The 55,925-nt window shown below is 33.6% G+C and carries 56 protein-coding genes and 5 tRNA genes; 21 read left to right on the top strand and 40 right to left on the bottom strand.

Features of this window, described 5'->3' with window-relative positions; translation table 11 throughout:
* From UIB65_RS03265 to UIB65_RS03225, 9 genes are all read right to left on the bottom strand, one after another.
* The coding region (locus UIB65_RS03265) for a DNA-directed RNA polymerase subunit A' (RefSeq protein WP_330039692.1) at positions 1 to 2,862 on the bottom strand (2,862 nt) is incomplete at its 3' end.
* A gap of 25 nt (positions 2,863 to 2,887) precedes the next feature.
* Positions 2,888 to 4,693: a DNA-directed RNA polymerase subunit B gene (gene rpoB, locus UIB65_RS03260; RefSeq protein ID WP_330039691.1), complete on the bottom strand. Its 1,806-nt coding sequence runs from the start codon at positions 4,691 to 4,693 to the stop codon at positions 2,888 to 2,890.
* Between the two features lie 19 nt (positions 4,694 to 4,712).
* Positions 4,713 to 6,257, bottom strand: coding sequence for a DNA-directed RNA polymerase subunit B'' (locus UIB65_RS03255; protein WP_330039690.1), 1,545 nt, complete (start codon positions 6,255 to 6,257; stop codon positions 4,713 to 4,715).
* A gap of 245 nt (positions 6,258 to 6,502) precedes the next feature.
* Entirely contained in the window at positions 6,503 to 6,736 is a 234-nt protein-coding gene (locus tag UIB65_RS03250; RefSeq protein WP_295113957.1) for a DNA-directed RNA polymerase subunit H, read from the bottom strand.
* Positions 6,737 to 6,780: 44 nt separating this feature from the next.
* Positions 6,781 to 6,854, bottom strand: a tRNA-Lys gene (locus UIB65_RS03245).
* 30 nt (positions 6,855 to 6,884) lie between these two features.
* Positions 6,885 to 6,956: transfer RNA gene (locus UIB65_RS03240), tRNA-Asp, on the bottom strand.
* Between the two features lie 134 nt (positions 6,957 to 7,090).
* Positions 7,091 to 7,164, bottom strand: a tRNA-Tyr gene (locus tag UIB65_RS03235).
* Positions 7,165 to 7,169: 5 nt separating this feature from the next.
* A tRNA-Pro gene (locus UIB65_RS03230) sits at positions 7,170 to 7,244 on the bottom strand.
* 115 nt (positions 7,245 to 7,359) lie between these two features.
* Positions 7,360 to 7,433, bottom strand: a tRNA-Thr gene (locus UIB65_RS03225).
* A 116-nt stretch (positions 7,434 to 7,549) separates the two neighbouring features.
* Here UIB65_RS03225 and thiM point away from each other — a divergent pair.
* The gene (gene thiM, locus UIB65_RS03220) at positions 7,550 to 8,416 is read left to right on the top strand and encodes a hydroxyethylthiazole kinase (RefSeq protein ID WP_330039689.1); all 867 of its coding nucleotides are present in this window, start codon (positions 7,550 to 7,552) and stop codon (positions 8,414 to 8,416) included.
* Positions 8,413 to 9,042, top strand: coding sequence for a thiamine phosphate synthase (gene thiE / locus UIB65_RS03215; RefSeq protein ID WP_330039688.1), 630 nt, complete (start codon positions 8,413 to 8,415; stop codon positions 9,040 to 9,042). Before thiM ends, thiE begins: the two co-directional genes overlap by 4 nt.
* A 112-nt stretch (positions 9,043 to 9,154) precedes the next feature.
* On the opposite strand, the gene UIB65_RS03210 is transcribed toward thiE, so the two are convergent.
* The 4 genes from UIB65_RS03210 to UIB65_RS03195 are packed head-to-tail and all read right to left on the bottom strand — an operon-like array spanning position 9,155 to position 12,866.
* Positions 9,155 to 10,369: a phosphoglycerate kinase gene (locus UIB65_RS03210; protein ID WP_330039687.1), complete on the bottom strand. Its 1,215-nt coding sequence runs from the start codon at positions 10,367 to 10,369 to the stop codon at positions 9,155 to 9,157.
* 32 nt (positions 10,370 to 10,401) lie between these two features.
* The gene (tpiA, locus tag UIB65_RS03205) at positions 10,402 to 11,070 is read right to left on the bottom strand and encodes a triose-phosphate isomerase (protein WP_330039686.1); all 669 of its coding nucleotides are present in this window, start codon (positions 11,068 to 11,070) and stop codon (positions 10,402 to 10,404) included.
* A 46-nt stretch (positions 11,071 to 11,116) separates the two neighbouring features.
* Positions 11,117 to 11,995: a site-specific DNA-methyltransferase gene (locus tag UIB65_RS03200; protein WP_330039685.1), complete on the bottom strand. Its 879-nt coding sequence runs from the start codon at positions 11,993 to 11,995 to the stop codon at positions 11,117 to 11,119.
* A 1-nt stretch (position 11,996) separates the two neighbouring features.
* Positions 11,997 to 12,866 carry a hypothetical protein gene (locus UIB65_RS03195; protein WP_330039684.1) on the bottom strand — a complete coding sequence of 290 codons (870 nt, stop codon included), beginning with the start codon at positions 12,864 to 12,866 and terminating at the stop codon, positions 11,997 to 11,999.
* Positions 12,867 to 12,997: 131 nt separating this feature from the next.
* Here UIB65_RS03195 and twy1 point away from each other — a divergent pair, with 131 nt between their 5' ends.
* Complete coding sequence (gene twy1 / locus UIB65_RS03190) at positions 12,998 to 13,915, top strand: 4-demethylwyosine synthase TYW1 (protein ID WP_330039683.1); 918 nt, start codon at positions 12,998 to 13,000, stop codon at positions 13,913 to 13,915.
* Positions 13,916 to 14,124: 209 nt separating this feature from the next.
* Here twy1 and sucC read toward each other — a convergent pair whose 3' ends face one another.
* From sucC to UIB65_RS03165, 5 genes are read right to left on the bottom strand one after another with little or no spacing between them, the layout of a single operon-like run.
* On the bottom strand, positions 14,125 to 15,243 hold the full coding sequence (gene sucC, locus UIB65_RS03185; protein ID WP_330039682.1) for an ADP-forming succinate--CoA ligase subunit beta: 1,119 nt from the start codon (positions 15,241 to 15,243) through the stop codon (positions 14,125 to 14,127).
* Positions 15,244 to 15,255: 12 nt separating this feature from the next.
* Entirely contained in the window at positions 15,256 to 15,801 is a 546-nt protein-coding gene (locus UIB65_RS03180) for a 2-oxoacid:ferredoxin oxidoreductase subunit gamma (RefSeq protein ID WP_330039681.1), read from the bottom strand.
* Positions 15,802 to 15,809: 8 nt separating this feature from the next.
* Complete coding sequence (locus tag UIB65_RS03175; RefSeq protein ID WP_330039680.1) at positions 15,810 to 16,673, bottom strand: 2-oxoacid:ferredoxin oxidoreductase subunit beta; 864 nt, start codon at positions 16,671 to 16,673, stop codon at positions 15,810 to 15,812.
* Positions 16,674 to 17,795, bottom strand: coding sequence for a 2-oxoacid:acceptor oxidoreductase subunit alpha (locus UIB65_RS03170; protein WP_330039679.1), 1,122 nt, complete (start codon positions 17,793 to 17,795; stop codon positions 16,674 to 16,676). It lies immediately after the preceding gene.
* Positions 17,796 to 17,803: 8 nt separating this feature from the next.
* Positions 17,804 to 18,070 carry a ferredoxin family protein gene (locus UIB65_RS03165; RefSeq protein ID WP_330039678.1) on the bottom strand — a complete coding sequence of 89 codons (267 nt, stop codon included), beginning with the start codon at positions 18,068 to 18,070 and terminating at the stop codon, positions 17,804 to 17,806.
* A 322-nt stretch (positions 18,071 to 18,392) separates the two neighbouring features.
* Between UIB65_RS03165 and UIB65_RS03160 the strand changes: the two genes are divergently transcribed.
* A complete protein-coding gene (locus UIB65_RS03160; protein WP_330039694.1) occupies positions 18,393 to 18,911 on the top strand; it encodes a fumarate hydratase C-terminal domain-containing protein in 519 nt (172 codons plus the stop codon).
* Here the strand turns inward: UIB65_RS03160 and UIB65_RS03155 are convergent.
* Both UIB65_RS03155 and UIB65_RS03150 read right to left on the bottom strand, forming a co-directional pair.
* Positions 18,908 to 19,483 (bottom strand): sugar O-acetyltransferase, encoded by a 576-nt coding sequence (locus UIB65_RS03155; protein ID WP_330039677.1) that lies wholly within the window; start codon positions 19,481 to 19,483, stop codon positions 18,908 to 18,910. The genes UIB65_RS03160 and UIB65_RS03155 overlap by 4 nt on opposite strands.
* A 94-nt stretch (positions 19,484 to 19,577) precedes the next feature.
* A complete protein-coding gene (locus UIB65_RS03150) occupies positions 19,578 to 20,312 on the bottom strand; it encodes a peptidylprolyl isomerase (RefSeq protein WP_330039676.1) in 735 nt (244 codons plus the stop codon).
* 207 nt (positions 20,313 to 20,519) lie between these two features.
* On the opposite strand from UIB65_RS03150, the gene UIB65_RS03145 reads away from it, so the two are divergent.
* Entirely contained in the window at positions 20,520 to 21,614 is a 1,095-nt protein-coding gene (locus UIB65_RS03145; protein ID WP_330039675.1) for a DUF763 domain-containing protein, read from the top strand.
* On the opposite strand, the gene UIB65_RS03140 is transcribed toward UIB65_RS03145, so the two are convergent.
* The 4 genes from UIB65_RS03140 to UIB65_RS03125 all read right to left on the bottom strand — a co-directional run bounded on the left by UIB65_RS03140 (position 21,611) and on the right by UIB65_RS03125 (position 26,273).
* On the bottom strand, positions 21,611 to 22,150 hold the full coding sequence (locus UIB65_RS03140) for a tRNA (cytidine(56)-2'-O)-methyltransferase (protein ID WP_330039674.1): 540 nt from the start codon (positions 22,148 to 22,150) through the stop codon (positions 21,611 to 21,613). The genes UIB65_RS03145 and UIB65_RS03140 overlap by 4 nt on opposite strands.
* A gap of 256 nt (positions 22,151 to 22,406) precedes the next feature.
* Positions 22,407 to 23,189 (bottom strand): adenosylcobinamide-GDP ribazoletransferase, encoded by a 783-nt coding sequence (gene cobS, locus UIB65_RS03135; protein ID WP_330039673.1) that lies wholly within the window; start codon positions 23,187 to 23,189, stop codon positions 22,407 to 22,409.
* Positions 23,190 to 23,387: 198 nt separating this feature from the next.
* On the bottom strand, positions 23,388 to 24,923 hold the full coding sequence (locus tag UIB65_RS03130; RefSeq protein ID WP_330039672.1) for an IS1182 family transposase: 1,536 nt from the start codon (positions 24,921 to 24,923) through the stop codon (positions 23,388 to 23,390).
* A gap of 282 nt (positions 24,924 to 25,205) precedes the next feature.
* On the bottom strand, positions 25,206 to 26,273 hold the full coding sequence (locus UIB65_RS03125; protein ID WP_330039671.1) for a phosphatidylglycerophosphatase: 1,068 nt from the start codon (positions 26,271 to 26,273) through the stop codon (positions 25,206 to 25,208).
* A gap of 82 nt (positions 26,274 to 26,355) precedes the next feature.
* Between UIB65_RS03125 and larC the strand changes: the two genes are divergently transcribed.
* Together larC and queC are read left to right on the top strand one after the other, a co-directional pair.
* Positions 26,356 to 27,525, top strand: a complete 1,170-nt coding sequence (larC, locus tag UIB65_RS03120; protein ID WP_330039670.1) for a nickel pincer cofactor biosynthesis protein LarC — start codon at positions 26,356 to 26,358, stop codon at positions 27,523 to 27,525.
* Positions 27,522 to 28,199, top strand: a complete 678-nt coding sequence (gene queC, locus UIB65_RS03115; protein ID WP_330039669.1) for a 7-cyano-7-deazaguanine synthase QueC — start codon at positions 27,522 to 27,524, stop codon at positions 28,197 to 28,199. Before larC ends, queC begins: the two co-directional genes overlap by 4 nt.
* On the opposite strand, the gene UIB65_RS03110 is transcribed toward queC, so the two are convergent.
* From UIB65_RS03110 to UIB65_RS03100, 3 genes are all read right to left on the bottom strand, one after another.
* Complete coding sequence (locus tag UIB65_RS03110; RefSeq protein ID WP_330039668.1) at positions 28,200 to 28,811, bottom strand: vWA domain-containing protein; 612 nt, start codon at positions 28,809 to 28,811, stop codon at positions 28,200 to 28,202. It abuts the gene before it with no gap.
* 144 nt (positions 28,812 to 28,955) lie between these two features.
* Positions 28,956 to 29,204 carry a transcriptional regulator gene (locus tag UIB65_RS03105; protein ID WP_330039667.1) on the bottom strand — a complete coding sequence of 83 codons (249 nt, stop codon included), beginning with the start codon at positions 29,202 to 29,204 and terminating at the stop codon, positions 28,956 to 28,958.
* Positions 29,205 to 29,213: 9 nt separating this feature from the next.
* Positions 29,214 to 30,230: a M48 family metallopeptidase gene (locus UIB65_RS03100; RefSeq protein WP_330039666.1), complete on the bottom strand. Its 1,017-nt coding sequence runs from the start codon at positions 30,228 to 30,230 to the stop codon at positions 29,214 to 29,216.
* A gap of 81 nt (positions 30,231 to 30,311) precedes the next feature.
* Between UIB65_RS03100 and UIB65_RS03095 the strand changes: the two genes are divergently transcribed.
* Together UIB65_RS03095 and UIB65_RS03090 are read left to right on the top strand one after the other, a co-directional pair.
* Positions 30,312 to 30,911, top strand: coding sequence for a hypothetical protein (locus UIB65_RS03095; RefSeq protein WP_330039665.1), 600 nt, complete (start codon positions 30,312 to 30,314; stop codon positions 30,909 to 30,911).
* Positions 30,912 to 31,043: 132 nt separating this feature from the next.
* Positions 31,044 to 31,763: a DUF4012 domain-containing protein gene (locus UIB65_RS03090; protein WP_330039664.1), complete on the top strand. Its 720-nt coding sequence runs from the start codon at positions 31,044 to 31,046 to the stop codon at positions 31,761 to 31,763.
* A 283-nt stretch (positions 31,764 to 32,046) separates the two neighbouring features.
* Here UIB65_RS03090 and UIB65_RS03085 read toward each other — a convergent pair whose 3' ends face one another.
* The 5 genes from UIB65_RS03085 to UIB65_RS03065 all read right to left on the bottom strand — a co-directional run bounded on the left by UIB65_RS03085 (position 32,047) and on the right by UIB65_RS03065 (position 38,003).
* Positions 32,047 to 33,132, bottom strand: coding sequence for a radical SAM protein (locus UIB65_RS03085; RefSeq protein ID WP_330039663.1), 1,086 nt, complete (start codon positions 33,130 to 33,132; stop codon positions 32,047 to 32,049).
* Positions 33,133 to 33,759, bottom strand: coding sequence for a TetR/AcrR family transcriptional regulator (locus UIB65_RS03080; RefSeq protein ID WP_330039662.1), 627 nt, complete (start codon positions 33,757 to 33,759; stop codon positions 33,133 to 33,135).
* A 136-nt stretch (positions 33,760 to 33,895) separates the two neighbouring features.
* The gene (locus tag UIB65_RS03075; RefSeq protein WP_330039661.1) at positions 33,896 to 34,909 is read right to left on the bottom strand and encodes a tRNA-dihydrouridine synthase; all 1,014 of its coding nucleotides are present in this window, start codon (positions 34,907 to 34,909) and stop codon (positions 33,896 to 33,898) included.
* A 111-nt stretch (positions 34,910 to 35,020) separates the two neighbouring features.
* A complete protein-coding gene (gene oadA / locus UIB65_RS03070; RefSeq protein WP_330039660.1) occupies positions 35,021 to 36,733 on the bottom strand; it encodes a sodium-extruding oxaloacetate decarboxylase subunit alpha in 1,713 nt (570 codons plus the stop codon).
* Between the two features lie 175 nt (positions 36,734 to 36,908).
* Entirely contained in the window at positions 36,909 to 38,003 is a 1,095-nt protein-coding gene (locus tag UIB65_RS03065) for an inositol-3-phosphate synthase (RefSeq protein ID WP_330039659.1), read from the bottom strand.
* A gap of 140 nt (positions 38,004 to 38,143) precedes the next feature.
* On the opposite strand from UIB65_RS03065, the gene UIB65_RS03060 reads away from it, so the two are divergent.
* From UIB65_RS03060 to UIB65_RS03045, 4 genes are all read left to right on the top strand, one after another.
* Positions 38,144 to 38,986, top strand: a complete 843-nt coding sequence (locus UIB65_RS03060) for a UbiA family prenyltransferase (protein WP_330039658.1) — start codon at positions 38,144 to 38,146, stop codon at positions 38,984 to 38,986.
* Between the two features lie 10 nt (positions 38,987 to 38,996).
* The gene (locus UIB65_RS03055) at positions 38,997 to 40,703 is read left to right on the top strand and encodes a glycosyltransferase family 39 protein (protein WP_330039657.1); all 1,707 of its coding nucleotides are present in this window, start codon (positions 38,997 to 38,999) and stop codon (positions 40,701 to 40,703) included.
* A 137-nt stretch (positions 40,704 to 40,840) separates the two neighbouring features.
* Complete coding sequence (locus UIB65_RS03050; RefSeq protein ID WP_330039656.1) at positions 40,841 to 42,382, top strand: NERD domain-containing protein; 1,542 nt, start codon at positions 40,841 to 40,843, stop codon at positions 42,380 to 42,382.
* Between the two features lie 122 nt (positions 42,383 to 42,504).
* Positions 42,505 to 42,684, top strand: coding sequence for a 4Fe-4S binding protein (locus UIB65_RS03045; RefSeq protein WP_330039655.1), 180 nt, complete (start codon positions 42,505 to 42,507; stop codon positions 42,682 to 42,684).
* A 53-nt stretch (positions 42,685 to 42,737) separates the two neighbouring features.
* Here UIB65_RS03045 and UIB65_RS03040 read toward each other — a convergent pair whose 3' ends face one another.
* Together UIB65_RS03040 and UIB65_RS03035 are read right to left on the bottom strand one after the other, a co-directional pair.
* Complete coding sequence (locus UIB65_RS03040; RefSeq protein WP_330039654.1) at positions 42,738 to 43,793, bottom strand: N-acetylneuraminate synthase family protein; 1,056 nt, start codon at positions 43,791 to 43,793, stop codon at positions 42,738 to 42,740.
* 7 nt (positions 43,794 to 43,800) lie between these two features.
* Positions 43,801 to 45,462 (bottom strand): UDP-2,4-diacetamido-2,4,6-trideoxy-beta-L-altropyranose hydrolase, encoded by a 1,662-nt coding sequence (locus UIB65_RS03035; RefSeq protein WP_330039653.1) that lies wholly within the window; start codon positions 45,460 to 45,462, stop codon positions 43,801 to 43,803.
* Between the two features lie 90 nt (positions 45,463 to 45,552).
* Between UIB65_RS03035 and hypD the strand changes: the two genes are divergently transcribed.
* The 3 genes from hypD to UIB65_RS03020 are packed head-to-tail and all read left to right on the top strand — an operon-like array spanning position 45,553 to position 48,624.
* On the top strand, positions 45,553 to 46,599 hold the full coding sequence (hypD, locus tag UIB65_RS03030) for a hydrogenase formation protein HypD (RefSeq protein WP_330039693.1): 1,047 nt from the start codon (positions 45,553 to 45,555) through the stop codon (positions 46,597 to 46,599).
* A gap of 1 nt (position 46,600) precedes the next feature.
* Entirely contained in the window at positions 46,601 to 47,305 is a 705-nt protein-coding gene (locus UIB65_RS03025; RefSeq protein ID WP_330039652.1) for a phosphoglycolate phosphatase, read from the top strand.
* Positions 47,306 to 47,313: 8 nt separating this feature from the next.
* A complete protein-coding gene (locus UIB65_RS03020; protein ID WP_330039651.1) occupies positions 47,314 to 48,624 on the top strand; it encodes a TldD/PmbA family protein in 1,311 nt (436 codons plus the stop codon).
* 17 nt (positions 48,625 to 48,641) lie between these two features.
* Here the strand turns inward: UIB65_RS03020 and UIB65_RS03015 are convergent, their stop codons facing one another.
* From UIB65_RS03015 to glp, 3 genes are read right to left on the bottom strand one after another with little or no spacing between them, the layout of a single operon-like run.
* Positions 48,642 to 48,890 (bottom strand): hypothetical protein, encoded by a 249-nt coding sequence (locus tag UIB65_RS03015; RefSeq protein ID WP_330039650.1) that lies wholly within the window; start codon positions 48,888 to 48,890, stop codon positions 48,642 to 48,644.
* A gap of 8 nt (positions 48,891 to 48,898) precedes the next feature.
* Entirely contained in the window at positions 48,899 to 49,360 is a 462-nt protein-coding gene (locus UIB65_RS03010; RefSeq protein WP_296803800.1) for a GyrI-like domain-containing protein, read from the bottom strand.
* 25 nt (positions 49,361 to 49,385) lie between these two features.
* Complete coding sequence (gene glp, locus UIB65_RS03005; protein ID WP_330039649.1) at positions 49,386 to 50,609, bottom strand: gephyrin-like molybdotransferase Glp; 1,224 nt, start codon at positions 50,607 to 50,609, stop codon at positions 49,386 to 49,388.
* 110 nt (positions 50,610 to 50,719) lie between these two features.
* Here glp and eif1A point away from each other — a divergent pair, with 110 nt between their 5' ends.
* From eif1A to UIB65_RS02990, 3 genes are all read left to right on the top strand, one after another.
* Positions 50,720 to 51,025, top strand: coding sequence for a translation initiation factor eIF-1A (gene eif1A, locus UIB65_RS03000; RefSeq protein WP_292827992.1), 306 nt, complete (start codon positions 50,720 to 50,722; stop codon positions 51,023 to 51,025).
* Between the two features lie 26 nt (positions 51,026 to 51,051).
* Positions 51,052 to 51,825, top strand: a complete 774-nt coding sequence (locus tag UIB65_RS02995) for a serine protein kinase RIO (protein ID WP_330039648.1) — start codon at positions 51,052 to 51,054, stop codon at positions 51,823 to 51,825.
* A 124-nt stretch (positions 51,826 to 51,949) separates the two neighbouring features.
* Positions 51,950 to 52,096 carry a hypothetical protein gene (locus UIB65_RS02990; protein ID WP_273476491.1) on the top strand — a complete coding sequence of 49 codons (147 nt, stop codon included), beginning with the start codon at positions 51,950 to 51,952 and terminating at the stop codon, positions 52,094 to 52,096.
* Positions 52,097 to 52,119: 23 nt separating this feature from the next.
* Here the strand turns inward: UIB65_RS02990 and UIB65_RS02985 are convergent, their stop codons facing one another.
* From UIB65_RS02985 to UIB65_RS02975, 3 genes are read right to left on the bottom strand one after another with little or no spacing between them, the layout of a single operon-like run.
* Positions 52,120 to 52,698 carry an N-acetyltransferase gene (locus UIB65_RS02985; protein ID WP_330039647.1) on the bottom strand — a complete coding sequence of 193 codons (579 nt, stop codon included), beginning with the start codon at positions 52,696 to 52,698 and terminating at the stop codon, positions 52,120 to 52,122.
* Between the two features lie 60 nt (positions 52,699 to 52,758).
* Positions 52,759 to 53,034 carry a hypothetical protein gene (locus tag UIB65_RS02980; RefSeq protein WP_330039646.1) on the bottom strand — a complete coding sequence of 92 codons (276 nt, stop codon included), beginning with the start codon at positions 53,032 to 53,034 and terminating at the stop codon, positions 52,759 to 52,761.
* Positions 53,035 to 53,064: 30 nt separating this feature from the next.
* Entirely contained in the window at positions 53,065 to 53,466 is a 402-nt protein-coding gene (locus UIB65_RS02975) for a hypothetical protein (protein ID WP_330039645.1), read from the bottom strand.
* Between the two features lie 504 nt (positions 53,467 to 53,970).
* Between UIB65_RS02975 and UIB65_RS02970 the strand changes: the two genes are divergently transcribed.
* Both UIB65_RS02970 and UIB65_RS02965 read left to right on the top strand, forming a co-directional pair.
* Positions 53,971 to 55,122 (top strand): KamA family radical SAM protein, encoded by a 1,152-nt coding sequence (locus tag UIB65_RS02970; RefSeq protein ID WP_330039644.1) that lies wholly within the window; start codon positions 53,971 to 53,973, stop codon positions 55,120 to 55,122.
* A gap of 167 nt (positions 55,123 to 55,289) precedes the next feature.
* Complete coding sequence (locus tag UIB65_RS02965; protein WP_330039643.1) at positions 55,290 to 55,907, top strand: KH domain-containing protein; 618 nt, start codon at positions 55,290 to 55,292, stop codon at positions 55,905 to 55,907.
* The last annotated feature ends 18 nt before the right edge of the window (positions 55,908 to 55,925 follow it).

Below are 55,925 nucleotides of genomic sequence, written 5' to 3'. Positions count from 1 at the left end.
GTTCAAGTATCCCCTTACGATACGTCCACCCCTAACCGCTTGTTGTCCTACACAAGCAGTAATCTGAGTAAGGTTCAACATGGATGCCCAAGCTCCAGTACGTGCCATTACTACAGAGTGGTTTTCAACAGCCATTACATGTTCATAAGGGTCATCGTCAGATTGTTTACCCATGGTAAGGTAGTTTTCTGCAATTTGACCGGACATGTCCCTAGCTTCCCCGAGAACTTGCATGATTTTCATCTCTAAAGTCTCTTCCAGACTTCTACCAGGTAAAGCTTGGAGATATCCTTCTTCATAAGATTCTACAAGTTTATCTACTTCAGCCATCTTATTGTCCAAGTGCTCATTAATACGGTCTTGAGCTTCGGAAGGAATTTCCTCATCATTCAATGAGGTGGTAATTCCGGTTTTCATGATTCCACAGATAGCAAGGTCAGTGGATCTGTCTAAGAACTCCTTAGCTCTTCCAGGACCATATTCCTTAACAATTTTGTCCAAGATTTTACCTGAAAATGAACCGTAAGCGGATTCATCGATTACACCTTGCACAAGAATACCGTTTTTGATTACAACGCTTGCATCGGTTTCAGGGTATACTACAGGACATTTGGAAATCTCAGCACTGTAAGATAAGTTTAAGTCATTTGGTAATAATAATGAGAATAACTCTTTACCAGTCCATTTATCTCCTTTATCCTTGAAAATAAATGATTCTTCACTGTAATCCGGATCATATTTTAAAATCCATTGGCCGGATTTGAATTCAGGTATTTTCAAGTGAGATTTACGGATAATTTGTAAAGCTTCTTCTTCAGTGAATTCGACACCATCTCTGGTTAAAAGGTAAGCTCCGGAAATGTGGTCGTGAATTGCACCAATAATAGGTCCTCCGAACCTTGGAGATAAAATGTGTTCCTGTACACGCATTAATGATTTTGCTTCCGCACGGGATTCGTCAGTCTGGAATACGTGCATGTTCATTTCGTCTCCGTCAAAGTCAGCATTGTATGGAGGACATACGCATAAGTTTAATCTGAAAGTTTTGTATGGAAGCACTCTCACTTCGTGTGCCATCATACTCATTCTGTGTAAAGAAGGTTGACGGTTGAATAAAACCATGTCCCCATCTTTAAGATGTCTTTCAATAATGAAACCAGGTTCCAGCTGTTCTAAAATTAACTCTTTGGTTTCTTCAGAACGCACTCTGATTTTTCTTCCATCCTTTCTGATTACATAATTTGCACCAGGGTGAACTTCAGGACCATTCATGATGTATCTTTTCATTTCATCCATGTTCCATTCGTTTACATATACAGGCACAGTTACTTCTTTTGCAATCATTTCAGGAACACCGACCTCGTTGATACTGATGTTAGGGTCAGGTGAAATTACGGTACGTGCAGAGAAGTTTACACGTTTACCTGAAAGGTTGGATCTGAAACGTCCTTCTTTTCCTTTTAACCTTTGGGTCAAGGTTTTAAGAGGTCTTCCGGACCTGTGTCTTGCAGGTGGAACACCACTAGCTTCATTATCAAAGTAAGTAGTAACGTGATATTGTAATAATTCCCATAAGTCCTCAACAATCAATTGTGGAGCACCAGCTTCCATATTTTCTAATAATCTTTGATTGATACGTAAGATATCTACAAGCTTGTGAGTCAAGTCATCTTCAGACCTTTCACCAGTATCCAATGTAATTGATGGCCTTACAGTTACAGGAGGAACAGGCAATACTGTTAATACTAACCATTCAGGTCTTGCAACTTCAGGATTTACACCTAAAACAAAGGAATCTTCGTCAGTGATGTTTTCAAGTCTTTCACGCACTTCGGATGCTGTTAACTTGTAGTCTCCCTGACGGATGGTAACAGGTTTGTCCAAAACAATTGGTTCCTGGATTAACTCTTGTAAGTATTGTTTAACAAAATCTGCAGTTTTTCTTTTAACTTCTCTGAATACTTTTCCATCGAATTTTTCTTCAGATTCAGCAATGGCATCAGCTTTTTCCTCTTCTAACTCAGCAATTGCATCTGCATCAACTTCATCGGCTTCTTCGAGCTTTTGAATCTTGTTATCGATTTTGTTAATTTTTTTCTCGAGTTCCTCTTCAATTTCGGTTACGACTTTTTCACGTATTTGGCTCAATTCATCAGCATTTTTAGCTTCAATCAAATCGTAGCTTGCTTCAATGTCTGCTAATGATTGATTTTTCTTACAGTGAGGACAGAGATTTTTAGGGTCTATGTATTTGAATTGAGGTTTTTCCTCGGTTTCATCTCTTTCCATGTATGCTTCAGCATAAAGCTGGTCCAAGATATTCAACAATATGTCTTCCCTATCAGCATCATCGTAATTGTCTTCCCCTTCAGGATAGACCTCTTTCATGATTTTTTCGACAATGTCATTCTGTTTAGCTTCAGGCAATTCGACTTTTTTGGTATCGTTTTGTAATTTTTTCAAAATGTCTGAAATGCTTTCTCTGTTTTCCAATGCTTCAGTTATTTTTTTAGTGTATTCCTCTAATTCACTAGGAGATAAGAGAACACGACCGCAACTGTTACAGGTTGAACGTAAAATCTTATGAATTACATCACCAAAACCAATGTGAATAACAGGTCTTGCAAGTTCGATACTTCCGAAGTGTCCTTGACAGTCTCCACCTCTGAAACCGCAAGTTCTACAAACTAAACTTGGATCGATAACACCTAAACGAGGATCCATCAAACCTTTTTCAATAGGGAAACCATCATCCTCATAGGTATCCGGAGTTTCAACAGTAACAACAGACATTTCACGAATGTCATCAGGAGACATTAGCCCAAAATTTATTTGTTCAATTTTTTTAATATAACCGTTCATGTGTTGGCTCCTTATATCAATTTAATTATGCTTTGTCTCCTAAAACTAATTTAGGGAAAATACATAAACTCTTAAGTTCATCTAATAATAATTTAAATGCATATGAAATTTCAACAGGGTATGTTTCCACATCTCCACATATTGGACAGTATTTCTTATTTTTATTTTTATCGAATACTGCAAGCATACCACAGTTTTCACAGACAATAGCTTCATACTTGTCTGATTCATCTAAAAGTCTTTCTTTTAAGGTTAACGCTGCACCATGTGCAATAAGACAATCCCTTTCCATTTCTCCAAATCTTAAACCACCTTCACGTGCTCTACCTTCAGTAGGTTGACGTGTAAGCACTTGTACTGGACCTCTGGAACGAGCATAAACTTTATCAGTAGTCATGTGGTGTAATTTTTGGTAATATGCAACACCAACGAAAATTTCTGCATCCAATCTTTCACCGGTTACACCGCTGTATAATGATTCACATCCTGCAGATTCAAATCCGTTATTGAGGAGTTGCTGTTTGATTTCATCTTCAAGGGCTTGGTTGAATGGAGTTGCGTCAACTCTTTCACCTTCAAGACATCCTGCTTTACCAGCAACCATCTCAAGCACCTGTCCAATGGACATCCTGGACGGAATCGCGTGAGGGTTAACTATCAAATCAGGAACTACACCAAATTCAGTGAATGGAATGTCTTCAGGGGACAAGATTAAACCGACAACCCCTTTCTGACCGTGCCTTGATGCGAATTTATCACCAAATTCAGGTTGTCTTGTATCCCTTACTCTAATTTTTGCTAATCTTGAACCTTCAACAGTTTCTGATAAAAGAACTGCATCAACAATACCTTTTTCACCATGTCTTACAGTTACGGAAGTTTCTCTTCTTCTATCAGCAACATTACCGAAGTCTTCTTCCAAAAATCTTGGTGGTGAAGTTTTACCTATCAATACATCACCGGATTTCACAACGGATTCCGGATTAACTACACCGTCATTGTCCAGGTTTCTGTAAGCTTCTTCAGACCTGTATCCTTTGATGTTTTTATCAGGTACTTCAAATTTGTCTACCTGTCCACCAGCATATCTTTTTTCTGAAGTATCATAAGCCCTGAAGAAAGAAGATCTAGCTAAACCTCTTTCAAGAGCTCCTTTGTTAATAACCATTGCGTCTTCCATGTTATATCCTTCATAGGACATTAAAGCCACAACAAAGTTTTGACCGGATGGTCTTAAGTCATAATTAGTTGAATCAATAATACGTGTTTTTACAATAGGAGTTTGAGGATGATGTAACAAGTGAGCTCTGGTGTCAGTACGTAATGCATAGTTAGATACATACAAACCTAAAGCCTGTTTTGTCATTCCCGCTTCCATTGTATTCCTTGGAGAGGAGTTATGATCAGAGAATGGAATAATTCCAGCACAGATACCAAGCATTGTAGCGGGGTCGATTTCCAAGTGAGTGTGCTCTTCGCTTAAATCTGCTAAAGACATTGCAATGTATGAATTTTCTTCTTCTTCAGCATCCAAGTATTCAATAAGACCATTGTCTATTAAATCATCCCATTTTAATTTTCCGTTAGCAACTTTATTTAAATGATCTTCTTTTAAAAGAGGAACACCATCTTTAACAATGATTAATGGTCTTCTTGCTCTACCAGGATCATTAAATATATAAATTTCATTATTATCTTCATAATAGGTAATATTCATCTCATGAGAGATTTCGCCGTTTCTTCTTTTTTCTCTCATTTCTTGAGTAAACTCAACCGGATTTTCACAAGCACCGAGAAGTTCACCATTTATGTAAATTTTACACTTTTGCAAAAAATTCCCTCCTAATAGCTTAATCAATCAATACATCCATACTTTCAATAACATCTATAATTTCTTGTTCATCAGAACCTTCAGAAATATTACACATTAAAGCTAAATTCTTTACCAAACCACAGTTAGGTCCCTCAGGAGTTTCGTTTGGACATATTTTACCAAATTGAGTTGGATGTAAATCTCTTGCTTCAAAGTGAGGTTGACTTCTGGTCAATGGAGATACAACACGTCTCAAGTGAGAAAGTGTACCCATATAACTAGTTCTGTCTAATAACTGACTAACACCAGCTCTTCCACCTACCCAATTACCGGTAGCGATAGCGTGTTTAATATTTTCAGTTAAAACATCACTACGAACAGCTTGCTTAATTGAAAGTTCTTTACCACGAGAAAGGCTTCTTTCAAGTTGATAACTCATATCTCTGGTTAAGTTAGTGAAAGCGACTCTGAATAAATCTTCCATTAAATCTCCAGATACTCTGAGTCTTTTATTAGTATAGTGGTCCTTATCGTGAGGTTCTCTTTTTTCTTCAATAACTTCAAGTAACATTTCAGTCATTTCAGCTAAATAAATAGCTTTATCATAACATCTTTCCTGTTCAGTACCCATATGAGGTAATAAATAACGATTGATTACGTCGGTAGCACGTTTTGTACGGTAATCGGTTGGCATGTTTTTAGCTACTCTGTTACCTATGTATTTAATAGCAGCATCCTGCATATATGCCCTTCTTTCTTCAAGAGTCATGCCATCCATTTCATTTTGATCCAATTTTAAGGATTCAAGTGAAACTTGGATATCGTCCGCAATCATCATTTGGAAGTTATTGTCATCAGAGATTGCTGTAATGATTTCTTCATCTGTAGCTAATCCAAGAGCTCTTAACAAGATAACTAATGGAATTTCACCAGGAAGATATGGGAAAGAAATTCTTAAAAATACTCCATTTTTACGTGGTTTTTTGTATTCTAAAGTAATTCTAGCTCTGAAACCACTTTTAATTGAAGTTACAACTGCTTTTGCATGTCTATCTTCAACTTCATCCAAACGTTCAAGGATGATTTTGTTTGGAGCAATTTCTTCCATTGTAACAACAGCCCTTTCTGAACCATTTACAATAAAGTAACCTCCTAAGTCTTGAGGATCCTCATGCTTTTTAATTAATTCTTCAGCAGTAAGACCATTTAGGTGGCAAATATCTGATTTAAGCATTACTGGCAATTCACCAATGTATACTTCTTCCAAAGGATTATCTTCTCCTTTTTCATTTAATGCCATTTCAAGGTACATATCTGCAGAATAATTTAAATTTCTAAGTCTTGCTTCAGTAGGATCAATAATACTGCTTGATCCATCTGCTTCTTTATTAGATGGTTTTTCAATACGTACTTTACCAGTTTTTAAAGTGTATTTTCCATCATCTAATGTAATAGGTTCAGTAATATCAATGATATTTTGAATCCTATTATTTACAAAATCATTATATGATTTGATATGGTGATCTACCAAATCATATTTATCGAAAAATGCATCAACTAATTTCCAATTATTCTCTGTCATGGACTTCCTCCAGCATTTACGTAAACGCAATAAAAATAATAAACTAAATAAAAGTAAATAACAAGATTAGGTAAAAACCTAACAACTAATTCATTTAATCATTATTCTTAATTTACTCATAACTATCTCCTATAAGATAATTCCTCTCAAACTAAGTTAAATTTATTATAATGAATTTCTAAAAAAACAAAAAAACACAGAAATTGTACTATATTAAATTTCACTACTCTAAAATTATATTAAAATTAATCTTCTACTATCCTATAAGTAACAAACACACCAGCAGTTTGACTTTCACGAGTAATTCTTAAAATATCTCCTGGTTTCGCTTCAATAGCTTTTACAACAGGATCTTCAGATCTAATTTTAGGAAGATTTTTAAAATCATACTCAACATCACTAAATTCATCAGCAATTTCTTCTTCAGTCATGATTTCATGTGTTGGTACAAGCATATGGTCTTGAATATCAATTTTCAAATTATTTTCCTCCAGATAGAAAAGTTAAAATATAAAATTAGAAACAGGCCTGACGGGAATTGAACCCGCGGCCGCTTGGTTAAAAGCCAAGCGCTCTGCCAGACTGAGCTACAGGCCTATATAAATATTCACCATCCAGTATTCGAAGCGCCCTGGCCGGGATTTGAACCCGAGTCGCGGGCTCGACAGGCCCACATGATAGCCCCTACACCACCAGGGCATAGAAATACTTAAACAGTGCTGTGTAATAATACACTATCAATTACTATATATTACATCATATATAAATGTTTCGGAAAAACCATCATATTTCCTAAAAAACAACATATGACAATAAATAAATAATTATTGAAATCCCGCCTGCCGGACTTGAACCAGCAACATTTGGATCTACAGTCCAACGCTCTGCCAAATTGAGCTAAGGCGGGAAAAATGGGTCCGCCCGGATTTGAACCGGAGTCTCAGGCTCCCAAAGCCCAAAGGATCGACCAAGCTACCCTACGGACCCACACATAAAACTGTATGAGATAGCATACTAATAATAATCTATGAGTTCTACTATATAAAGGTTACTATATTTCCCAATATATGATAAAAAAATCAAAATGAAACATAAATTATAAAGCCCCGGACGGGAATTGAACCCGCGACCACGAGATTACAAGTCTCGCGCTCTACCAGACTGAGCCACCGAGGCTTACATCCATATTATAGAACAATGTAATTTATGTTAAAAGTAGTTTAAATACTTTACTATGAAAGTCATGATATTGTGAAAATTTATAAATAATATATAATTTATAATTAATAATCATGACAAATAGTAAAAAAGACTTACTTAATAAAATTGATAAAAATTTAACCCAAATCAAAGAAAAAAACCCATTAACTCACTGCATAACCAATTCTGTAACCATAAACGATTGTGCAAATGCAGTTCTTGCAATTGGAGGATCCCCATTTATGGCAGAAGATGCAGAAGAACTTGCAGAAGTCGTTACAATAGCTGACGTATTGGTTATAAACATTGGTAAATTAAGCAAAGAGCAAATTAACTCAATGCATGTAAGTGCAAAAGTGGCAAATGAAACAAAAACACCAATTGTTCTTGACCCCGTTGGAGTCGGCGTAACCCAATTGAGAAATAAAACCACATTGGATTTAATCAACGATTATGACATTGCAGCAATACGCGGAAACATAAGTGAAATCAAGTCAATAGCCAAGCTAGTTGGAGTAATTGATGAAAACAATACTGCCAAAGGTGTTGACGTAAACATCGATGACATAATTACTGAAGAAAACTTGTCTGCAAACGGTGAAATCATAAAAGAACTTGCAAATAAGTTAAGCACAACAATTCTGGCAAGTGGACCAATCGACATATTGAGTGACGGAACAACCACCATAGCAATTGACAATGGAGATGACATGATGCCATTGATTACAGGTAGCGGTTGCATGTTATCCTCAATTGTTGGAACATGTATCGGGGGATCAGCACCTCTTGAAGGGACACTGATTGCAATTTTGGCTATGAATCTTGCAGGTGAAAAAGCAAGAGTTAAAGTAGAAGAAAAAGATGAAGGAACCGGTTCATTCAGAACCTATTTAATAGATTACCTTTACAAAACTAATGCGGAAAGCTTAGTTAATGAATCAAATATTGAGATATTATGAATAATATAGACTTATCCCTATATCTTGTCACAGACAACAGTGATGATGTAGAAAAATTCCTGAATACAATCGAAGAAGGCATTAAAGGCGGAGTCAGTGTAGTTCAAATAAGAGAAAAAACAGCTGAAACACTGGACTTTTATAATTTAGCATTGAAAGTTAAAGAGATTACAGCAAAATATGATGTGCCTTTAATTATCAATGACAGAGTTGATGTAGCGCTCGCAATTGATGCTGATGGAGTCCATGTCGGACAATCAGACATGCCATGCGACGTTACAAGAAAACTTATCGGAAACGATAAGATATTGGGAGTTTCAGCGGCAACCATTGAAGAGGCGAAAAAAGCCGAAAAAGATGGTGCGGACTATATCGGAACAGGAGCAGTTTTTCCAACTGCAACAAAAGACGATGCCCCATCAATAACAAAACAGGATTTGAAAGATGTTGTTGAATCCATAAATATTCCTGTAGTGGCAATTGGAGGAATAACATTGGAAAATGCTCATGAATTAGCAGACACAGGAATAGCAGGATTATCTGTCGTAAGTGCAATAATGAGTTCTGAAAATCCTAAAAAATCATCTAAAGACTTGCTAAAGATTTATAATAACCAATTCATTTAAAGAGTATAGATGCATCTGCATTCTATATTCCATAAAATGAAAAAAATATGAAATGGAATTATGGCTAAAAAGAGAGAATCTTAAAAAAAAAAGATATGAAAAAATAATTAAATTATTTTTTACAGTTTTTGAGAGCTTCGACAGCCGCCAACTTTTTACCGGCAAGCATGCTGATACAAGCTCCTCCACCACTACTCAAGTGACTCATATGATTTTCAAGACCAAGACCCGCAGTAGCAGCTGCAATATGGCCACCACCAATTAATGAGAAACCATTTGAACTTGCCATTGCATTGATTAAATCTTCTGTTCCCATTGCAAAGTTAGGGTCTTCAAACACACCTGCAGGACCATTTGCAAAAATGTATTTAGCATCCCTAATCTCTTTTGCATAATAGGCGATTGTCTTAACACCTATATCAAAAATAGCTTTATTAGGAATTTCTTCAAAATCGATGTCAACACGGTTTCCATCAATTTCGCATGCAACATCAATTGGATATTTTACCTTGTCGCCGAATCTGTCAATCAACTCTTCAGCTTTTTCAACCATGTCCCTATATCCTCTGCTTGCGATGAAATCCTTGTTAACCTGACCGATATCAACACCTGCAGCCCACAGGACAATGTTTCCAACAATACCTGTAGTTAAAATGGAATCTGCAGTGCCATTACTCAATACATTTTCCATAACGTCAATTGAATCTTCAGGTTTCATTCCACCTAGCAGAAATACGCAAGGATGCTCCACATTGTCAAGCGCATCCTGAATCACGGTCAATTCCTTTTCCATCACACGACCTGCTGCGGAAGGAGTGTTGACAGTGAAACCGACTAATGATGCCTGAGACCGGTGAGCCGCTGCAAAAGCATCATTGACAAAATAATCAATTAATGGAGATAAATGCCTTACAAGTAAAGTTTTTGACTGTTCTTCAGGAGATCGTGAAAGAGACTCTTCTGAAAAGAAACGTGCATTTTCAAGCAATAAAATTTCATGAGGTCTTAGAGCTTTAATAGCTTCTTTTGCAGCACTGGCAAATAATGAATCAACATATTTAACTCTTAAGTTTAAAATATCTGATAATGCTTCAGCATGCTGGGACAAAGTTGTGAAATCCTTTTTACCAGGACGGCTTTGATGTGCAAGAAGAACAACTTTAGCTCCTTTGTTAGATAATTCCTTGACAGTTTGTGCATGTAATTTTAATCTAGTATCATCCAATATGATTCCAGAACTTGGGTCAACTGGAGAGTTAATATCAATCCTAACCAACACTGTTTTATTTTCAACATCAAAATTATCAATTGTATTAAATTCCGCCATTTATCTCACTCGACAATATTTATTAAGAATTATTATAATTTACTTACCAAATCCAGCAAAGCATCTTTAGGACTTTCAGCCTTAACAATTCCGGATGCAAGCAATACACCATCAGCACCTAAATCCATTGCAGCTTTCATATCATCACCAGTGGTAATTCCTGCACCGCATAAAACTTTAATATTCTTATTAATAGCTTTAACTTCTTTTACGGTATCCTCAACAACTTCAGGTTGAGCTTGAGAAACAGGAATGCCTGTACCTATTAATTCCGGAGGTTCAACAGCCACAGCATCAGGTGCAAGTGTAGCTACTGCTTTTGAAGTTTCAATATTATTGGTACAAACACAAGATTCGATTTCATTAGCCTTACAAAGTTTTACAACTTCATCAATATCAGCCAATTTCATCCTTTTTTCAGAATGGTTTATTAAAGATCCACTAACTCCAGAATCAATTAAGGTATTGATTAAATTGGATCCGGTATGACCTCCAGGAGATATCGGGTCGATATGTTGTGCAAAAATAGGAAGAGAAGTTTCTTCACTAATCCTATAAATATCAGCCGCTTGTGGAGCTGCAACCATAGTAATTCCAGATTCGTTTGCAGCACTTTCCAAGTCATGTGCAAGTTCTAATGCATTTATACCACTTGATTCCAAATAAGTTTTATAATTTAATATTACAATTGGTGTGTCCATAATAATCCCACAATAACTCTTTACTAATTATATTTGAAAAACATTATTAAATAAATTTTTGATTAGAAATTCTCTTTTCGGCCAAATCAACATATTCCTTTTTAATATCATAAGCAACATATTTACGATTATTTTGAATTGCAGCAATGCATGTTGTGCCACTGCCACAAAATGGGTCCAAAACCACATCTTCTTCATAACTATAAAGGTTAATGAGCCTATGAGGCAATTCAATTGGAAATGGTGCAGGATGACCTATTTTTTTAGCATTGACCGCTGGAAATGTCCAAATACTTTTTGTCCAGTTGATAAAATCATCCCTTTCAATAGTATCCCGTTTAGTTTGATTTTTATTTTTGGAATAGGAACCCTTGGAAAAAATTAAAATGTATTCATGATAGTCTCTAAGTACAGGATTTGAAGCAGACATCCAGCTTCCCCATGCACATGATCCTCCACCACTAGCGGATTTGTCCCAAATAATCTCTCCACGCATCAAAAATCCCAAATCCAACATTATTTCAATCACCATAGCATGTAGAGGAATGTATGGTTTTCTTCCAATATTGGCAATATTAATGCATGCTCTGCCGCCGGTGACCAGTTTTTTATAAGTTTGACCGAATACGGAAGTCAAAAGTTCCAGATACTCATCCAGACTCAAGTCCTCATCATAATCCTTGCCCACATTATATGGAGGAGACGTAATCATCAGATGAACACTGTCGTCTGGAATTTCATCCATATTTTCACTGGATTTGCAGTACACCCTATTTAAATTCTTGGAATCAATAGGATTTTCCCTATATTCAATGTTTTTGGGAATTTCAAAATCCTTAAATAATTTTGAGCTATAAAACTTTTTTGAACTATGAGATTCCCTTACAACAGACCCGAAAGATGCAGTTTGTGTTTTTCTAACCAATTTAAGACCTCTTCAACAGATTTAAAAATTCCAATCCTTTTTCTTCATAATCATTTTTCATATTCGCAATTTCAATATATCTTCCCAAGTCCTCCAGATTTTCCATCCCCGAAAAAAAGTTTAAATCCTGATTAAATAATTGATTTAAGTTGCTTTTTAGCTCATCACTATCATTAAACCTTACAAAACCACCTTTTGAAGTGGTTTTACGAGTATTTCCATGATTTAATGGGAATGGATTTAAAGACCAGAATCCCTGAATGATGCCTGCACTTTTCAAATGGTCTGCCTTTTTGCAAAAACCATTGGACAGCGGTGCATTTCCAACAACAATAAGAGGAATTTTAGAAGATTTCAGATTTGAAACTCGAATATCAATACATTTGCCTATGGCTTTGAGAATGGAATCCGAACGGGTGAAACTCGGTTTTCCCTGATGGGTTCTGAAATCCCCAATTTCAAAAACGTTATGAGTTTCCCTATCGTATTGCCAATTCCAAACAATAGACATCTTTACCTCAAATATTACTTTTACCTCACTTGCCTTTAAAACTTTTTTATCCGCAGTTGCAATCACAATGTCAGCAGGAGAACTTGAAGTAATGCCCAGAGACGGAATTCTTGCCTGATTGACTACAAACAATTTTTCATCATCAATTACTGAATTGAACAATTTCTTAACCCATCTTTCAGTGAACTTTCCAATCAATGAATTCCGGGATTGCAATGTTGACTTTAAACCCCTGTAACACTTTGGCCAATAAGCCAAAAAGTTGCCATCCTCATCACGATAGAACAATTGACCCGGCGAAGAGGTCTTAAGGGAATTGATAAAAAATAATTTTTCCTGTGTTTTATTCCATAATCTCATGATACACCATATTATAATTAAACATATAAATATTTTAAATATTTAAAATTACAATATTGTTCATAATTAGTAAAATTTATCTTGATTTGAAAAATGTATATACTAGCAAAACTAAACATTAATTTGATTTTATGTCATTCAATAAAAGCCAAATAGAAAAACTAGAAAAAAGTGGATATAGATTCGTCGGACAACACGGGCATGCTGCAGTCAAGACCTGCCATTGGACACGCCAAAGCATAAGTGACAAAGGAGTTTGCTATAAAGAAAAATTCTACGGCATCAAATCCCACAGATGCTTGCAGATGTCTCCATCAGTCCCAAATTGCCAACAGGAATGTGAATTCTGTTGGAGGGATTTGACATATACCCAAACCAATTGGGAAGACGAAGAATACGATGACCCAAAAACAATAGTTGACGAAGCTATTAAAGCACAAAACAATTTATTATGCGGATTTTATGGAAATGACAAAGCCAATAAGAAAAAATTGGAAGAAATGAAAAAGCCAAATAATGCAGCCATTTCACTTGCCGGAGAACCTACACTCTACCCAAAAATTGATGAATTGATTGGAGAGTTCAATCGCCGTGACTTTACAACATTTGTAGTTAGCAACGGCCAGTGCGTAGACAGATTAAGAAATCTGGAAAACGATCCATATCAACTATACCTTTCCTTAGATGCACCTGATGAGAAAACATTTAATGACATATGCAGACCAAGAATAAATAATGCTTGGAGCAATTTAAATGAATCACTTGAGACATTGTCAAGTTTTAACTCACGCACATGTATAAGAAATACCTGCGTTAAGGGAAGAAATATGGAAAAACCGGAAGAATATGCCAAACTGATTCAAAAAGCAGACCCTGATTTTGTAGAAGTAAAAGCATATATGTATGTAGGATCATCCAGAGACAGATTAACACTAGACAATATGCCAACATTCGACGAGGTTACAGATTTCGCAACAAAAATAGGAAATGAATGCGGTAGAGAAATAGTAAACGAATCTGAAGTTAGTCGAGTCGTATTGCTCAAATAATTATTTCGTTAAATTTTAAAAATAAGATAAATCTTTAAAAATCGCATTGAATGTATTGCTCCACCTATAGAATAGGTTTAGTTACCATTATAGAAAAAACCATAATGGCAACCTTGATTTTTTACATGCAAAACAACTTTTAAATGCAATAATCTATTTTCCTGTTTCAAATGGGAATTATAGATTTGATGATTTGAAAGTGAAGATAATTATTTACCTTCAGCCTTTAATTCCTTGCAAAGTTCAACAGCTTTGAGAGCAGCCTTTTCCATTGAAACTTCATATGAAATGCCTGCTTCCTCTAAAAGTCTTTGACCTTCTTCTTCATTAGTTCCAGTCAACCTGATTACAATGTGGACATCTCTTTCTATATTATCCAATGCCTTAATAACACCGCGAGCGACATCATCAGCTTTAGTGATTCCACCTAAAACATTTAGGAAAACCACTTTGACCGGTTCATAATTCAATACGATATTTAAAGCCTGATTAATAATTTGTTCTGAAGCTCCACCACCAATATCTAAAAATGTAGCCGGTTCTCCACCGTTAAGCTTAATCATATCCATAGCAGTTAATGTTAAACCTGCACCATTACCGATAACAGCAATGTCTCCATCCAATTGTACAAAATCAACGGCTTTTTTCTTGTAATGCATTCTTTCAACTAAATCCTGGTGTCTGTATAATGAATCATTTTCAACAACCAATTTAGCATCAGCAGCAATTAATCCGTCAGGTGTTGAAATCAATGGGTTAATTTCAGCAGTGTCTGCATCATATTTTTCAAATACCTTGTATAATTTCCAAATCATGTCTCCCATTGGAGAGATTAATTCTGAAGGAACATCCATTTTACGAGCGATTTCACGTGCTTCATATGGTAAAAATTCAATCAAAGGATTTGGATAGTATTTAATGATTTTTTCAGGGTTTGTTTTTGCTAAATTTTCAATTTCAACCCCACCTTCTTTACTTGCTAAAATAACTGGTCTTCTTGCACCCCTATCAATGGATACTGTTACGAAAAATTCATTGGTAATTTCAGCTTTTTCTTCGATTAAAAGATGTTTTACTTTTTCACCTTTTATTTCCATTCCTAAAATTTCATCAGCAACTTTAAAAGCTTCACCAGGGTTTTTTGCAAATTTAACACCACCTGCTTTACCTCTACCTCCTGTTAAAACTTGTGCCTTTACAACAACAGGAACTCCCATTTCTGAGGAAATTGTCATAGCCTCTTCAGGAGAATATGCCACATGTCCTTCTAAAATTGGAATTCCTTCAAGATTAAAAACTTGTTTTGCTACATTTTCAAAAAATCTCATATTAACACCTATTTATAATAAATTATAACCCGCTTCAAACGCACTGATATTTTTCTCTTCAGTTCCTTTAGGAACACTAGCTTCAATAGCTTTAATTGCAGCTTCTTTAGAGATAACTTCCGTAATTTTTGCAATTGCTCCAACCATTACGATATTAGCTACAATTTTAAGACCTATTTCATCAGTAGCTGTTTTAGTTGCAGGAGCTTCATAAACTTTAATATTATGCTCTTCAACAAAATCTTTAACATCTTCAACATCAGTTGTTCCAGGATCGACAATTAAAGTTCCTTCATCTTTTAAATCCACAATATATTTCAATAAAGCCTCATTGGACATGGCTACCAAAATATCCGGACTTTGAACTTTAGGATAATCAACTTTATCGTCACTAATAACAACTTCACATTTGGAAGCTCCACCACGAGCTTCAGGACCATATGATTGAGTTTGAACAGCTTCCTTATCATCAAAAAGGCTTGCGGATTTGCCTAAAATAATACCTGCAAGAATAATTCCTTGACCTCCAAATCCACAGATTCTAATTTCAGTTCTCATTTTATCACCTACAAGTCCCCATCATATGCGGAATTGATTAAGGTTTGTTTACCATATTTTTCCACACTGATTTTGTCAATGTTTTGTGTGAATTCGTCCCTTTGAGTATTTGCAAATTCACCCACAACAATTTTTCCTTCCAATTCTTTTGGTCTCATCCTATCGGCTGCAGATTTGAATACAGTATTTGCTTTCATAACTGCCGCCATTGCAGTAGGAGTTTTTAACTTATTTTTACGACCAAAGTAAGTAGGACATTGAGTTGCAACTTCAATAAATGAAAAACCAGGATTTTCTAATCCTTCCTTAATAGCAAGCACCAAATTTTCCATTTGAACTGCAGTCCATCTAGCGGAATAAGTTGCGCCTGCAGCTGCAACAAGTTCAGCCAACTTGAATGGAGCATCATGATTACCATATGGTGCAGTGGTTCCGAAACTGCCTTTAGGAGATGTAGGGCTGATTTGACCACCAGTCATACCATAAATATTATTGTTAATGCAGATTACGGTCAGATTAATATTTCTTCTAGCCGCATGAATCAAATGATTACCACCAATTGATGCTGCATCACCATCACCTGTGAATACAACAACATCCAAGTTTTTATTAGCAGTTTTTAAACCAGTTGCGAAACTTAATGCTCTTCCGTGAGTAGTGTGAAGAGAATCGCATTTTAAATATCCTGGAATTCTTGAAGAACAACCGATTCCGGAAACCATTGCAATATTTTCAAAGTCCATTTCTGTCTTTTCCATAGCTGCCAAAAATGCATTGATAATGGCCCCGTTTCCACATCCAGGACAGAAAATATGAGGCAATCTGTCTTCTCTTAAATAAGGGAGAAATCTATTTTGTTTATGTTCTGACATTTAATTTCCTCCTATTCTATTAATTTGGTCTAAGATTTCATCAGGAGTTGGTAATAATCCTCCAATTACACCCATTAAATGAACATTTGAATTTCTTTTACAAACCCGGTCAACTTCATAATACATTTGACCTAAATTCATTTCAACAACAAGCACATCCTTTGCATTTGCTGTTAATTTAGATACCTGTTCATCAGGGAATGGCCATGGAGTATCGATTTTAATATAACCCACTTTTTTATCGGACCTGTTTACCGCTTCAACAACAGATCTTACAGGAGCACCATAAGAAACAATGACAATGTCTGCATCTTCACAGTTTTCAGACTGTACAGAGCAAATATCATCTTTATTATTCAAAACTTTATCACAGATTCTCTGAATAAGTTTGTCATGAGTTTCAGGATTGTTTGTATCTGGATATCCTCTTTCATCATGAGTAAGGCCTGTTACATGAATATTGAATCCATCACCAAATGCTGGCATTGGAGTGGTTCCATTTTCAATATTTTCAAATGGCAAATAATCATCTGTCTTTTCAGGTCTTTTTCTTGGAACAACTTCAATATTGTCCTCAACGACTATTTTTTCTCTCATGTGACCAATGACCTCATCAGCCATGACAAACACTGGAACTCTGTATTTTTCAGCTAAGTTAAACGCCTTGATTGTGAAATCAAAAAATTCCTGTACACTTGATGGAGACAAAGCAATCGGTTCGTAATCTCCATGAGAACCCCATCTAGCTTGCATCATATCCCCCTGTGCAGCCATAGTTGGCTGAGCTGTTGAAGGAGATCCTCTTTGAACATCCACAATAACAATTGGAGTTTCACTCATAAATGCATAACCAATATTTTCTTGCATTAATGAAATACCTGGACCGGAAGTTGCAGTCATTGATTTAGTTCCACCCCAAGAACCGCCAATAATAGCTCCAGCAGATGCAATTTCATCTTCCATCTGAACAAAAGAACCTCCAACCTTTGGAAGTTCACGAGCTAAAGTTTCAGCAACTTCTGTTGAAGGAGTGATAGGATAACCAGCGAAAAATCTACAACCTGCTGCAATTGCTCCTTTAGCGCATGCTTCATTTCCTTGAATAAAAAATTCTTCAGCCATCATAACACCTACTTTTTCCCCTTTGTGAAATTAGGATTGAAGTTAACATCACTGTCATCTTTCATCCACCAATTTTCTGGCAAATCCACGGTAATAGCTTGGTCAGGACATGCAATTTCACAAGTGCCACATTTGGTACATCTGTCTTCAAATTTAACAAAAGGTAATTGGACTCCTTTTTTATTAATATCTGGAGAAATTGCATATACATTCTTATAACACATGAATAAGCAAAGATGACATCCTTTACACAAATTTTCATCAATAATAATCAATTTATAATCTCCTAATATATTTATCAAAATAAATATAGATGTTATATAATTATGTTAATAAACATTTAAATATCTTATGAAAATGACAAGATACTGACAAAATTTATAAAAAAGTAAATGAAAAATAAATTAACGAAACATCTTATTTTACAATATTAATCTTAAATTTTAGCCAAAAAATCATAATTTTTGTTAATAAACCCGATGACACTATTATTGCACAGCAACAATAGGAATTTTGAATAAAACCCAAAAAAAGTAAAAAATCAATTTGTTATAAACTAATTAATTGTATGCACCATCAAATGAATTAATTAACTATATTAAAAATCAAAACAAAAATACTCCCATGAAACATTTGACAACACCAATCACCAATGAAGATTTGAATAATCTGAATGTAGGAGACAAAATCACCATTTCCGGGACACTTTATACCGGAAGAGATGCAGCGCTTCCCCAATTAGTCAGATTAATAGAAAAAAATGAAGTCCCCTTTGATACAAAAGGGATGGTCATCATGCACACTGCATTTAGTGACGCTGGAATTGCACCTACAACAAGCAATAAGGAAGAAATCGAATCGACAATTCCGTATTTAAGTGAAAATGGTGTTAAAATACACATTGGAAAAGGCATGTTAAGTGATGAAACTGCCGAATCCCTAAATAAAAACAATTCAATATTTGTCATAACCCCACCAGTGGCGGCATTGCTTACAAATAAGGTATTGGAAAAAAAGTGTGTCTTATTTGAAAATGAAGGAATGGAAGCCATGTTTGAGCTTAAGGTAGAAAACATTCCTGGAATTGTTGCAATCCATAAAGGAAAAAGGATTTAATCCATCCTAATATCCCTCATATATTTTGCCGGAACACCAGCAACAACGGTATTTTCAGCCACATTCTTAGTGACAACAGCTCCTGCTGCAATGATTGCACCGTCTCCAATTGTAACACCGGCAAGAACTGTAGCATTGGAACCTATCCAAACATCATTTCCAATTTTTATGGGAGAAGGTTTTAAATTGCCCCTTTTTGAAGGATTTTCATCATGGTTTAATGTAGCCAAAACAACATTGTGGCCAATCAGCACATTATCTCCAATATAGATTCCGCCCTGATCTTGGAATTTGCAACCTGCATTGATAAATACATTTTTTCCAAGATGGATGTTCTTTCCAAAGTCTGTGAAAAACGGCGGGAAAACTCTGAAATCATCGCTGACTTCACTGCCGATTAATTGTGAAAATAGTTCCCTGATTTCTTCAAATTCATGATAATTATAATTAAGTTCGCAAGTAATCTTCTGCGCTTCTCTGGAATAGTAATTACATGCATCAGCCGCTTCTTCATCCATTACTAACGTTTTACCTTCATTGAAAATTTCCAAAAGTTCATTGAGTTGTAACATGAATATGGATTTGTCAAAAATAATATTTAAAAATGAGTATAAAAAAATAAGTAAAAAAAAAGGAGTTATTTGAAAAATAACTCATAAAATGAATCTATTCTTCGTCTTCTTCGTCGTCAGATTCTTCTCTTTTCTCGAATTCATCTACGAAATTAACTTTGGTAATTTCATCGATGTTATCCCAGATGTCTTTAGCTATTCTGAATCTTGCAAAGGTAATGTCCATGTAAGATTGTTGGTCGAATTTGGACATTTCATCTAATTTGATGTTTGCAACGCCATCTTCAATGTTGATTTCAGTTTTGTCAATATCTACATTAGGGTTGGAGTAGTGTAACTCAATCATACTTTTGATTTTTTCTTCTTCATCTTCAATGATTTCAGTTACTTCAACATCATAAATTAAATCTTTTCCAGCTAATTCATGGTTGAAATCAACTTTTACTCTTCCACCATTTACAGTTAATATTTTACCTGTTGCACCTTCAGATTGGATTTTCATACCAGGCATTGGGTTCATGCCTTGTTTTCTGAATTCTTTCATAGGAACCAATTGAATCATTTTAGGGTCTCTTGGTCCGAATGCATTATCAGATTCAACTTCAATGTGTTTGGTTTCTCCTTCATTTAAACCAATAATAGCTTCTTCAATAGCAGGTAATAAGTGGTTTCCTCCGACAACAATTGGGATTGGTTTGTAGGTTTTGTTTTCTTCAAAAATTCCTGCTTCTTGTGCTATTTCCTCATAAGTAGTATCAAATACATCATCAGTTTCTTTAATTTTACCAGTGAAATTTACTTTAACAAAATCTCCGTTATCTATAGCCATAAAAATTACGCTCCTTAATAATTTTGATTAAAATAATTTGTTAATAAATATAACATTTTATACTTTTAGTAACCATCATTTATTAAAGTTTTGTTTATGCAACAAAAATTTGCCAAATAGAGAAAAATTAGAAAAAATACAAAATAGAATACTTTTCAAATGCTCTTTCTAAAAAACTAATATTAAATAAAAATAAAATTATAATTCATGCAAAGAAGAGGCGCAGTTAATTTACCATTACACGGAGGACATCCACCAGCATGGCTATTTTCCAGAATGGTTAATTTATCAGGAGCTCTTGCATCTGTAATAATTGAGGAATACAGTTTAAATGAATTCCTAAATAGAATTTCAAATCCTTACTGGTTCCAGGCATTTTCATGTGTTTTAGGATTTGATTGGCATTCATCCGGAACAACAACTACAACCTTAGGAGCGCTGAAGGCATCACTGACTCCGGAAGAGCACGGAATTTATTTGACTGGCGGAAAAGGTGGAAAATCAAGAAAAACACCCCGAGGAATAGAACATGCAGGAGAAATATTTAACCTGAAAACCAAAACCACTGAAAAGTTAATCGAGACAAGCAAATTATCTGCCAAAATTGATAATTCATGTATCCAAGACGGATACACATTATATCAGCATAACTTCTTTGTTACCGAAAAAGGAGATTGGGCAGTAGTCCAACAAGGATTAAATACAGAAACAAAATATGCTCGTAGATACCATTGGCTAGGAGAAGAAGTTGATAAACTATTAAATGATCCTCATAGTGGAATTTCCTGCGATAAAAAAACTCCAAATACCTTAAACATGTCTTCAAAAGATAGTGAAGAAGCACAGAAGATAAGTGTCGATTTAATTAATGACAACCCAAATCATTTGAGGCAATACTTCAAAAGAAAAGACAACCAAATGCTTTTAGAAGACTTTACAATGCCCGAACACCACCCTGTTTTAGACATGGACATTTCAGATAAAGAATTTGAAGTTTTGACAAAAGCTTATGAAATTCAGCCGGAAAATTATGAGGAACTAATTCTTCTTCAAGGGATAGGACCCAAAAAAATAAGAGCCTTGGCATTAATATCAGATTTGGTTTACGGTGAGCCTGCCAGCTGGAAAGATCCAGTGAAATACAGCTTCACACATGGAGGAAAAGACGGTTTTCCATATCCCGTAGACAGAGAAGTCTATGACAACTCTATTCAAACAATCAGAGATGCAATTGACCAAGCACGCATAAAAAAAGATGATAAATTAAAAGCCATTAAAAGACTGGATGACTTTATCTCCTAACGGTTCTCGTTGTGAATATTAACATTTTTTCCATGTGCAGTCGGAATGACTTCAAGCACAGGATTTTCAAATTCCAGTTCAAATTCCTTACCGTCCATCAGCAAATGCTGGAATACAGCAAGTGAAGAAACTTCAGAGTGAGGCTGAGTTGTGACAGACACATTCCAATCAGCAGCCTTGTACACTTTTCCAGGAACTTTTGCTCCCCCAACAACAATCAAAATATCGGATCCATCTTCTCTGACTTCAGGAGCAATTTCATGAGCCTGAGAACCATACATTGTTAAATGAACAACCTTTCCACCATCAGCTTTCCATTTATTGATGACACCCATTGCACTGTCAGTATATTCTATCTCAAAGTTTCCGCCAAATCTAGAAGAAGTGTCTCTTACATTTTCCATAAGATTATTGTCTCTTTCTCCTGCAAGATAGATTTTGCTGGCTCCGAATGCACGGGCAGTTAAGCATACATGAGTAGTAATCCGAGTGTCTCTTTTCAACCTATGGTCCAATCTTAAAACATTAACATTCATATTATCACTAATAACTTTAACAAGGAAAATATATAATGATTTCTCTAAAATGATGATATTACCACCCACTTCACAAATAATATTGATGTTTGATGTTCAATGAGTAAAATGAAGAAAATAATGGATGTGATGAAATGTCAAATAGCGAGTGGTAAACACATCAAAAATAATTATAATCAATCTAATTAATAAACTAATGCTTTTTAAGCTAGCAAAATTAATTTTAAAACATTAAATTGATTTAAAAATAAAAAAATTAGAAGAAATATAAAGCTATAGCCATAAACAATAAAGCAAATAAACGACCCACTTCATTACTCATTCCCAAAACGTCACCATTAGCAAGCACAAAATTCCTTTTTGCAATAAGTGCAATTATAATTCCGGAAATCATGGCTCCCAAAACTCCACAAACGCCAGCAACACCACCCAATAAAAAGGCAATAATGCACACAAATATTGTTGAGATTAAATAATTTGAAGGAGTGGTTTCCAGCATGAAATAGCTTCCGATTCCAGGAGTCAGCGGTTTTGACAATAATGCTGTTGTAATGAGGGATGTCTTTGCAACCATTTCACAGATGACGATTCCAACTATAAAATTATAATCCAAGATATTATATAAACCGGCAATTGTCAAGCTGGCCACTAAAAATAATGTTGCAACACCTCCGGCACCGACAGAGGCATCTTTCATTACCCGAATTTTACGTTCAGGCTCACCATGAACCATGACTCCATCGGCCATATCCATAACACCATCCAAATGATTATAACCAGTTATCAACATTAAAAAAGCATATACAATCGCTGCTGTGAAAAATGAATTCAGATGCAGGAAGTTCAAACAGACATATCCGCATGCTGCAGCCAAAGCACCGACGAACAAATGCAAAAATGGCCAGCACCAAGTTAATTTGGTCATATATTCAATTGAAGTATAAACAGGAATCGGCAAGATTGTTGAAAAGGTTAAAAGGCCTAGAAGAGACCTTATTGGTGAAAATTCCTCATCTTCAAAGTAATCATCATTCTCCATAATCAAATCCCCAGATATCATCCAAATTTTTACATCATATAAAAAGCAATAGACAATACTTCAATGAAAAATAGTATATTAAAACTAATATATTATACTTGCCATATTGAATCAAGACACAAATAATTCTTTGAGGATGTGACGCAAAATTTTTAATCGAATTTTGTGTTTCTAATTTTTTTATATATTTTCTTATTTTTAGTTGTTTTTCTTGTTTATTTCATTGTATATTCTTTTTAGGTTATGTCCGATTGTATATAGTTTGAATTCAGTGTTTGTATTTTTTATTCCGGTTGTGGTGAATTCTTGGAGTTTCATGTTTTGTTTTATGTGTGCAAATGGTAGTTCTGCTGTTTTTGATCGTTTTTTGTAGATTTTTTGTGCCCAGTCTGTTTCCATTTTCCGTTGCATTCTAATCTTGGAAGGGTTTCCATAGTCTTGGATTGTTCTGTAGTTCTTTTTATTGCAGCATATTTCTTTCATAATGCAGTTTTTGCATTCGTTTGTCCAATATGTTATTCTTTGTTTGTTTTTATATTCGTATGTTCGTCTTCGATATAATATTTCTCCTAAAGGACAGATATAGGTTTCAATTTCTGCATCGTAGTCGAAATTATCTTTTTGAAATGGTTTTTCCCATAGATTGTACTTTTTTTCTTTTCTTGAGAGTTTTCTAGTGGATATGTATCCATCTAGGCCTTTTTCTTCGAGATATGTTGTGTTTTCATCTGTGGAATATCCATTATCTGCACTGAATTGGAAATTAGAAGGCATTTCATCGTATATTTCTTTTAAATTGGATTTTAATTGTTCTATTGATGGAATTAGTTCGAAATGGTCTGTTGGATTTTGTGTGACGTATGATGTGAGTATTATTCCTTTGTATTCGTCTACAATGATTTGTGCATTGTAATCCCATTCCCATTTGCCTTTTTTATTTTTCATTAAGCGTGCATCAGGGTCATTTATGCTGATTACGTCTTTTGGTGATTCTTTTACTTTTTCTTCGAGTTCATTGAGTTTTTTTAAAACATCTTCAGGATTTTCTTTTGCTTGTTTTAAAAGATTTAAACTTGAAGAACGAAGTTTATCTTTGTTTCTATCATTTTTAGATGATTTTTCTATATCTTTTACTGTTTCTTTGAATTTTTCTTTATCTGTTAATGATTCTGGAACGCTGTTTCCAGATTCATCTCCCAATTCTTCATCTTCTTGTTGATCTAATTCAATACTTTTTTCAAGATGTTCTTTCATGATTTTGATTTGGTTTTCATCAGTTAATTTGTTAATTGATGTTTTTGCTTTGATTTTAGTTCCGTCCAAGCTCAGATGATGGATTTTGATTAAATCATTGTCTTTTGCAATTTTAATAGTTGTTTTGAATGCTTCGTCGATTAAATCTGAGTATTCGACTTTAAATCTTGCTATTGTTCGATATGATGGTTTTTCCATCGCTGCAAGATACATATATGCAATGTCAGTGCGTGTTTTTCTCTCAATTTCTCTTGAAGACAATCCGCCGTCGAAAACACTCATTAAAATAAGTCTGAGCAATAATTCACGAGGATAAGCAAATTCACCAGGCTTTCCACGAAATTCCTGGTTCACTTTCGAACAATCAACTAAATCAACCACATTTTTAATAAAATAGCAAGGATGATCTTCAGGAATCAAATTTCGCAAGTCCATAGGGACCAACATAGTCTGATTAATATTATCATCTTTCAAAACCATAAATAAAACAACCACAAAGATTAATCTCTATAATAAAAGATTGTACTTCATAGTATATAAAATTAAAGAAAAAATAAACAAAATAAAATTAAAAAAATAGTGACTTCGTGTCACATCCTCTTCTTTAAAAAAAAAAGAAATAAATGAATATAATCCTATTAATTGAATCCAACAGTTGTTTTAATGAGACTATAGCTTAAATAATAAGTTTTATATTTTTTGAAGATCAATAAACATTATTAAAAGTTTTTTGTGCAATATCCCCCAATAATACTGAAACCGTCAATCCTCCAGAATCTTAGACACACATCCGGCAATCAAACCTGCAAAGATACTGTCAAGAACAGGAGGCAATCCATAAATAATTCCGGGCTTTGCTTCAATATATCTTTTAAAGTTAAAAGTTGCCTTGGTTCCTGCAATTTGATTTGAGATGGCCAGACCCAACACATCATCACTGTACAAGTTTGAAACATCCCTAAATTCCCTAATGCGATTTCCAGCAAAATCCTGTTCTGTTCTCAATGCGGCCACCAAAAGAGCAATAACATTAACATCAGCCAATGATTTAAGAATTTGCGCTTCCAATCTGGCATTAAATTCTTCACCAACAAGTGACTCATCAACAAGTTCAGTTCCCGCCTCTACAAGATCCCCAATCAATATTCCTTCAGATACGAAATAATCCAAAATTCCAAATGTCAAATCGAGTTTTTCAAATGCATCTTCCATGCTGATTTCTATTGCTTCTTCCAGATTGACCTTGAACTCATTCAAATCAAAATCATCATAATCTGCATTGTTAATATCTAAGCCATCACCATCCGTTTTTGGAATATTGGCCAATACAGCTAAAAAATCATTGGCATTTAAAATGTTCTGTATATGAAACGGCAATGCCATGTTTGCAAGTACTTTCGCCTTGATGTTAACAATTATTTTAAATATTTTAAGCAAATCCCTTGGAGAAACAATTTTGTCTACATAAACAATATGACTGACATTGATTCTGGCATCCACAAAGCCTTTTGGAGAATTAGCTACTTTCAGCTGATCAGTAAAGTCTTCAACAAAAACATCATTGGAAATAAAAGTAAAAACTGTCAAATCACCGTATGAATTTTTAAAATAGTTAATTGAATCTGCAGCCTGAGCAATATAAGAGCCATGAGACTGATTGAATGTTTCTGCCTTTTTAGCAGTAGCTTTAAAATCATCTTTAGCATTAACAACATTAACATTTTCAACTATGTCAATGCCATCAGCTACCGTAAAGTCACTGAATGCCAAAAAATAATTGGGATTGTGAATGCAAATCCCATAATCTTTTTCGATAATGTCGAATTTCATAATATAACCTATCAATTTATACAATAATATATTAATTATTTAATTTAAATTATAGTATAATATTTAGAAAGGACTTTTTATCATGACAATAATTATTGACCCACAATCCAGCGGAATTGCTGGAAATATGATTATAGGAGCACTAGTCGATTTAGGTGCCAACAAGGATGAATTAAAAGAGATAATGGAAAAATCTGCAGAGCCTTTTGGTAAAGTCAATGTGAACTTCATCAAAGTAACAAAACATGGCATTGACTCCACATTCTGCCATGTTGAAATGCTTGAACATAAACATTCCATAAATTATCCCGAATTCATTGAAAAAATAAATAATCTGGATTTAGATGAAAATGTTAAAAAAACCTCAATAAAGGTATTTGAAAGAATTGCCAAGGCAGAAGCAAAAGTTCATGGTAAAACCATGGATACAGTACATTTTCATGAAGTTGGAGCCAGTGATGCAGTAGCAGATGTTATCGGGTCAATTTATGCATACTACTTACTGAACATGGACAAACAAAAAATAATAGGCCTCCCAATTGCTGTTGGAGGCGGCAGAGTCAAAACAGCACATGGAATAATACCTGTTCCAGCACCTGCCGTTGTGGAAATTTTAAAGGATGCAAATATCGTTGGAGGACCTGTGGACAGCGAACTGGCAACACCGACAGGCAGTGCAATTTATGCAGAAATCTGCGATGAAATAACCGAATTCATTCCACAGATAAAACCTAAAAAAACAGGTTATGGTGCAGGCAGAAAAGATTTTGACCATCCGAACGTTTTAAGGATCATAGAAGCATCGGACATTTCTCAAAAAGACAATATAGATGTTATTGAAACAAATCTCGACCATTTAACTGGTGAAGAAATAGGATATTTATTCGACAAACTAATGGACACAGGCGCCAGTGACGTTTCAATCACCCCAATAATCATGAAGAAAAATCGTCAGGGAAGCCTTTTAAAAGTAATATCTCCAAGAAAAAATAGGGAACAACTCATCAATGTAATATTTAAAGAAACTGGAAGTTTAGGAATTAGAATAGCTCCAAATATGCATAGAGGAATTGCAAAAAGAGAATTCATCGAAAAAGAAGTTGAAATTAATGGGCACACATATGAAATAACATTCAAAAATGGTTATGTTAATGGAGAGTTGATTTCATCAAGACCAGAATATGAAGATTTAAAAAGAATTGCCCAGGAAACTGGAATTCCATTAAGAAAAATCAAAGAGATGATAAAATGAAAAAAGCAATTTCAGTATTATCCGGAGGACTTGACTGCACAGTTGCAACAAGCGTATATTCAAAAAACTATGAAATCCATGCAATCACATTTAATTATGGACAAAAGAGTTTTAAAAGAGAACTTCAAGCTTCAAAGGAAATTTGTGAAAAAATGGGTTTCAAACACTATGTTATTGATTTGCCGTGGCTGGCTCAAATCAGTACTTCAAGCCTCAATACTGATGAAGACATTCCTGAAATAAAAGAAGATGAACTAGACAATTTGGAAAAAAGTAAACAAACCGCAAGCAGCGTTTGGGTTCCAGCCAGAAACATGGTTTTCACAGCCATTGCAACATCTTTTGCAGAAAGTATTGGAGCGGAAATAATTATTGTCGGATGGGATGCAGAGGAAGCTGCAACATTTCCCGACAACTCCAAGGAATTCATGGATGCATTTAATGAATTGATAAGTATCGGTTCACCGGAAAATATAAAAATTGAAGCACCAGCAATTGATTTGAATAAAGAGGAAATTGTTAAATTAGGTGTAGAAGTTGGTGCTCCAATGGAACTTAGCTATTCCTGTTATGCAGGTAGAGAAAAACACTGCGGCGTTTGTGAAAGTTGTATGCGACGAAAACGAGCATTTAAAAAACTAAAAATAAAAGATTTAACAGAATATGAAAAATAATCAATCATATTTCTCCAAATCTTCTTTCCAGTTAATTTCATCCAAATTCTTGCTAACCCTCAAATGATTAGTAGCACGCTCAAGAGAACAATATACATCACCAAGGCTTTCTTTGGACTTTCTATGATTGGCAATTCTGGACTTTTTAAATCCAATAGCACCCGCTTCAGAATAGGAATCAATATCCGCACCCAGGAAAATAAATTCCCAATTATGATTGCTAATCATGCTTTTGATTTGAGATTTGGAATATTCAATGGAAGAGTTTTCCTTACCATCAGTCATAACGACAAATAATACATTATTGTCAATTTTATGATTGAGGCTTGTGATTGTTTTTCCAATAGCATCCAAAAGGGCAGTTGTGCCACCTACACAGTATTCTTCTGAAGTCAATTGAGAAACATCTTCAATAGGTTTTCTCTCATACAACATGTCATAGCGGTCATTAAAAAGAACGGCAGTTACTTTAGTGTTGAATCCTTTATTTCTTTCTTTTTCGATGAAAGAATTAAATCCACCCATAGTATCTTCTTCAGAGCCCCACATTGACCCGCTTTTATCTATTACAAAAATTAAATCCAAATCCTGGTTTTGAGGTTGTTCATTCATAATTTACACTTCCATTAAAAATTGTGTTGCAGATATTAACTTTATTAATAAAATGTTAATAACTTACACACAATATATTAACATGAAGTAGTATATATACATTTCGAAAAATATTACAAAAAATAAAGAAAAATAAAAAAAGAGCTATTCAAGTCTATTCAATATGTCCAAGCCCTCATCAGAAAGCCTATAAAGACGACCTTTTCTAACTTCAGGATTAATGCATTCAACAATGTCTTTTTCTTTTAACTGCCTTAATACATTAGATATATGATTAGTTAGTATACCACTATCATTAGCAATTTGTTTAGGCATTTTTACATCAGTTTTTAGAGATTTTAATACCTTAACCCTATAGGTAGACCTAGCAACATATTTAAATTTATCATCCATTCAAATCACTCATATAAGTTTGTTTCCACAGTTGGTGCAAAATGAATCACCATCTTCAACCAAAGCGCCACAATTCGGACACTTAAGCTCAATTTCAAATTTAGCACCACAATTGGTACAGAATTTATCATCCGAATCTGCCATAGCACCACAATTTTGACAATATTTCTTATTATCCGAAACCATATGATTTGCTGCAAATTCTTGTTTTGGAGTAGGAACATCACTTAAAACTGGAGCGGAATAAAAATCCTTTTGATTTTCAATTTCCACTATCAACTCATTCATAACAGCTATCCTTTTACTATCAGCGGGATGTGTAGAGAAAAAATCATGATTATTTGGATTGCCCCCAGCCATGCTTTGCCAAAATCTAGGAATCCCTGAAATGTCATATCCTGCCCAATGAATTATCATCATGCCCAGCTTATCTGCTTCCAATTCCTGATCCCTTCCCCATGGATTCATTAAGAAAAATTGAGAACCTACACTTGCAACATTAGTGGCGGCTCTTGTAAGATCACCTGCACCACCAAAACCTAAAATATCCAATGCAAAACTACCAATCCACGCTGCAGAAGTAATGGCATTTTGAGCATTTTGAGCACTGACTCTGGTTCTTGAATGGTCCAGAAGAGCGTGTGCCATTTCATGACCTAAAATAAATGCAACCTTCTCTTCGCTATCTGCAACAGACAAAATGCCTGAAAACATCACAATTTTACCTCCAGGCATGCAAAATGCATTTACAGTATCATTTGCAACCAAATGAAAATCCCAATCATAATAATCCTCAGTATAATCGCTTCTGCCGATTCGAGCTAAATAGCCTTCGACGGCTTGAATCAATCTTATGGCAATATTTCTGAGTTGTTGGCCCTGAGGAGTATTATCAAGAAGTTGAGATTGATTAATCATGGAATAATACTCATTATAAGACTGCTGCAGAAATTTATCATCATTAACCATATCAAAATGAGATTTTCCAGTAAATGGATTGATACTGCTCCTATCATCTTTCGCCATAATGAATCACATCTAATAATATATTGATAATTTGTGTTTAAAAAGTTTTTTAAAAGATAATAAATATATAAAAAACCAGTTATGACAAAAAAGATTTTAATAATTTTAATAACATTAGTGTTCATAAGCAGTGTTTGGGCTCAGAATGAGTCTATTGTAAAAATAAATGGAATTAACTTTGAAATACCTCCAAAATATCAAAATGGAGAATTTGAAAATAACAGATACAGATTAGAAAATCAATTTTCCATCGAATGCATTGATGACAACATTCCAAAACACATTGGACTGTGGGCCAGCGAAAAAGACTACAGCAAAGATTTGAATATTGAGCAACACCCAGTTAGACATTATTTCCAATATAATCAATATATCCATGACAATCAGTCACATGCATATTTTGCATCAGGAAACTCAATCTATGAACTCGCATGGATTGGAAACAGCATACCTAAAGACATAGAAAATATGATAAAAAGCACACCACCCTCCAAAATATCAGACCATGACTTCAGTCAAAAACTAGACAACTCCATCAAGATATACAAATCAGAAAAAATTAAAAAATTAAATGATGATGGAGAACAAAATTATCTTGAAGCCAAATACCACTCACAAATACCTTCCGACCAACAAGATGACAGACAATTTAAAGAGATTTTATTAACCTATTATAAGTAAAATAAATACTGTCATAAATTTTATATAAGTTAACAATCAAATATTAAACTAATATAAGATTATTAAATGTAACTAAATATCAAAAATTTAATTTACATCAATAATTTTTACAAACAACGTGAGTGAATTTAAATGAATAGAACAAAGAAATTAATCATAGCTATTCTTGTTATCGTTCTTATTGGTTTAATAGCAGTGATAATAGGTGCACTATTCACTGGTCCTGATTTAACCAATGAAAGTAAGAATATACTTGTATTAGCTTCTGATAAAACTGAACAATCCAACGGTGGAGTGGATATGGCATTCATGATTCGTTTAGAAAATGGATCATTGAAAAATTACACCCCAATATATCCTGGAGGAATGACTCACCCTTCACAACCCGCACCTGGAGGACTAGGTGGTAGAATGTTCATGCACGATTGTCTGTGGGATGGATTGGATGTTGGAATGGATTATGCAAAAGAAATTGTAGAAGCCAACACTGGAATGAAATCCGATGCTGTAGTTGTCGTTTATGATGAAGGTGTGGATAACGTTATCAATTCTATTCGTCCACTTATAGTAGATGGTAAAGAAAGTAATCTTACTGCAACTGAAATCATACGTGAAAACGATGCATACCAAGGTTACCCTGGCAATGAAAATGTTCAAGGAAACATGTCTAGAGCAGATGCAGTCATGGTATTAGTAAAAGCACTTGCAAATGCAACAAAAGACCCTAATAAGAAAAGTACCATGATTAAAACAGCATTAAACGAATATTCTAAAGGAAATATTGTAATGAAGCCTGAAGGTTCATTTACCAGATTGCTTGCTACAAAAGGATTTGAAAGTTTAACTAGCTGATCTTTAAAGGATTTAACAAATTCTTTAAAGAATTTTTTTTATTTAACTTTTTTTAAAATATTGGACTAAATTCAGTCCCCCATAATGAATTCAGAATTTTTTTTAGAGTTTAAATCAATACTTTTTTAGGTACTTAAATTCTGAGAATTCGAATAACTATTTTAAAACAAATGCCTACTGTCAAATATGATGTAGATATGGAATCTCAACTTTTACTTATTTTAAATTTAAAACAAATGATATGGATGTCGCCCAATACTTGTGTAAAATGCAATTGAAATATTCATCTGTTCAAAATCCTTTCAACTTCATCTTTATGCTCAAACAACACACAGCCACCATCATGGTCATCCATCAGAATGCCCCCATCCCTTAGGGATTTAAACAAGTTTGAATTCAAAGCTTCCATAAGAGATGCATCCTTGACATTAACATCAGAATATGGTGAAGCGGGACATGGTTCAGCACCGCCATGAGAGTTAATATGGAAAAATCCCCTACCTGCTGCAAGACAGCCTCCGGATGTCTTTTCATCTCCAGGGAATGATAGAAATATCATGTCAGAATATTCCTGACGCAAACAAATAATCTCCTCCAATAACAATTCCCTTTCATCATTACCAGGAGCCAAATCTAGAGTATCTTCATCAACAGGGACATATTCAATGAAAAATAATACTTTACATCCCAAATCATGCAATTGACCAATATATTCATTTGAAAGTATAGTTGACAAATTCCCTTTTGTAAATGTGATTGAAGCACCAAAGATAATATTATTTTTTCTCATATATTCCATTGAATCAATCAGTTGTCTATAAACACCCTTTCCTCTTCTAAAATCTGTTACATCCTCATTTCCTTCAATTGATAAGACTGGAACCAGATTTCTATTTTTATCTAACAAATCATAATAATCCTCATCCAACATGGTACCATTGGTAAATATCGGGAACAGAATTTCATGATATCTGCTTGCTTTTAGTATGACATCCCTTCTAAGCATCGGCTCGCCACCGGCAAGAACAATGAAACTTATTCCAAGTTCCTTTGCCTGTTTGAATACGTCTTCCCACTCATCACCAGTAAGCTGGTTTTGCGGCTTGTCGTCAGTGCATGCATCATGTGCACGTGAATAGCATCCAGTGCAGTGTAGGTTACAGCTGCTTGTAATGCTTGCTATCAAGAAAGCCGGAATATTTTTACCTTTTTTATCATATTTTTGTCTGATTTTAGTGGCTTTTTTAGCATGTTTTGAAAATTTAAGCAAAAACAGACTTTCCTTCGGATTTTTTAGTGTTGCACGCATTGCATCCTTCATGATGATTTCAACACCGCCGGCCAGATAATCTTGAATATCAAAATCCATTTAATTCACCTTCACACAATCAAGTAGGAAATTAGCATGCTCTTCTGCTTGGTTAAAGAAATCTTCAAGAGAACTTTGAGGAATGTCCTCATATTCCACACAGATTTCCAAAATAAGATAAATCGGAAAACTGTAATATTCCTTTGCCAATAGCTTTGGATTGCATTCCTGGCGAATTATATGATTTTCCTTTAAAATAGTGAAAAATCCCTCCCAGAACATCATTGGCTTGGCAAGAATCTCATCTTGGAAAAATTTCCTGATTACATCGTTATGGTGCATCTGAATGAATAACAGTTTCCAGATTTTAAGGTTCTTTTCCTGTGAAAACATTTCCTTTATGGCTTCGGAACCTTTATGATAAAACTCTTCTGGATTTTGAAGCAGCATTTCATTGTTTGCATTCAAATCCAAATCTTTACTATTAAGCAACTCATCATATTCAAAAAGATTGGTCAAATAGTCAAATATATCCATAAGTATTGCTTCTTTAGAGGAGTAATGACTATATATTGAACTTTTTTTAATTCCCACTTCTTCAGCAATTTCTCTAAGGGAAACTGAATCATATCCTTTCTTTGAAAATAAATCAAGAGCCACATCAAAAATCTTTTCTTTAGTATTCATATTTCCTACCTACCGTTCGTTAGGGATATTATATGAATTATAATATATAAATGTATGCAATATGTTCCAGTTCAAAAATCAAATCCAAAACAACAACAGTTAATGTTAATGTCAAAAAGTAAAAAAAAACCGATGATTATTCGTTACCTGTTCCATATTTAAAACAGGTACTGGTTTTTTTAGAGTAACAATTATTACAACTTTGACAAATTGAAAGACCATCACCCTTGGTTTTCCAGTCCGCTAAAAAGTCAGCCTGTGCAACAAACGGTTTGGACATTGACATGAATTCGACATTAGTATTGTTTAAAACATCATTCATTGATTTCATATCCCTTAACGATCCGCCCAAAATAACGGGAATGTCGACATCATCAATCAAATTATCAACATATACCAAGAAAGGATTCTTTTCGTTTCCATCATAGAGATAAGAAATTGTACGTGCAGTTAATTGAATACTATCCGCACCCGCTTTTTCAAGTTCCTTTGCAACTTTGAGACTCTCTTCAGCAGTCATTCCGTCTTTTCTAACATCCCATGGGTTAATTCTAATACTCACATGCATGTCCATTGTTTTTTTAATTACCTTAATGATTTCAGATGCAATTCTTACACGGTTTTCAGTGCTTCCACCATATTGATCTTCTCGTTGATTAAAGTAAGGATTTATGAAACGTGCCAGATAAAAATTATTTCCCATATCAATTTGAATTCCATCAAAACCAGCAAATGAGAATTTTTTAGCGGCCATTATTACTTCCGCTTGTAATTTTCTAATTCCATCAATTGTCAGGTCATTTGGTTCAGCTTTTTGGTTATCCCCATCATCATAGTAAAAGAATGCTAACTGCCCAAGAATTGGAACATCATGATTATGGCAGATATCCGCTATCATCTTGTAATCCTTTACAAAACCCACATAATTTAAATTTGCGGAGTATGGTGCGAAACGGTCCTTGTAATCCAGCACAAACATTTCGGATATTATCAAACCTGTACCGCTACTTGCAATTTTTTCATACCTATCATAAATAGCGGGAGAAAGAAATCCTCCTTCTTCTGTTTCAGTTTCCCAAGTACCAGTTCTAACAATACGGCTATTAAGATTTAAATCTCCTAATTTACATTTATCAAAAATATCCTTCATAATAATCCCACAAATTTATTTTTTCATATATAATCATAAGTATATAAAAACATCAGTAAGTTTAAAGTTACTAAAAAAAAAGCTTAAAAAAAAAGAGTAAAAAAAGGTAATCTATTCGATTACCATTAAAGTATCTCCAGCGCTAACTGCATCACCCGGTTCTACAAAGATTTCCTTTACAACACCATCAACTTCAGATTGAATATCATTTTCCATCTTCATAGCTTCAATAACACAGATTGTGGATCCTTTAGTTACTTTGTCCCCAACATTAACATTGAGTTTAATTACCATACCCTGCATAGAGGAAGTTATTCCTCCTTCAACTGGTTTGAAGTTTCCAGAATCGGTTTCTTCAATTTCCATAAATCCAGTAGGCATGATTTTAACTTCAAATACGTCTCCATCAACTTCAACATTATATTGAGTTGGAATTCCAATACCTTCATCTTCATTGATTAAATTAGGAGCTTTAAGTTCTTCTTCTTCAGCTTCACCCTTAAGGAATTTTGGAGCGATTGGAGGATATAATGCATAAGTCAATGCATCTTCATCAGATTTGACAAAACCCTCTTTTTCACCTTCAGATTTAAATTTATCAAATTCAGGTTCTAATAAATCTGCAGGCCTACAGGTAATTACCTCATCTTCACTAATGATTTTTTCAGAAATTTCCTTATTTACAGGAGCAGGAGGTTTACCATACATTCCTTTCATATATTCTTTAACTTCATTGGATACAGTTTTGTATCTTTCTCCACCCAATACATTCATTACAGATTGAATACCAACAATTTGGCTTGTTGGAGTTACTAAAGGTGGATATCCCATATCTTTTCTAACACGTGGCATTTCCTCCAATACATCATTATATCTGTCTAGAGCATTTTGCTCTTTAAGTTGTGAAATGAGGTTTGAAAGCATTCCACCCGGAATTTGATACAACAATACTTCAGCATCAATACTTTCAGAAATCGGGTCCAAGATACCTGCATATTTTTCTTTAATATCATCAAAGTATTTTTTAATGTGAGTTAATAATTTTAAATCCAAACCAGTATCATATTCAGTGCCTTGCAATGCTGCAACCATACTTTCAGTAGGTGGTTGGCTTGTTCCCCAAGATAGAGGTGAAATAGCTGTATCTAAAATATCAACACCAGCTTGACAAGCTGCATAATAACTAATTGGAGTCATACCACTTGTACAGTGACAATGTAAATCCACAAGCAAATCAGTTTCTTCTTTCAATGCAGAAACTAAATCATAAGCAGCAGTAGGAGTAATTAAACCAGCCATATCTTTAATTGCAACAGAATCACAATCAAGTGCTTCTAACTCTTTAGCCAAATTCACAAAATCATCTAAAGTATGTACGGGACTTATGGTATAACTAATTGTTCCCTGAACGTGTGCCCCTTGATCTTTGGCAACTTTAATTGCTTTTTCCATATTTCTGATATCATTTAAAGCATCGAAAATTCTAAAAATGTCTACTCCATTTTCATAGGATTTTTCTACAAATTTTGTTACAACATCATCAGGATAATGTTTATAACCTACCAAGTTTTGTCCTCTCAAAAGCATCTGAATAGGAGTATTATTGAATTCAGATTTCAATTGTCTTAATCGGTCCCATGGGTCTTCATTTAAATATCTTATACAAGTATCAAAAGTAGCTCCACCCCAAGCTTCAACAGAGAAATATCCAACCTTATCCATCTCCTCAGCAATAGGAACCATGTCTCTTGTTCTCATCCTAGTCGCTAGTAAAGATTGGTGAGCATCACGAAGAGCTGTTTCTGTAAATCTAACTTTAGCCATTAATTACACCTCTTTTAATTTTTATTCATAAAATAATCTTAAATTATCCAACTATAATATATGTTTTTATTATTATATAAATTATAAACATTGAAAATTGAATATATCTAAAAAAAATGAGTTAAAAAAATAATTAAAAATAAGAAATATAAAAAGAAAAAAATAGTGTGAAAAATTACCTTTCCAATTCGCCAGAAATGAATTTTTCAACATTTTCATATGCTTCGTCATCTGTGTATTGAATCGGAGGGTGTTTCATAGTGTATGAAGAAATAGAAGTTAATTGTCCACCAATACCTCTTTCTAAACCAATTTTACAACACCTTACAGCATCAATTACACAACCTGCAGAGTTTGGAGAATCTTCTACACTTAATCTGAGTTCAATATTCATAGGAACATCACCAAATGTACGACCTTCCATTCTGAGGAAACATAATTTGTTATCATTTTGCCATGGGACATAATCACTAGGTCCAATGTGGATATCACGGTCATCCATTCTTTGAGTTAAAACAGATTGGACAGCTTCGGTTTTGGATTCTTTTTTAGAATCTAATCTTTCCCTATTAAGCATATTTAAGAAATCAGTGTTACCACCAGTATTGATTTGATAGGTCTTGTCTAATTTTACACCCCTATCCATAAATAAACTAGCTAGTGTTCTGTGAGTAATAGTAGCACCAATTTGAGCTTTAATATCATCTCCAACTATAGGAATTCCTTTTTCTCTAAATTTCGCATCCCAATCATCATCACTAACAATAAATACAGGCATACAGTTAACATAAGCAATTCCTGCATCAAGTGCGCATTGTGCATAGTATCTTGCTGCCTGTTCAGAACCTACCGGCAAATAATTTACCAATATTTCAGCACCGCTTTCTTTCAAAACGCTTACAATATCAACAGGTTCTTCATCACTTACAACAAAAGTGTATTCATCGTCATAATTAGACATGTGTTCTGCAACACCATCTAAAACATGACCCATACTAACTTTTACGTCATATTTAGGAATATCTTCTTGGAAAACAGTTGTACAATTAGGTTTTGCAAAAATTGCTTCATCAATTGTTTTTCCAACTTTCCTTGCATCAACATCAAAAGCTGCAACAACTTCAATATCACTAGGTTCGTATCCTCCAATGTCCCAATGCATAAGTCCTATCGCATCTTCTGGTTTTTTACCATCATAATAATGAATTCCTTGAATAAGAGAACTGGCACAGTTTCCCATTCCTACAATAGCTATTTTAATTTTATCCAAAAATAACACCAGCTAATAAATTTAATTAAGTAATAATTTTATTAAATAAAACACTAATATAATGTATATACTATAATTATATAAAAGTATGCTTTATTTTGTGCAATACAATAAAAATTTGAAATTTATAGGAGATAAAAATGAATCCATATATCGAAATTTTAAGACCGGGAAATGCAATTATGAGTGCAATTGTCATAATTTTAATAGCAATTATCGACAAAAGCTTCAACATCCCAATAATATTTGCAATGCTTACAGTATTTTTTGAAACTGCTGCTGGAAATGTTATTAATGATTATTTTGATTATCAGATTGATTTGGTCAACAAACCTGAAAGACCAATTCCTTCTGGAAGAATTTCCCTAAAAAACGGAAGAAATTATGGATATTTATTATTCGGACTTGGAACATTATTCGGTTTTCTGATAAGCTACATGACAAACAACTGGATTCCATTCCTCATAGTTTTGTTAGCAGACATAGTCCTGTATTTATATGCATATAAATTAAAATCAACACCTCTAATCGGAAATCTTGCAGTAGGATTTATGACCGGTTTTGGATTTGTATTCGGAGGATTTACACTAAATAACCCAAGCATACTAATTACCTCAACATATTTAGGATTTTTTGCATTTGTCATGACAACTGCCCGTGAACTTGTAAAAGACATAGAAGATATCGAAGGAGACAAGTTAGAAGGTGCAAAAACACTCCCAATATTATATGGCAAAAAAATAACTGCAATATTGGCTTTTATTTTGATAATAATAGACTGTGCATTATGTCCTGTATTATATTATAACAATATATTCGGATTCTACTACCTAATCATAATAGCAATTGCAGTTTTATTATTCTTATATTCAGGTATTTTAATCCTCAAAAATCAGGATAAAAAGACTGCAGGCAAAGTTTCAAAATATTTAAAAGTTGGAATGCTGATTGCATTCGTATCATTCATATTTGGATCATTTTAGAGGCAATTCAATGAATTTTCATGAACATAAAAAAGACATACTTGCAATATCTGCAATATCAGCGATTATAATTGCAATTACATTGTTGCTATTGAACATTGATTTGAAAGTTGGAGTCTACTATGTTAGAGACGTATTTTTCTATTTAAACAATGCTCTCTTTTATGCAGGCTATGATGTCGGATTAACAGACACTAGAGGATTGTCTCCATTAATCCCAATGATAACCTCAATATTTTTTAGAATGGGATTCGTCTCGGATGGGACAATAATAATCGTGAGCAGTGCATTCTACATATTTTCAGCTTTAGGAATGTATTTTTTATTAAGGCTGAGATTTGATGAAGTTTTAAGCTTTACCGGATCAATGCTTTTATCAACATTTCCATTAATTATTGTATGGGTTACAAAAGGAATGCTGGACATTCCAGGCTTATGTTTCTCAATATGGTCCGTTTACTTTATGATGTTAGCTTTCAGAAAAAGTACAAAATATTTTTACATTGCTTTTCCGTTGGTTATTTTTGGATGTTTCACAAGATATACAGTATTCTTAATGGTGCCTGTTCTTTTAATTCAGTTTTTCCTTATGGAAAATCCAGTATCCTACATCAAAAATAACATCAAAGATATACTTATTGGAATTGGTCTGGGAACAGCAGTTTTTGCAGCATTCATTGGAATTTTCCAATATCTAAACATAAACCTGTTTTTCATAAGTCAAGGCCAAGGGATTTCACAATCGACACAGGCAGTAATCAATACAACTTACAACAATATTTTCTATTACAAAAACAACTTTTTAATTTATCTTAGTACCCAAAGTTTCATCCCATATTCTTTAAAACCGGGAGCATACATTATAAACGAAATGCGCTGGATAGGAGGACATCCCTCTAAAATGGCCTACATTTTAATGACAATCCTGATAATAGGATTAGTATTATACCTTAAAAAATTATTCAGTTCAGAAAATAGGAAAATAATGAAAAATGAAAAATTAAAATTGATAATCTTCATTATTGGGTTTGCAATATTTTTATTTACTTTCATCAAAATATCAATAATCTTATCAATCATAATCGTTTCAATATCACTTTTAGTACTTTACAGGGCATTATATAAAACAGACATAGAGTATTTCTCATTTGACTTCATAATGATATGCTGGTTCGTGATTAATTTTGCATTCTTCACATATCACCAAATAAAAGTGGACAGGTATTTCATACCGATGCTACCTGCTGTCGCATACTTTATCGTATTATCAATTGAGATGATTTTTGATAAATTAAAAAACATACAGTATATGGACAAGATAAAAATAATAGTCCCAATCGCTTTAATTTGTATAATACTGTTATGCAGTGGAATTTATGCAATGAAAAATAGCCCTCGTACTTTTGACAATCAGATGCCACCTAATTTTGAAACCGCCGCATCAGAAGAAAAGGCAGTTGGAGAATGGTTAGTCAATCATGACCCCCAATATCAGAATAAAACAATCTGGGCCGATCGTGGAGGAGATATGTCATTCATATTGAAGATGAATATTCTCCCTTATGAAAAAGTATCGAATGAATCGAACTTCACAGATGAGATGGTTAAAAACCATGTAGATTATTTCATAGCTAAGGACAATAAGACTATAAACGAACCATATGAAAAAATTTATCAAAATGGGGAAGTAAACTTATATGCATATAAAAATAAGTAACATCAATCAAATTAATCCAAAAATACTCACAAATAAAAATTATTAAAAATACATTAAAAATGACGTTACTTTAGAAACATATATAATAAAAAAAATAAAAAAATAATATCATAACAAGTAATTATAAAGAGGATAATATGAAAGTTGTATGCTGTAAGAACTGTGGTGCAAAATACCAACTCGATGATAATGATGATTTAAAAACATTCGAGTGTTCTTCATGCGCTGGAGAATTAGAATATTTAGAAGATTATTCTGATGGCAGTGAAAAATCTCATTCATCTTTTATAGATTCATTTAGGTATGATAATTCTTATATTGTGCAATGTGAAGATTGTGGATTAAAATATAAGATTAAAAGTAGCGATAGTATACTTGACTATGAATGTGATAGTTGTGGAGGTTCTTTAAGATATCTTGATGAAGATATGAACAAAGAATTGGACAATTATTTAAAAGAAAGGAAAAAAGAGGCTGCTAAATTTAGAGCTCAAAATACTCCTAAAGAACCAGAGCAAGAAGAAACAAATGCAGAAGATAACAGATCCTTAAAATCAATTACTAATAAACTAGAAAACTTCTTCTCAGAAGAACATATGTTAGAGATAGCTGACGACGAGAAAAAACTGCAGGAACAACAAGAGGAAGAAGAACTTGCCACAAGAACTGCAAGAACTACCATACCCCAAGCAGTCATGACAAAATTTGGAAAAGAATTTGCCGTACCGAAAACTAACGATTATGGCATTATGAAAAAGTTCCTTAAAGATGAATTCATGAAAGGAATTGATGAAACTTATCCAAAAATTGAAAAAAGCAAATCTAACGACTCTATTGGAAGTTTTATAGATAGAATTAGTATAAAAGAACCAGGTGAAAGTGTTGAAGAAGCCAACATTTCATTTATTGAAAATGGAGGTCCTGAATTTAGTCTTCCTTCAATGGAAGGCAATTCAACATTCATAGCTATCGGTGCAGTTATATTTATTTTAAGCATAATTGAAATAGTAACTATAAATAGTGGAATTGGTATCTTTACTTTGTTTATTGGTGTGATTATCTTAATATATGGATTTTATAAAACTAAAGATGTTCAAGAACATGAAGAAAGAACTAGAATCATTAGAGAACATTTATTAACTTTGTCTGATGACTACTATGTTTTCTATAATGTTAAAACCCCAACTTCTTCAGCAGGTATTAATCATTTAGTTATAGGTCCAACTGGAATTTATGCTCTTCTTTCACAGAAATACAATCCAAAACTCAGGTTAGAGTCTGAAAATGAAAACTTAAATCTAATCGGATCCAGTGAATTAGAAGAGGATAAAATTGAAGAATTCACAACATCTGAGAATTTAAGTAAATTCAGATACACAACCAAACAAGCTAAATTTTCTCAGGACAATAAAATCAAACAAAAAGCGTTGAGTTTGGGTGAAGATTTAATTAATTTCCTCAATGACAACAACATTAAAAACTGTTTTGTAGAACCATTAGTTGGATTTATAAACAACGAAGTTGTTGTAATCAATATGCCTTTAACCGATGAAGATTTATTTATTGAAGAATTATTAAACAAAATCGAAACTGGTACAATAAAATTAGATTCTGAAACAATCGACAAATGTGCTGTTTTAATCAACAAATATTCTGCAGATTGTTCTTCAGAAATTTAATTTCTTTTTTTTATTTTTCATTAACTATTTTAAAACAATGCCTAATTTTAATCCAATATAATATTACATTTAAATATTAAAAACTTAATAAAAATGTATATAAAAATTTTGGAGATAAAAAAATGGCAGATATTACAATAGATATGGAAAAATGTGATAATTGTGGGGATTGTAGTGATACTTGTCCTATGGAAGTTTTAATTCTTAAAGATGGTAAAATAACTATCAACGACCCGGATGAATGTAGTTACTGTGAAACATGCGTTGACCTTTGTCCTAACGAATGCATAACCATAGAATAGACTAATAATTTTAAACTACATTTTTTAATTTTTTAAAAAAAAAACACCACACCTTAACTATTTAGCATTTCATAGGCAATTAGTGTGTCTTTTGAGATATCTACATTTGCAACCTTGCCTATAACATCATCAACATCTGCAGGAGAAATTCCAGTGCCCGGTCTTTTAAATGCAATATCCGATTGTGAAATCACACTTCCCTTTCCAATATCATTTTTAGCTACAATTGATCTTCTTGTCTCTTTTCGTGTAGATGACTCACAAATTAACAGCTGTTTATGTTTGTAACCGCTAATTTTAGATAAAAAATCAATATTTGATTTGAATTTACCAACATCTTTTGAATCCATAGCATAAAAGTGATCATTTCCAGGCAATGATTTATCCAATGTAAAATGCTTTTCTATTATAGTGGCACCATAATTATATGCAGTGGTTAAAACCATCATATTTTCATCGGATTTAGTATGGTCGGAATATCCTACTTCATAATCTGGAAAATTACTTGACAAATCATTAATCATTGAAAGATTTGCATCTTCAAAAGCAGTTGGATGAGACAAAACACAATGCATAATAGCAATATCTACTGTCGAAACCTCTTCAATAGCTTTAACGGCATCTTTAATTTCTTTTATAGTTGAAGCCCCAGTGGACAGTAGAATTGGCTTATTTTTACCTGCAACATATTTAATAAAAGGAATGTTTGTCAAATCTGAAGAAGATATCTTAAAAACACTCATAAATTCATCCAAATAATCAACAGCCTCAAAATCATAAGGTGTTGACAAAAACATGATTCCCCCATCATTACAATAATCCGATAATTGACGAAATTCATCCGCACCGAACCTATCAAATTTCTTAAATAACTCAAATTGAGAATCAATTGGGTCTTGAGACGAATCCCAATAATTAGGAAAACTGCTGGAGACAACATTTTCTGATTTATAGGATTGAAACATTACGGCATCAACACCACAAGATTTAGCTTCATCAATCATGAGCTTTGCCGCATCAATATCAGAAATTCCTTCCTTTTCTGCAATATCAAAAAAATTAAATCCAATATCTGCAATTAAAAATGGAGTTTTACTAAAAATTTTCATAAGCCACCTATCTTCTTAATTTAAATTTTCTATACTCTTCTTTAATAACTGCCCAAATATTATCAGGACCGTTTTTCAAATCGACAGACAACATTCTTTTATGCATTTCAAGCCTACGACCATAATCATTTACCAAATCAACAAACTGATTAGCAATTTCCTCGTGTTCAAGGCTTTCACCCAAACCCATATTTATAAAACCAGTCTTATCGCTGCAGAATATATGGGTCAATTCCCTTTCATCCTGACTTAAGCAAATTGTCGGAATGCCTAATGAGCAAATTTCATACATGGCTTTCCCCGCAGACGTGAAAATAATGTCCGAATTAAACATGAATTCACTAATGTTAGATACATTTGTATAAACCTGTATTGAAGGATTTGTTTGTATTTTAGCTATGAACCCTTCCTTATCAGGATAATGCAATCCCAAAATAATATTTATCCTGCCATCATAATTAGTGGCCAAAATAGAGTTCAATACCTTTTCAGTTAAATTATGTGAATCATTTCTATTAAAATAAATCAAAACATTGTTTACTTCATTAGTAATGATTTTTTGAGGTTGGAAGTAAAACTCTTCTTTTAAAATGTAATATTTATAACCTGAGAATATGTTACTTTTAGAGGAATCCTGTTCATATAATGAATCAAAAACAACATCTGCAAATTCACTGCCAACACCCAAATCCTCAAAGTTGACAACAAAATACCCTTCCTTTTTGAGATTAAGAATATACTCTGTGGAGGTGTCCAAAATATCATTGATAACGATGTGCGGATTAAATTGATTTAATTTTATAAATAACTCATCTTCCCCATCATAAATCACATAAGGATAATTGAAATTATTTAAAATATTTATTCCCAATTCATGGGATTCATCAATGAAAAACAGAACATCATGAAAAACTAACTTTGAAGCAAGAGACAAACATCTATCCATATGGCTTGAACCAATTTCATCATAAGCACTCACCACAAAAGCCATTTTTCTTTTTTGAAGATAATTTTCAGCAATTAACCAGTCTTCCCTATTGACAATGTTTATACTTTCCCCTTTAGACAATTCAATTACGTCAATATTTGTTCCCAATCTAGAATCAGGACGTACAAATGATCTGCGAGTAGCTAATAACGCTCCTGTTTCCCTAAAGGATTTAGGCAATAATTCCGGAGCAACTCTTTTAATATATAATGGGAAATATCTTTGATGCTCTTCATCATATCCCCAATTCAAATGCCTATCATCCACAACTGTAATTACACTATCCACTGAAAAGTCCTCAAATTTTTCAATAGTTCTATTTAATGTTGACACTTTAAGCAATGGAGCAGTAGGCTGGAGAGTAATTACTATATCATACTCATCCAAAGTTAATTTCTCTTTTTGAATCATTGCATTATAAATCATTTCATCGACTGAAACCTCATCTTGCGAATCGTTAGAGTACCTGATAACACTGGCTCCAAACTTTTCTGAAAGTAATGCAGTTTCAGAATCATCAGTAGTGACAATAACATCATCCACATATTGTGAGGATTTAGAAATTCCAATAGCATAAGCAATCAATGGAACAGTCCCAAGTAAACGAATATTCTTACGAGGAATAATTTTAGAACTGCCACTAGCAGGAATCACTACTAAAATTTTATTATTATTAAACATAAAAATCCCTAAAAAATTTACAATAAAATTTAATTAATACAAATAGATATATCTATAATGTAATATTAAATCTTCGGTGTTAAAATGAATATGAAAAATATGTCACAAGAGCTATTGAAAAGAATTAACGAATTATCCACACCTGTAAAAATAATGCATGTATGTGGTTCTCATGAGCATACCATAATGGAAAATGGAATTAGAAGTTTGCTTCCAGATGAAGTTGAAATAATTGCAGGACCAGGATGTCCAGTATGTGTAGTTCCATCCCGTGAAATTGATGAGGCTTTAGAGCTTATTGACAAAGGAGTTACAATAACAACTTTTGGAGACATGTTAAGAGTTCCTGGTTCTGAAAGATCTCTTGCCGATGCCAAGGCTGAAGGAGGAGATGTAAGAGTAGTATATGGAATTAACAGAGCCATTGAAATAGCTGAAAAGGAAGACAATGACGTTGCATTCATATCTGCAGGTTTTGAAACAACAGCCCCAACCACAGCTGCCGAACTATTATCAAAACCTCCTGAAAACTTCTCAGTACTTTCATGCCACAGATTGATTCCACCGGCAATTGACTTTTTAATCAATTCCGGAGAAACCAGCTTAAACGCTTTAATCCAGCCAGGACATGTATGTACAATTATTGGAACAAAACCATTCGAATACTTCTCAACAGACTTTGGAATTCCACAGGCCGTAGCAGGATTCAACCCATTAGACATATTGATGTCCGTTTACATGATTCTAAGACAAATTCATAACGAAACACCGAAAATAGAAAATGAATATAAAAGAGCAGTCAGAGAAGAAGGAAACACAATTGCTCAGGACATGATAGACCAGGTATTCTATGTTGATTCAAGAGAATGGAGAGGATTTCCAAAAATACCAAATTCCATTTTAGAAATTAAAGACGAATTCAGTGAATACAATGCACGTGAAAAATATGACATTGAAGTTAAAGATGTCAATGAAGCTCCAAAAGGCTGCATCTGTGGCCCAATATTAAGAGGACTTGCAAGACCTGAAGACTGCAAACTATTCAGAAAAGCCTGCAATCCATTACACCCAATCGGAGCATGTATGGTAAGTAAAGAAGGCACATGCAACATCGCACACAGATATTCAAGAGGATAAAATGACAATAGAAGCTATTGCAGTAGACATTGACGGAACAATTACAGATGAAAAAAGACAGATTTGCATTTCCGCAATCAAAGCATTAAGAAAAGCAGAATCCCAAGGAATTCCAACAATCATTGTTACAGGCAATGTTGTAAACTATGCATATGCCGCAGAAGTATTGATAGGATGCAGTGGAGGACTGGTTGCTGAAAATGGAGGAGTCGTTTTTAAAGAAGGTGAAAACAACAATGCTGTTGAAACCATGGTTGAAAGAGACTTCGTGACTTCAGCGGAAAATCACCTGAAAGAAAAATTGGGCGAAAAATTCGACAAACATGCATCTCACGATAACATGTACCGCCTAACAGAAACCGTATTCTACAAAACCCTCAACCGTGACGAACTTGAAGAGGCTTTAACAAATTTCAAATACCTTGACCAGTTAGAAATTTATGACAGCGGTTTTGCGCTACACATAACCGACAAAAGAGTGAATAAAGGAACATCACTCAGATATTTATGTGAAAGAAATGGAATTAATATGGAAAATGTCATGGCCATCGGAGATAGCGAAAACGATGAAGATTTTTTAAAAGAAGCAGGTTATAAGATAGCTGTTGGAAATGCTGAAGATAAATTAAAAGAAATAAGCACATACACCTGTGAGAATAAATTCGGCGACGGTGTTGCTGAAGCTATTAAGAAATTTGCATTATAAGTGATAATATGATTTATGAAATAGCTGAAAAAGCAAAAAAAGAAGTTGAAAACAAATGTGATGCTTTTGAAATTTACATTGATGAAACCAAACTGATTGAACTTGATTCCGAACAAAACAAATTAAATTTTGCAAAGGAAGAAATTGAAACCGGAATTGGAATTAGAGTTATTAAAGACAACAAGATCGGTTTTGCATTTACTTCAAACCTGGATAAAATTTCCGAAACTGCAAGACAATCAATCGAAAATACAAAACTGAACAAAATCGATGAGAACTACTCATTTGCAGAGGTGGAAAAAGTAAATGAGGTAAAAAAAGTCTATGATAAAAAATTCGATGCCCTTGACTTGGACGAATCCGTGGAATTATTGAAAAGTGTCATTTCACAAACCAGCGACAGCGGTTGTGAGGTCACAGGATCAGGATTTTCTGCAAGTGCAGGAAGGTCATTAATATTGAACTCAAACGGCGTTTCAATAGAAAACAAAGGAACAGGATTCAGTCTTGGATTATCTGTAACCATTCAAAAGGATGGTGAAATTGCAACTGCATACAATTCCCAATCATCAAGATTTTATGACTTGGATGGTGAAAAATTGGCCAATGAAGTGTGTGACTTGGCTAAAAGTTCATTGAATACAAAACCTATTGAAACAGACAATTATAGTGTTGTTTTAGATTATTATGCTGCTACCGGACTTCTTCAAACATTCATCAATGCATTTGATGGTGAAAATGTAATGAGAGGCAGGTCAATTTTAAAAGACAAAATCGGAAGTGAAATATCCAATCCTACATTAAGCATCATCGACAATCCTCTTTTAGAAAATGGAATGTACACCACAAAATGTGACGGCGAAGGAAGTGTCTCAAAAGCCACCGAATTAATAAAAGACGGTAAATTAAACTCATTTATCTACGACATTTACACCGCAAATAAGGAAGGCGTTGAAACAACATCCAATGGATACCGAGGAAGCTATTTGACAACTCCACAGATTTCCCCATCAAATCTTGAATTCAAGTTCAGTGAAATGAAAGACTTATCCGAAATCAAAAAAGGAGTCCTGACAACAAGCGTGCTTGGAGCTCACACTGCAAATCCTATTTCAGGTGACTTTTCAGTGGAAGCAAACAATACATTTAAAATAGAAAATGGAGAACTTACCGACCCTATTAATAAGGCAATGATTTCTGGAAACATCTTTGAAATCATGAAAAAAGTAGAAGGATTAAATTCAGAAATCAAACAGTATGGATCATTCATTATTCCAAAATTGTTAGTGCACGACTTAAGGGTAGTCGGCCAAAATTAAAAAAAAGAGAAAAAAAATTAAATCTTTTTTAATTTTTCTCTATACCTATTGATGGTTGATTCAGTATAGTCAATAGTCAAATACTCTTCTGTCAATTGCTTATTATTATCAAAATCTTTTATTTTTTCTTTTACGATTTTATCAATATCTTCATCCAATTTTTTAAATTGCTTTTCAAAGGAATATTCTGATTTTCTAATGTTTAAATTGGATTTGCGAGCAAGTCTTTCAACCTGTTCCTCAAAGCTTTCTTTTTTTTTAGACACAATACCACCTACATTTCTATAATAGGCAATTGTATTTCAGTTACAAAATCGTTTTCATCATCGCAATTGTGGAAATTTTTTACCAAAACTTCTTTTGGAGAACCAATAATATCATAATGATTAGCCTGAGCTATTTCAACCAATTCCGCATAGGTATCCATAATATTATCTACAGAGCCATAGTGAATTCCGGACAATACCTTATTTTCAATCATGTCGACAACACGAATCATATCCTTTTCATCGGCATCTTCCTTAATGACAAGACTTACATCATAAACCGCATCCCCCTGGTTTACTTCATGTCTTGGTGAAAAATAAACAACGAAAGGTTCACCTTCATATTCTATTTCCTCAGCATCAACCCAACCCATCAATTTAGAAACTAAAATTTCCAAATCGGAAATTGGACCCTTATAATTAATTACTCCTAATTTTTGTTCTGGAATCACTTTAACTTCACTTTCCATAATAACACCTAATAAAATTTTAATCTTAATTAAATAAATAAACTTCTACTTCCTCACCTTCATCCAAAAGTTCAACTGATTTCGGAACTTTAACGTATCCATCTGCACTTGAAAGTGAGAAAATTGCACCCGAATCTTTGAAAATCGGTTGAATATTTTGCCCATCAACTTTTACAAGTTGATATTGCATACGTCCAACAGGAGAATGGATTCTTCTGGTCATTTTACCTTTAACAGTATTAAGTTCAAAGTCCTTTTCAATTCCTGCCAATCTTGTCAAAGGCTGAGCAACGAAAGCATTGAATATCATTAAAGCGGAAACCGGATTTCCAGGAAGACCAATGACCAGTTTTTCGTCGATTACTCCCACAATAGTCGGTTTACCAGGTTGAACAGAAATTCCATGAATATGAACTTCACCCAATTCATCCAAAACATGCTTCAACACATCTCCAAGTCCTGCAGAAGTTCCTCCAGAGCAGAAAAGCACATCAACCTCTTTTAAGGATTTTATGATTTTTTCCTTGACCTCATCATAGTCATCCCTCATTACCCCTAAAAATCTTGCATCAGCACCACAGGAAACTGCATCGTTTTTAATCATCCCACCATTTACATCATAGATTTTACCATATTCAAGCTCTTGGCCCTGAAGTGTGATTTCATTTCCGGAGGAAAGTATACCAACACTTGGTTTTTTATAAACTTCGATTGTTTCAAAACCCTGAGAAAGCAAAACTCCAATTTTACCAGGGTTTAAAAAATCACCTTTTTTAAGAATCAAATTGCCTTCTTCAATGTCTGAACCCTTACGGGCAACGTCCTGAGAAGGGGTTGCAGTTGTGAACAGATTAACTTTATCACCCATCTTTTCACAGTATTCAACCATGACCACAGCCTCTGCACCTTCAGGCATTGCCGCTCCAGTACTGATTTCAATACATTTGCCTTTTTCAACTTTTTTATCAGTGGTAGATCCAGCTTCTAAAAAATCAATGACCTCCAAGGTATTTGGAGACTCTTCAGATGCCCCAAAACTATCACTTGAAAGTATTGCAAAACCATCTTTTAAAGCCTTATCAAATGGAGGGAAATCCATTCGAGAATAGACATCTTCATATAAAATTCTGCCGTAAGCTTCACCTACTGAAATTTCTTCGCTTTCAGCCTTTAAATTTTCATCGAACAAATTTTGAATTATATCTATAGCTTCATCACATTCTTTGATTTTTAAAAATTCAGTTCCCATATTAATCACATTTGGTAAAATCCAATAAATTAATATATAATATATTCATATAAATATAAATAATTTAATCTTATGGAGAAAAATTGTATTATTATTTTGGAGGAGAGTATTTGTCTAAACCTAATAACAACCAACAACAAGAATATAGAAGGGTGAGAACTCCTAAAAAAGGAGAAATCCCTGGAGTAGTTGAACAAATTATGGGCCACGGAAAATTAAAAGTCCGCTGTGCTGATGGAAATATCAGAATGACCAGAATACCTGGTAAAATGAAAAAACGTATTTGGATTCGTGAAGGAGACGTCATCCTTGTTAAACCATGGGATTTCCAATCTGATGAAAAAGCAGACGTAATCTGGAGATACACAAAAACCGAGTCCAACTGGCTTGAAAGAAAAGGCTACTTGAAAATGTAGTCCTACTTACTTATTTTTTGATTTTAATGGATCCCAAAGTAGCTAAAGCAGACAAGAAACATGCAAAGATTCATTCCGAAAAAAGAAGAAAGGACAATTCTGAGAGAAAAACCGGAAATGAAATTTTTGATAAGATAACCCTGGAAACATTATACAAATTAGCTAATCAGGGATACATTGATATTTTAAACGGCGCCATAAGTACCGGCAAAGAGGCCAATGTACTTACAGGCATAACCGATGATGAAAAATATGTAGCCGTTAAAGTTTATAGGATAGCTACTTCTGATTTTAAAAAGATGGATTATTACCTTAAAGGCGATCCAAGATTTAACGTGAAAACCAAAAATAAAAGAAAAATAATATACTCATGGGTTACTAAGGAATTCAAGAATTTAACAAGATTATATTCCGCAGGAGTGAATGTTCCCGAACCCATAACAAGTGCAAATAATGTGCTTTTAATTGAATTTATTGGTGATGAAGAGGGAAATCCAGCACAACCTGTAAAAAATCAACCCCCAGAAAATCCTGATGAATTCTGGAATCTGCTGCTGGTTGAGCTGAAAAAATTTGTCAATGAAGCAAAACTGGTTCACGGAGATTTGTCCAACTACAATATTTTGAACCTGAATGAAAAGCCCGTGATTATTGATGTTTCACAATCGGTTGTACTGGACAATCCAATTTCCAAAGAACTGCTTGAAAGAGACATCAACACACTTGTACGTGAATACACCAAACTTGGTGTTAAAACTAGTTTTGATGAAGTTTGGGAATATGTGAACCCCAAATTTTAGATAAAAAACAGTATACATTTTAATCCATTAATAAAGATATAATTTACTAATATACAAAATTATTTAAAGGATTAATAATAAAAGTAAGAATACAAATTAAATATTTTTTAAGAGGTGATTTCATATGGCAAAACCTATCGCAAAAACTCCTGTTTTTGAAGGTGAAGATGCAATTGCTGTTTTAAAAGAAATGCAAGAAGCACCTACACAGGAAGATAAAGAGTTTGCAAAAGAAATCAGAAATCAGAGAATTGTTTTATTCTCAAAATAATATTTTTTTGCAAACTCTATTTTTTATATGCTTTTTATATCTTTGTAAAGACTGAAACTTCTTTCAGGATTTATTTTTATAATCCTATCTATGTCATCAACTTTTTCCTGATCTTTTTTCAGATATTTGAATTTATGTTTTTCAACATAGAAACCGAATGCAGTTGCATATGCATCTACAGTTATAAATCTTAACCCAACAATATTTTCAGATATATCTAAAATACTTAACAAGACATTTCTAAAAACATGTTTGCCTAATCCATTATGAGCATATTTTTTATCTATTGCAAACCTTCCTATTTTGATTGCGGGTATCACATTGTTTTCACTAATGTTTAGCTTGCTGCGTATTTTATCTTTAGTTTCTTTATCCTCAAGGATTTTTAATTTCATTGCATCTGTTAGAATTGATACATATCCAACAACAGTTTCATCACAAATTACTACATGTGTTAAGCTTAAATTCATATTTTGCTGATTCAATGCATCCTCTTTTAAAAATTTTGTTAAATCCTTTGATTCACACTCAAAATCATCTAAGTTATGGTTTTCATTTAATTTTTCAAAAATATAATTCTCTTTAATATATTCTATATCCATACTTATCATCTTAGTTTGTTATTAGTAAATACATGAATAAAATAAATAATTTTGTCCTAGTTAAAGCATGTCACTTATATTTTTAGTTTTTAATTCTTCATCAACTTTTTCCGGATTGGATTCCAATAGTTTCATTAATTTTTCTAATCGTGCAGCAAATAATAACTCATCATAATTAAAGTTAAATTCTTTAAAAACAAATTTATTCGGATATTTTTCTTCAAATTCCTTTTTATCATATTCACTGCAAAAACCATATCTTTTATCGTTGAAAAAAACTTCGTAATATATGTATTTCTCCAAATGTAATAATGCTTGTTGAGGAGTTAAACCCATTAACCATTACCCCCATTAATTGATTTCAATTTAAAACCTTTCGTTTTCAATTAAACAAATCACTTCATTACAACTTTCACACTCCGGTACTTTAACATCTTTTAAGATTTCTTTAAAATTTTTCCTATCCCTATGGCGAAAATCATCACTGAACAATGATTCACCACCATATTCCACACTACTTTCAAAATCTATTTTCTTAAATCCAAACAGTTTAACTAAAGTATCCTGAAGGATTTCATCAAAAAACAAATCACCAATATCCAAATGACATGGAAAATTTAGATATGTATCATAATCCTCTTCAATATATGTTTTAATCGCCTTTATGACCATTTCATCCAATTCTTTTGAAGTGAATTTTTTCCCGTGAGTTAGTTCAAAAGCATACTGCTCTTCAAAATCAACAGACTCAAATTTGTAATAGTACATGAAAATACTTTATAATAATTAACTTATTTAAAGTTTTAGCTTTAAAATTGACCCCATTTCGTAAAATTGCAGTGAAAAAATCATAATATATAAAGTTAACCCTTAACTCTTTTAAAATATTGAAATTAGTAATAATCAAACCCTTATTTTAAAAATTATCATGAAAATTATATTAAGTATAGAGTCCAAAATTTATTACAGAAATTTTATACCGGAGAGCTGTAAGTACAACATCTTTTTTACGGGAATATGTCAACCCAAAATTTTAATTCAGATTATTCACAATCAATTGCAATAACCTTTAGATATTTAATTTAGAAATATTTATTATGTAAACTTATTTTTACAAAAAAGGCAGTAAAACCTAAAAAGATATATTAATATGCGAAACAAACTATATAATGTTTGATAAAAAAAATATAGAAATGGGGAGATAGTATAGACCTAAATAGAAAAAAATCATTAATTCGATCAAACGAACTTGATGAAATTGCTATTGATGACATGAAACACAAATCAAATGTCAGACTAGGATTCAGTGAATTTTCTAAAAAATTATATGAAAATACCAAAAATAAAATTTTAGAAGAATTGAATGCAACTGAAAAAGATTGGAATAATCCTAAATGGCAATTAAAGAATCGTATTAGTGATGTGGACGAAATTTCAAAATACACCAACATTTCACAGGAAGAATATGAGAATATAAAAAAAGTTGGTGAAAAATACAGATTTGCAATAACTCCATATTATTTCTCATTAATTGATTTCGACAATCCGAATTGTCCAATCAAATTACAGTCATTTCCAAATATTGAAGAGCTTGGAGAAACCGGACAATTAGATCCTATGAATGAGGAACAGTCCAATCCTTCAGGAAAAATCACTAGAAGATATCCCAACAAATTAATTATTAATGTTACTAATGCCTGCCCGATGTATTGCAGGCACTGCCAGCGCCGCAGATTAATAGGCAACTTTGACAAACATACTTCCAGAAAAGACATTGACGAATCAATAGAATTTATAAGAAATAATCCGACAATCAGGGAAGTATTAATCACCGGAGGAGATGCATTATTATTGCCAAACATGAAATTGGAATATCTATTCGATACATTATCCAATATTGACCATGTTGAAGTATTAAGGATAGGTACAAGAACATTGGCAACACTCCCATTTAGAATCGATGATGAACTGGCATGTCTGCTCAGAAAATACAAAGTGCATGTATCAACACAGTTCAATCATGCCTGTGAGATTACTCCAGAAGCAGTTAATGCAATTGATAAATTAGTCGACCATGGAGTCCTTGTGAGAAACCAAATGGTATTGCTGCATAACATTAACGACGACAAATATTGTATTCAAAAAACCAATGAAGAATTGCAAAAGTATCGTGTAATTCCTTACTATTTATTCCATCCAAAAGACATCAAAGGTACTGAACATTTCCAAGTGGACATTTCCAAAGGTTTGGAAATTATGAAACATTTAGAGGGTAGAACAAGCGGCATGTGCAAACCAACATACGTATATAATTCACCATGCGGCCTTGGTAAGGTTCCTTTGGTGCCGATAGAAAATATCGAACATGTTGAAAACGGATATAAATTCACAACATGGGAAAATAAAACAGTCAAAAAAGATTAGATGAATGCATTCATTACAATGATGAGACAAGAGTGCAAGTACAATATCTTTCTTGAAATATGATATCTAATGATTAAAACCAATGATTCTCTAAGTCCCAACTAATTTTTAGAAATCATTATATAAAATAGTTCAAATAAATATTATTAACTTATAAAGGTGATATTATGCCAGAAACAGATTATTTAAAAATACCTCAAAACAGAGTAGGGGCATTAATTGGAAGCAATGGTAACGTTAAAAAATCCATTGAAAAAGCAACTGGAACCATCCTCGACATTGATAGTGATGAAGGCACAGTTTATATCACACCTAGAGAAGATATGGAAGACCCATTAGGAGTATGGAATGCAAACCATATCGTCAAAGCAGTAGCACGTGGATTTAATCCGGAAGTTGCACTCAAGTTAGTAAGTGACGACATTTATCTGGAAGTAATCAGCTTACCATTATACATCGGCAAATCCAAAAAAGCCCTTGCAAGACATAAAGGCAGAATTATAGGAAAAGATGGAAAAACACGTGAAATCATAATGGAAATGGCCGAAGTTGACATGGCAGTTTATGGAAAAACAGTTTCATTGATTGGTGAAATGGACAACATCATGGTTGCAAAGGAAGCTATTGAAATGATTCTGAATGGTTCCAGACACAAATCAGTCTATGGATTTTTAGAACATAAAAAAGAAACACTCAAAATGAAAGAATTCAAAGATCTAGTTGGAATCGAAGACGATAAAATTGAATTTAAAGATGGAATCGAATTTGATGAAAACGATTTTTAGGAGTTTAATCTCCTAAAG

This window comes from Methanobrevibacter sp., from assembly GCF_036307625.1.
In the GTDB taxonomy this organism is placed as follows: domain Archaea; phylum Methanobacteriota; class Methanobacteria; order Methanobacteriales; family Methanobacteriaceae; genus Methanocatella.
The sequence above is the reverse complement of the archived record's forward strand: the minus strand, read 5'-3'. Positions and strand labels throughout refer to the sequence as shown.

Excerpts from the sequence above, each read along its gene's own strand:
- UIB65_RS03255 (WP_330039690.1), bottom strand. The coding sequence starts at position 6,257 with ATGACAGAGAATAATTGGAAATTAGTTGATGCATTTTTCGATAAATAT.
- thiM (WP_330039689.1), top strand. The coding sequence starts at position 7,550 with ATGACAAATAGTAAAAAAGACTTACTTAATAAAATTGATAAAAATTTA.
- thiE (WP_330039688.1), top strand. The coding sequence starts at position 8,413 with ATGAATAATATAGACTTATCCCTATATCTTGTCACAGACAACAGTGAT.
- UIB65_RS03210 (WP_330039687.1), bottom strand. The coding sequence starts at position 10,369 with ATGGCGGAATTTAATACAATTGATAATTTTGATGTTGAAAATAAAACA.
- tpiA (WP_330039686.1), bottom strand. The coding sequence starts at position 11,070 with ATGGACACACCAATTGTAATATTAAATTATAAAACTTATTTGGAATCA.
- UIB65_RS03195 (WP_330039684.1), bottom strand. The coding sequence starts at position 12,866 with ATGAGATTATGGAATAAAACACAGGAAAAATTATTTTTTATCAATTCC.
- twy1 (WP_330039683.1), top strand. The coding sequence starts at position 12,998 with ATGTCATTCAATAAAAGCCAAATAGAAAAACTAGAAAAAAGTGGATAT.
- sucC (WP_330039682.1), bottom strand. The coding sequence starts at position 15,243 with ATGAGATTTTTTGAAAATGTAGCAAAACAAGTTTTTAATCTTGAAGGA.
- UIB65_RS03180 (WP_330039681.1), bottom strand. The coding sequence starts at position 15,801 with ATGAGAACTGAAATTAGAATCTGTGGATTTGGAGGTCAAGGAATTATT.
- UIB65_RS03175 (WP_330039680.1), bottom strand. The coding sequence starts at position 16,673 with ATGTCAGAACATAAACAAAATAGATTTCTCCCTTATTTAAGAGAAGAC.
- UIB65_RS03170 (WP_330039679.1), bottom strand. The coding sequence starts at position 17,795 with ATGGCTGAAGAATTTTTTATTCAAGGAAATGAAGCATGCGCTAAAGGA.
- UIB65_RS03155 (WP_330039677.1), bottom strand. The coding sequence starts at position 19,483 with ATGTTACAACTCAATGAACTTTTGGAAATTTTCAATGAAGGTAAAACG.
- UIB65_RS03150 (WP_330039676.1), bottom strand. The coding sequence starts at position 20,312 with ATGGCTATAGATAACGGAGATTTTGTTAAAGTAAATTTCACTGGTAAA.
- UIB65_RS03145 (WP_330039675.1), top strand. The coding sequence starts at position 20,520 with ATGCAAAGAAGAGGCGCAGTTAATTTACCATTACACGGAGGACATCCA.
- UIB65_RS03140 (WP_330039674.1), bottom strand. The coding sequence starts at position 22,150 with ATGAATGTTAATGTTTTAAGATTGGACCATAGGTTGAAAAGAGACACT.
- cobS (WP_330039673.1), bottom strand. The coding sequence starts at position 23,189 with ATGGAGAATGATGATTACTTTGAAGATGAGGAATTTTCACCAATAAGG.
- UIB65_RS03130 (WP_330039672.1), bottom strand. The coding sequence starts at position 24,923 with ATGGTTTTGAAAGATGATAATATTAATCAGACTATGTTGGTCCCTATG.
- UIB65_RS03125 (WP_330039671.1), bottom strand. The coding sequence starts at position 26,273 with ATGAAATTCGACATTATCGAAAAAGATTATGGGATTTGCATTCACAAT.
- larC (WP_330039670.1), top strand. The coding sequence starts at position 26,356 with ATGACAATAATTATTGACCCACAATCCAGCGGAATTGCTGGAAATATG.
- queC (WP_330039669.1), top strand. The coding sequence starts at position 27,522 with ATGAAAAAAGCAATTTCAGTATTATCCGGAGGACTTGACTGCACAGTT.
- UIB65_RS03110 (WP_330039668.1), bottom strand. The coding sequence starts at position 28,811 with ATGAATGAACAACCTCAAAACCAGGATTTGGATTTAATTTTTGTAATA.
- UIB65_RS03105 (WP_330039667.1), bottom strand. The coding sequence starts at position 29,204 with ATGGATGATAAATTTAAATATGTTGCTAGGTCTACCTATAGGGTTAAG.
- UIB65_RS03100 (WP_330039666.1), bottom strand. The coding sequence starts at position 30,230 with ATGGCGAAAGATGATAGGAGCAGTATCAATCCATTTACTGGAAAATCT.
- UIB65_RS03095 (WP_330039665.1), top strand. The coding sequence starts at position 30,312 with ATGACAAAAAAGATTTTAATAATTTTAATAACATTAGTGTTCATAAGC.
- UIB65_RS03090 (WP_330039664.1), top strand. The coding sequence starts at position 31,044 with ATGAATAGAACAAAGAAATTAATCATAGCTATTCTTGTTATCGTTCTT.
- UIB65_RS03085 (WP_330039663.1), bottom strand. The coding sequence starts at position 33,132 with ATGGATTTTGATATTCAAGATTATCTGGCCGGCGGTGTTGAAATCATC.
- UIB65_RS03080 (WP_330039662.1), bottom strand. The coding sequence starts at position 33,759 with ATGAATACTAAAGAAAAGATTTTTGATGTGGCTCTTGATTTATTTTCA.
- UIB65_RS03075 (WP_330039661.1), bottom strand. The coding sequence starts at position 34,909 with ATGAAGGATATTTTTGATAAATGTAAATTAGGAGATTTAAATCTTAAT.
- oadA (WP_330039660.1), bottom strand. The coding sequence starts at position 36,733 with ATGGCTAAAGTTAGATTTACAGAAACAGCTCTTCGTGATGCTCACCAA.
- UIB65_RS03060 (WP_330039658.1), top strand. The coding sequence starts at position 38,144 with ATGAATCCATATATCGAAATTTTAAGACCGGGAAATGCAATTATGAGT.
- UIB65_RS03055 (WP_330039657.1), top strand. The coding sequence starts at position 38,997 with ATGAATTTTCATGAACATAAAAAAGACATACTTGCAATATCTGCAATA.
- UIB65_RS03050 (WP_330039656.1), top strand. The coding sequence starts at position 40,841 with ATGAAAGTTGTATGCTGTAAGAACTGTGGTGCAAAATACCAACTCGAT.
- UIB65_RS03045 (WP_330039655.1), top strand. The coding sequence starts at position 42,505 with ATGGCAGATATTACAATAGATATGGAAAAATGTGATAATTGTGGGGAT.
- UIB65_RS03040 (WP_330039654.1), bottom strand. The coding sequence starts at position 43,793 with ATGAAAATTTTTAGTAAAACTCCATTTTTAATTGCAGATATTGGATTT.
- UIB65_RS03035 (WP_330039653.1), bottom strand. The coding sequence starts at position 45,462 with ATGTTTAATAATAATAAAATTTTAGTAGTGATTCCTGCTAGTGGCAGT.
- hypD (WP_330039693.1), top strand. The coding sequence starts at position 45,553 with ATGAAAAATATGTCACAAGAGCTATTGAAAAGAATTAACGAATTATCC.
- UIB65_RS03025 (WP_330039652.1), top strand. The coding sequence starts at position 46,601 with ATGACAATAGAAGCTATTGCAGTAGACATTGACGGAACAATTACAGAT.
- UIB65_RS03020 (WP_330039651.1), top strand. The coding sequence starts at position 47,314 with ATGATTTATGAAATAGCTGAAAAAGCAAAAAAAGAAGTTGAAAACAAA.
- UIB65_RS03010 (WP_296803800.1), bottom strand. The coding sequence starts at position 49,360 with ATGGAAAGTGAAGTTAAAGTGATTCCAGAACAAAAATTAGGAGTAATT.
- glp (WP_330039649.1), bottom strand. The coding sequence starts at position 50,609 with ATGGGAACTGAATTTTTAAAAATCAAAGAATGTGATGAAGCTATAGAT.
- UIB65_RS02995 (WP_330039648.1), top strand. The coding sequence starts at position 51,052 with ATGGATCCCAAAGTAGCTAAAGCAGACAAGAAACATGCAAAGATTCAT.
- UIB65_RS02990 (WP_273476491.1), top strand. The coding sequence starts at position 51,950 with ATGGCAAAACCTATCGCAAAAACTCCTGTTTTTGAAGGTGAAGATGCA.
- UIB65_RS02985 (WP_330039647.1), bottom strand. The coding sequence starts at position 52,698 with ATGGATATAGAATATATTAAAGAGAATTATATTTTTGAAAAATTAAAT.
- UIB65_RS02980 (WP_330039646.1), bottom strand. The coding sequence starts at position 53,034 with ATGGGTTTAACTCCTCAACAAGCATTATTACATTTGGAGAAATACATA.
- UIB65_RS02975 (WP_330039645.1), bottom strand. The coding sequence starts at position 53,466 with ATGTACTATTACAAATTTGAGTCTGTTGATTTTGAAGAGCAGTATGCT.
- UIB65_RS02970 (WP_330039644.1), top strand. The coding sequence starts at position 53,971 with ATGAAACACAAATCAAATGTCAGACTAGGATTCAGTGAATTTTCTAAA.
- UIB65_RS02965 (WP_330039643.1), top strand. The coding sequence starts at position 55,290 with ATGCCAGAAACAGATTATTTAAAAATACCTCAAAACAGAGTAGGGGCA.